Genomic DNA, 57,671 nt, shown 5'->3' on the forward strand with positions numbered 1-57,671 from the left:
CTCTCGTTGAAGGGAACTCCATGGTCAGATCGACGCCTCTACCCGCTCAAGGTCTATGACATGCACGCCATCTCAGAAGGAGGCGGCCCTCCCGCGCAGCGGGTTCGTGCATTGGGCCCAAAGCAGCCAATTTTGGCCAAATCGTGTGACCTCGCCAACAGCACTCCAAGTATTGGCGCTCCGGCTGATCGCGGCAACACCGACTCCGAGACGGCGATTGGAAAATGCTTCCAGTGCGGAGAGGAATTCCATCAGCGAGTGCTGACATCGTCTATCGGCCGCTGCGGTGGTGACTATAACGCCTTTATAAAGCTCGGCTGCCCGATACGTCCTGGACGTCATTCCGGAAAGTGCCATTCCTAGACGCACGGCGCGGGAGCGTCATCTATTCCGTCTGCGATCCCGGGCGTTGCCTCGGTACATCATAGTTTAATGACAAGTGGTGCGCCGCGCCGGATAAACGCGAGGTCAGCGGGCATTTAACGAGCTCAGCTGATTGGGAGCGACCATCTCACTATCGCTCGTTTGGAGACGCCTGATGCTTGACCGACCCATGCGCACGAACACGGAAGCTCTCTACCCCAACGATCTGGACACCCTTCGCGCGGTTTTCAACGCGATGTGCCAGGAATTTGCCATCCTGCCGGACAGCGCGGCGGCCCATTCCATCGCGAGAGAGCTGGTCAGGCTTTTCCAGACCGGGATGACCGAAGCGGCCATGCTGAAGATTGCCGTGCGCGCGCGTTGGCACGGCGATTGGAAAACGGAAGGCAGCAGCGCTACGTTTGAGGTCAGGCGTTCACAATCCGCTGCATCCTTTTCGAAATGCTGGCGTTGACCCTCAACCTTGCCAACGCTGGCACCACCGACAGGAGGGATCGATGCCGACATTTCGCTTCGAGTTCATCGGAGGCATGCCGAAGCCTGCAATCTTTGCCAACATAGCTGATCGAGAAGTGGCTGTCAGAGAGGCGAAGCGCGTTGCCAAGGAGGCCATGCTTGACGGGATTGCCGATGGCGCAGACCCGACCAGTTGGGTGGCGAAAGTTTACGACCAGGCGGGCTATCTCATCGCCACAGTTGGATTCCAGGATCTGATCGCTGCGTCCGAGGGTTCGGAACAGTACAAAGAAGCGGACGAACCTGGCGTCATCCGGTCGGGCTAAAGCTCGGATTTCTCATTTTCAACGGGCCCTATCCATTCGATCCAGGCTGCCGCGTGATCGCTTGGCTTCTCCCATCCCCGGACGGCAACGTCCACGCCCGCGCCGCCAGCCTGTTCATGAGCGAGGGGCTCACGAGAAGATGGTCCATCCGAAGGCCGTTGGTAAGTTCATGTTCCAGGCAGCTTTAACCGCCAATAGCCAAGAAGGTTTCGACGGACGAGCACAGGATGTGGCGAGACGACGAAATCAAAGGTCCTAGCCTTGGCGGCTGAGCGCAGGCTAAGCAAATGCGCTCTCTCCGCAATCATGCTGGAACATCGCACGAACCAAATCGTTCGCCGCTAATGGGCCACACCAGCAATGAAAACCATAACAGTCGACTGATCGCCGACACCGAAGATGTCTTGATCGTCGGAGGCGGGCCCGCAGGGTTGACCGCCGCTCAGTATCTTGCCCGTTTCCGCCGTCGCGTGCTGGTGATCGATGCGGGCGACCCCCGTGCCGCCCTGATCCCAAGAAGCCATAATTGTCCGGGCTTTCCCGAAGGGATAAGTGGCCCCGATCTTCTGGATCGGCTACGACGCCACGCGTGCTTGTACGGAGCAACTCTGATGCGGGGTCAGGTTCATTCTCTGGCCCCTGTTAATGGAGGCTTTGACGCCGAGACCTCGATTGGCGCATTCCGCGCACGCAAGGTCATGTTGTCGACCGGGATTATCGACACGACACCCGTCATGCCACGCCTGCGGGACGCAATGGCTGCAGGCGTAGTTCGGCTTTGCCCAGTGTGCGACGGATATGAGGTGATCGACCGGAAGATAGCGGTGGTCGGGCAAGGTGAGAGAGCCTTGCAAGAGGCCATCTTCCTCAGTCGATTTACACCGGCTGTAACGATGCTGGGGACCGACGCAAGGGACTTCTCAACCAGCACGCGTCGCGCGGCCGGCGAAAGAGCGATCGTTATCCGAGACACTCTCGACAGGCTCAGCCCGGTTGCTGACGGTTGTGAGGCGATTCTGAGGGACGGGGCGACATGCCGCTTCGATGCCGTTTACGCGGCATTGGGTTGCAAGGTCCGTTCTCAACTCGCAGGGGTCGTTGGCGCGACCTGTTGTGAAGAGGGATACGTCAAAGTCGATGAGCACCAGCAGACTTCCGTCGATGGCGTGTACGCGATCGGTGACCTCGTCAAAGCCTTGAACCAGATAGCGGTCGCCTTTGGACAGGCTGCCATCGCTGCGTCCCACGCTCATAGAGAACTTGATTTCCAACCCGCTTGAGCTGGGCGATACAGCTTTGCGTTTGTCTGGCGGAACAAGCCGCGGCCGCCGAGGTTGGGGCAAGGTGGCAGCGAGCACAGCAATTCCTGGCAGGCACGAGCATGGCGCTCGACAGAGATGGACCGAAACTTGCAACCGGGCTGCTTATCGCCGCGGCCCTGGCGGGATACAACGCCGTCCGCGCCAAACGAGCGCTTGCCGGCCGGGCGTGCGGTCGTGCGATGGAGATCGGTAGCCTACACCTGCATTTTTTCGAGGCCGGCACTGGCATGCCGCTGCTTCTGCTGCACGGGAACGGATCCATTGCGGAGGACTTCAAGTCCAGCGGCATCTTCGACCTGGCGGCAAATAGCTACCGGGTGCTCGCATTTGATCGTCCCGGCTTCGGCCAAAGCTCACGGTCGCAGGGCAGGAGCTGGTCTGCTTGCGAACAAGCTGACGTCATACATGATGCTGTACGCAATCTCGGCATCGAAAAATATCTGGTGCTTGGACATTCCTGGGGAGCTTGGGTCGCCATCGAATTGGCGCGCAGGCATGCTTCATCGATTGCCGGCATCGTGCTGGTCTCCGGCTACTATTATCCGCCGCCGCGGCTCGCTCTTGCGCTGGCCGCACTCCCGGCCCTGCCGGTGATCGGCACGGCTTTCCGCCACACATTGCTGCCGCTGCTTGTGAGGCTGGCCTGGCCTTGGGCGATGAAGAAGATCTTCTCTCCGGCTGAGGTCGACAGTGGCTTTGCTGCTCTCGCCAAAGAATTCGCCAGCCGCCCTTCCCAACTGCAGGCTGTTTGTTCCGAGTCGGCACTGATGTTGGCCGCAGGCCTGTTGTCGAAGGCAAGCTACAAGGATATCGCCGTGCCGACCGGCATCGTGGCCGGATCTGGAGACCGGCTGTTCGACGCGGAAGGCGATGCACGACGCCTGCATGAGGAGGTCGGTGGGTCTCTCCTTGAGATCGTGCCGGGCGTCGGCCACATGGTTCATCGGAGCGCCCCGTGGGCGGTGGTCGCGATGGTGGACAAAATTGCAAGGCTGCGCGCCTCGTCTCGAGGCTGCCTGTCGGCTGGGAGTTAGGCCATGTGTCAGCGAGATCAACGCACGTCTCCAGGCGGCACGTCTCAAGGGGGCGGCGAGCGCCGCTTGTACGAAAGTGACATTCAAACACATGAGTGATCAACGTCCCGCCGACATGCAGTCCGTCCTTCACCAGAACATACAGGCTCTGGTCGACCAGAGACGACAACAAGAGGAGCGGCAAGGCGTTCAGGTGCGAGTTGCTGGCGCCATTTCGCGCTTCGCGGGAAGCATGACTTTTGTCTATTTGCATCTCGCGATTCTTGTAGCCTGGATTCTTGCAAACCTTGGCGCGATACCAAGCATCCCAGCTTGGGACCCCACGTTTGTGATCCTGGCCATGGTCGCTTCGGTCGAGGCAATCTTCTTGTCCACTTTCGTGCTGATCAATCAGAACAGAATGGCTGAACACAGCGAGCGCCGAGCGGAACTGGACCTGCAGATCAGCCTTCTTAACGAGCATGAAACCACGCGGCTGATCGAGATGGTGGCTGCTTTGGCGACGCGCCTGAATGTCTCGACCCCGGCCGACAACGAGCTGCCGCAACTGGCAGAGAATGTCGATCCCCGACATGTGATGACGCAAATCCAGCAAGCTTCTGGAGATCAGGGAAAAGCTTGAGCAAAGCGAGGCCGCCGCCAGGGACTGATCCAGCTAGAGCTTACATCGGCCGAGGCGGGGACGGACGAGTTGAGCTTCCGACGTTCTTCAGTCATCGCAGGAATCCACCAGAGAGGTAGGCCTCTTTGGTGGGAGTATGGTCACTCGGCTCGTTCTTATTAATTTGGCCACGCATCTGGCACACTAGATCAAAGCGATCGCCTGCTGTTGCCATTACGCCGCCGAACCGCTAGGCGTCACGGCAGTCGAGATACGTTTGCCGCTGATGCGTTGGATGGGTTGGCCTGACGCACGTCCGCAAAGGTCGATCGCGGTCGGTGGCGAACTGAATCGACGTTTCCATCATCAACAATCGCGGATAGCATGTGCTCGGAGCAGATGTTCTTGGCTGAAGAGGTATGCCGCCCCAAATTTGCTCGGCCTGACGCAGAAGGGGGGTGCGCAAGCCTATTTCATCAGTTTGACTTGCAGGGAGAGGCTCAGCCTGAGGATTTTCTCACCGTTTTCATCACGCACCTCAACGAACAATTGCTGGCCGTCGACGCTTTTCAGGGACTCTCTCGTGAGGTCGATAAGCCCCTCGAAACTCGCGCGGCGCACCTCCTCGATGCCGGCACATTCGATACCTATCTCATCTTCGAAGACCAAGTCGCGATCGCCGCTGTCAAAGAAAAATCGTGCCATCGGAGAGCTTCCGTCACCACTAATCTGGGGGGGTCCTTTGGTGCAGGTAGGTCGTGTCGAAATCTCCTGCGCGAGTGAGGCCGGGCCAGTCGAGTGCATGAACTCTTGGCCCTGTGGTGGCGATGAGGCCTCTACGTCGCAGTTCCTGAAGCATTCGGTTGACGTGCACCGTAGACAAACCCAAGGCATCGCCAAGTGCTGCCTGGGTAATAGGGATGTCCGCGACGTGATCCTGGATGCGTCCGACAGAGCGCAAGCGAGAAATCAGTTCGCAGAGAATGTGAGCCATGCGGGTGTAAGCCTCCCTTCTCCCAATATTGGTGACCCACTCCCGGTAAATCGCGGCATCTATCAGCGTCGACCGCCAGAAGGCCGCGGCAATGTGAGGGTGCTGGTCGCAAATGGCGCGTAGAGTATCGTGCCGCATGAACCCTATTCGGGCCGGCGTAAGGGTCGAGAAGTTACAATCCATGACCGACAGATGCAGCCCGTGCAGATCTGGAATGTCGCCGGCCACGAAGAAGGATGTGATCTGCCGCTTTCCTTCGCCCGTGAGTTTGGTCGAACCGACCAACCCATCCAGGACGACAAACGAGTAAACAGGACGGTCGCCCTCACGCACGAGGTCGTGGTTGGCCACACATTCCTTCTCCTGGATCGGAATGCCTTTTAGAACGCCGATATCAGCATCACGAATATCCGAGATGGTCTGAAGCTTGCGAATAAGTACATCCGAGGATGAGGTGGGGGACAATCTGGCTACCTAGCTGATGTTGGCTTCCGAACTTTTATTCACGCCAAAAGTTCCGGTTAGCCGGTGAAGGGTTGACGAACCGACGGCGGCCGCGCCGTGATCGTCATTCGGCAGGGAAACATGTAAGGGGCGGGGTTCCACCGCCCGCTATGGATCGTGGCGTGCAGCGTTCTGCCGACGTCGAGTGTGTTTGAGGATGCTGAACGATCTAAGCCGCAGCCATAGGTGAACCGGGGCAGCGGTGCATTAACCTATGACACAGGCAGCCGAAATTTTTGCCTGGGCAGCCAGCTTGGGGAGCTCGCCCGTGGGCACAGCTTGACCTCGTCCCTCGGCCTTTTCAAGGCCGCACGCGCTGGGAGTCCCGCTCCAGGCCCATGCCGATGCCAAGTGGAAGACCGAAATCTGGGTCGACTGGCTGTACGCGAACGAACGGGCGAGTCGGCCAATGGATTGTCAGCGTAAGTGCATCCTATCCCCACCTTCAGGACCTGATGTTGCGGCAGCCCAAGTTGCGCTCTGTCTGAATATGTCTGATCATGCGGAGTTGGGCAGGAGAATTGGATGGCGACAAGTCGGCTAAATGGCGCGCAACCCTCTGTCCCTCGATTGAGGGACATTGAGACAGGGGCCACGGCTCACCCACGCACTGCTTTGCCCACGGTAGCGACTGTCGTGACAGTCGTTGCCGCGCTTTATTTCGGCCGCGAGGTGTTTCTGCCTATCGCGATCGCGCTGCTGCTGACTTTCGCGCTTGCGCCGGTGGTTTCCGCGCTCAAACGGACCGGCATTCCACGCCTTGCCGCCGTCATCTTCAGCGTGCTTGGCGCCTTCGCAGCGCTCGCTTTGTTCTCATTCATTGTCGCTACGCAAGTCGGTGAGCTGGCCCAGAATGTTTCGCTTTACCAAACAAATGTCCTGACCAAGGTCAGAAAAGAAACCGGTGGCGGCGGCGGCATCATCGCCAGGTTGACCGGAGCGATCGAGCGCATCGGCCAGGAGATCAACAAGCAGGAGCCCTCGCAGCCAGCAGCCAGCCAGCCTCAGCGCGAGCCGGTTCCCGTCGAGATTGTGTCTCGAGAAAGGCCGCTCGAGATCCTGCAAAACCTGATCACGCCGCTGATCAGTCCGCTGGCGTCGGCGGGGCTCATAATTGTTGTCGTTATTTTCATGCTGCTCGAGCGCGAGGATCTGCGCGATCGCTTCATACGGTTGGTCGGCTACGGCGATCTTCACAGAACCACCGAAGCGCTCCAGGACGCCGGCAGACGGCTCGGCCGCTATTTGCTCATGCAACTGGTCGTGAACATCTTGTATGCCGTCCCGATCTCGATCGGATTATGGGTCCTCGGGATCCCCAATGCACTGTTGTGGGGGTTGCTGGCATTGGCGCTGCGCTTCGTTCCCTATATCGGTCCTATCATTGGTGCACTGCTGCCCTTGTCCCTTGCTCTGGCCGTGGCGCCCGGATGGTCACTCGTATTGTGGACAGCCGCGCTGTTCGTGATCATGGAAATGATCACTGGCAATGTCATCGAACCCTGGCTTTACGGGTCGCGCACCGGGCTCTCTCCCTTAGCCGTCATCGTCGCAGCAATTTTCTGGACCTGGCTCTGGGGACCTCTTGGTCTGGTTCTGTCTACTCCCCTCACAGTCTGTCTCGTCGTGCTCGGCAGACATGTGACGCAGTTCGAGTTTCTCGACGTGCTGTTCGGCAACGAACCGGTGCTCGAGCCACATGCCCGGCTGTATCAGCGTCTGCTGGCCGGTGATCCAGAAGAAGCCACGGACCACGCCGAGGAAATTCTCGAGGAGCAGTATCTGCTCGAGTTCTACGGCAAGGTCGCGCTTCCCGCCCTTCTGCTCGGCGAACAAGACCGGGTTCGGGGGGTGATGGACGATCACCAACTGAAGCAGCTGGCCGCCAGCGCTCAGATACTGGTAGCGAATCTTGACGACATCGCTCAGGAGGAGGCGGAGGAGGACGATGTCGCCGCAGGTGATGAGACTGGCTCGGACAAGGAGAAGACAATCGATCCGGAAGCAGGGCACGACATCGATCTCCCAGATGGCACCGGCCTAGCCGTGCTTTGTGCCGGCGGGCGCGGCGAACTCGACGACGCGGCCGCCGCAATGCTGGGGCAGGTGTTACTGATCCAAGGCGCGGCTACGTCAAAGGCCAGTTTTGCAGAGCTGCAACCGGCGAGCATTCGCCGGCTGGAGCTGGATGGGCTGAACACCGTCGTGATCGGGTTCCTGAACCGCAACTCCCTCAAACATGCGCGTTTTATGGTGCGCCGCATAAAACGTTTTAATGCAGCGGTACGGGTGGGCGTTGTGTTCTGGGGAGGAAACGGTGAAGACCGCGGGGAGACAGACGGTAAATTGGGCAATGACATCAATGCTGATTTCGTTGCGCTCGACATGGTCAACGCGGTGACCAGAGCGTTATCGAGGGATCCGCCGGTAGGGCTGAAGACCGCTGCCAAGCGGCGTGTTCGTCGTCGGCCACCGGCGCGCAAGAAGGACACTCTTGTTTCGGCCAAATGACTCATGAAAGGCATCGCCGCGAAGAAGATCATGATCGTCCCGTGTGCGGAAAGGACCTGGTCGTAATGCTCGGGCGGCAAGTTGCTTTTGCGTGGCTTCGTGCCCGCGCAACGAGTGCTGGCGGTCCATGGGCCGGGGTTGCCCCAACTGGCGCTGGGTGGGTTTGTTCTGCCGATGTCTATTCGTCGGTCCTGGAAAGAAGCCGCTGGTTCGCCTGCGCGATCCGGCGGAACACTAGACCCACTCCGAGCCGCAAAACCGGCCTAATTTTGACCAGTGTCAAACAGCACACAAGCGCCTGCGGCCGGTCAGCCAGCTATCTGGGACGGTCGCTGGCTCGCGCACGAATTTCAATTTCGGCAGCATGGCGAAGTCCCTCAACCGCTCAGCCAGGCTGTCAAGAGCTTGATGCATAGAACCGCTGCGTCCCTAGGGTACATTATCGAGCAGGGTCGGCGTATCCGAGCTTTGTGTCGGCTCAGACGGCCATTCACCATTGGGCGTCATCATATTGACTGTCTCGGGTAGATCCCGCGCAATCCTTTTGATTAGCTGCTCGCGTGAAAGGCCCGTCTCCATCGAAATGGAAGTGAGTGTACCTTCGTCCATTGCCGCTTCGACGTCCCTTGGCTCGATTGGTTGGTTTGGCCCGCTGCCAACCCACGAGTCGACCTTCCGTCCTGCCCCAACCTCCCTGAACCGGTCGAGGATCTCACCAAGGTCCGCCCTCGACACGCCATCCGATATCTGAGCCAGAATTCTGCGTTGCGGGTCGTTTGGGTTAAGATACCCCGCTCCCCGAATCAATTCGCCGATTTTGTCGCGATTTTGGTATGCCAGGACGCCAAGCATCGCTTTCGCCAATCTTCCCAGATTTGCCATTTGGTCTGCTCCACGGTTCGGCCCATGAGCGAATCGAAGCCAAGTCTTGGCGAATGCCAACGCGTATGGCTCGAACAACTTCTTGTTGGCCGGCCCCGCCGGCGGAGAGGACGCGTCCTTGGGGAACGGGTTTCCATCTGACGTCTTCCCTTGACGCAGAATTTCAGGGCACTTGGCCGGAGTCGCTCTGCGCCGACCGAACGCCCTAACTGGCGCATCCCCGGTTTGTTCCGCTGCCAGAGTTTGTCGGAGGGACGCGCGACCCGACGGAAGCTCTACGGCTTGAGCGAGCGGCCCACCTTGAAATTTCAGAACGACGGGCTCGGTTAGCCTGAGCTATCTGGGACCATCGCTGGCTCGCGCACGAATTTCAATTTCGGGGGCACGGCGAACTCCCTGAACCGCTCAGCCAGGCTGTCAAGAGCTTGACGCATGCCCACTCCTGCAGCAGCCGCACCGTGTCCAGTGATCACCATCTGAGGCTTCAGCCCAGCCAGATGCTTCACGGATCTTTCCGCGGCATCCCAGTCCGGCGTGAAGTAGCGCGGCGGACCGTGCATCTCGAGATCCTGAACGGCGACCTCATAGACCGACTCCTGACCCGTCGTAATGAAAGCGTCTCCTACGATCAGCGAGCGGTCTTCCTCGCGCCAGAGCGAGATATGCCCAGGGGCGTGCCCGGGTGTGTGCAGCCATTGCCATCCGGGCATCCCGGGGATCGATCCGTCGGCGGGCAACAGTTCCAAATGGTTGCCAAGATCGATCGGCCCGCGCGGAAAGAGCGGCGAAAGCAGCGCCATCAATCCACCCCCTACCCAAGGATCCGGTGGCGGATAGGACGCGGTTCCATCCAAATAGGGGCGCTCGAGTGGGTGGGCGAACACAGGCACGTCCCACGTATTCGCCAGGTCCAGAACCGCTCCCACATGGTCGAAATGGCCGTGGGTCAGGATGATCGCCGCCGGCCGCCGGTCCGTGCCAAATCGTTTTTCTGCGACCGCAAGGATGCTGCTACGGGACTTCGGCAACCCCGTATCGATCAGCACCCAGTTCCGATCTCCGCTGCCCGGTGCGCCGAAGAACATCACATTGACGATTGCCAGTCGCAAGTAGCCCAAATCTGGTGCGATGCTCCAAGCGCCGTCACCACGGTTCTCACGCCTGGCGTGGTCGATCTCGGAAAGTGGAATTTGAACGGTCATATGATCCCGTGCCTCTGTTGTTGCTGAGCAGCCGCTCGAGTTGATCGACCGCGGGCGCTACATCGCCCGAACTTGCCTCGGGCCGCCTTGTTCCTCATTCGCCACCCAGATTCCGGACAGTCGACCATCGGAACAAAGGCTTGATCAATCGGTTCGGGACAAACCGGTCACGCCAGGACGGGGGGTATGCTGAACTGAGAAACGGAATGCCGTCTGCCCGATCGGGTGGGTATTTTCGACAAGGCGGTTCCCGGTCCGAACAAGCTGGCAGAGTTCGAAGACGACTGCCCAGAGGAGACCTCGAATGAGCGAACTGGGACGCAAGGTCGGGCAGGATGAGGAAGCTTCGATTGCGGGAGCTTCGCGCTTTGCCAGTTTTTTCATGGCAGGCTTTGAGTGCTCCACACACCGGCGCAAGGACGGCGTTCGCCTCGACCTTATTCGTGCGACCTCGCATAATTTGCATGCCCCCGGCGATTACCGCGGCTGCGCCGAACTCGGCCTTCGCACCATCCGCGACGGGCTGCGGTGGCACCTGATCGAAACCGCTCCCGGAACTTATGATTGGTCAAGTTGGACGCCAATGGTCGAGGCAGCTCGATCGGCAGGTGTCCAGGTTATCTGGGACATCTTCCACTACGGATCTCCAGACCATGTCGATCAGGGCTCGATGGATTTCATCCAAGCCTATGCCGCGTTCGCAGCAGAAGCAGTGAGGGTACACCGTTCGATTGCCGGAACATCGCCACTGTTGTGTCCAATCAACGAAATCTCCTTTTTCGCCTGGGCTGTTGAGGTCGGCTATTTCCCGCGTGTGGGGCCGAACAAACGGGGATGGTTCAAACGGCATCTCGTGAAGGCTGCAATTGCTGGCGTTCGTGCGATGCGAGAGGTGGATCCCTCATGTAGATTCGTCTGGGCCGAGCCGCTTATCCACATCGCTCCCCGCGACCGAACAGGGACCGAGCGGCGCCGGGCCGAAAACGCCCGCCAGGGACAGTTCGAAGCATACGATTTGCTCCTGGGTCGCGCCGAACCTGAGTTGGGTGGAAGCGAAGATGTTGTCGATGTCGTGGGCCTGAATTTTTACCCGCACAATCAATGGTACATGGACGGACCGACGATACCGATGGGCCACCATGAGTACCGTGCCCTCTCGGAAATGTTGCTCGAGGTGGCTCATCGTTACGGCAAGCCGATGTTCATTGCCGAGACCGGCTCCGAGGGTTCAGGCGGGGCGGCCTGGCTCCATTATGTCTGCGACGAGGTGCGTGCCGCGATCAGTCTCGGGGCGCCGATTGAGGGTATTTGCCTGTACCCGATAACTGCCTACCCCGGCTGGGACAATTCGCGACATGCGGAGGTGGGTTTGTTTTCCGTCATCCAGGCTGATGGCATGCGACACCTGCGCAAAGCCACAGCAGATGAACTGGCCCGTCAGCAAGGTTTGTTCGCGGCTAACCGGACGCGTTGAAGATGTGACCGACAACGGGGGCGGGGTCTGTCATGGAGGTCGCCCCGTTGTAGGATCAGCTTTTGCGGTTTCACCAGTCTCGCCAGCTTGGCCCACCGCATAGCGTCCAGGTTTTCCTTCAGCCTACTGGCCATGGCTTCTCTCAGCTCAGAGTCTGCTTGAGGGCCGCCTCGGCGGGCACCAGCAGCGAATTGTAAGCAGCAATTTCATGATCGAATGCGAAATTCGCCAGGCTATTCTTGATGATTTCGTCGCCGGCCATCGAGTGTCCCATGGCAGCCATGCTGCCAACCATCGACAGGGCTGTCTCCGTGAGGATGGAGTGCTCTGTATCGAGGCCCTCCAGGACTGCCTCGATGCGCGTGATCTGGCTTTCGGTTTCCGGACTATGCCGGCGCAAACGATACGCTCGACCCGTGGCCATGATCGACAGCGTTTGGTTTTCCGTGGTGGCATGGGCGTTGGCAAGCCACAACGAATATCGAACGGCTCTCTGAGTTGAGTTGTAGCCATCGCAATTCTTCTTCCGGTTTTGCCGCCCCCAACTCTAACTCCCGTGTGCGGGAGAACTTACAGCCAGTTCCGCCAATGACGCCTTTCCCGTGCTCGCCGATTCGACGCTTTTTTGGATGCGAGCGAAAGTGGCCAGAGCCTGCCCAACCACCTGATCCATGTTGTAGTAGCGGTATGTTGCCAGGCGACCGACAAACCACACGTCGGGACAGGTAGCGGCAAGCGCTTCATAACGCTTGTAGAGTGCTTCGTTCTCGGCCCGCGGCACCGGGTAGTACGGATCCCCGAGGTCCGTGGGATATTCGTAGGTCAGGCTGGTCCGCGAGCTCTGTTGGCCAGTGAGATGTTTGTACTCCGTGATGCGGGTGTAATCTTCCGTCTGGGGATAATTGACGACGGCAACCGGCTGAAACTGTTCGCGGTCGAGGGTAACGTGCTCGAAACGAAGCGAGCGATAGGGAAGGTGCCCGAGCTGCCAGCCGAAATATTCGTCGATCGGGCCGGTGTAAACCAATCGCCTGAACGGTATCTTCTCACGAATCTCGCGGAAATCGGTCTGCAACATGATCTTTATGTTCGGCTGTTCGAGCATGCGTTGGAACATCCTGGTGTACCCACCGAGCGGCATGTTCTGGAAGCTGTCACTGAAATAGCGGTCATCGCGGTTGGTCCTGGTCGGTACTCGTGCTGTCACCGATTTACTGAGTTGACTGGGATCAACGCCCCATTGCTTCCTCGTATAACCACGAAAGAACTTCTCATAGAGCTCTCGTCCCACCGTGCTGATAACGACGTCCTCGGCCGTGCGAACGTCCTCTACCGTCTCGCGTCGTGACGCGAAGAAATCCTCCAGCTGCGCCGAGGTCAGATCCAGCCCATAAAGGCTGTTGATCGTGTCGAGGTTGATCGGGATGGGAACGAGTTTCCCGTCCACCGCCGCCAACACCCTATGCTCGTATGGCCGCCAATCGGTGAACTGCGACAGGTAATCCACGATCGCCTGACCGTTGGTGTGGAAGATGTGCGGTCCGTAGCGGTGGACTAGGATGCCGGCTTCATTATAGCAATCATAGGCATTGCCGCCGACATGGTTGCGACGATCGACCAGGAGCACGCTTTCATGGCGCTGCGAAGCTATTCTTTCAGCAATCACGCTGCCGGCAAAGCCGGCGCCCACGACCAGCCAATCGAACATGGCTATGCGCTCCTGCGAAGAGGGACGACCTTCTTGCGTTGATACGCGCGCTCAATGTGAGCTGCCATGGCATTCCATGTTCGTTCCCAGGACATGTCCGCAAGATAGGCATCTACTTGCTGCAGGAGCATCTGACGTGGTCGCAAAAGAACGGAGCGTAGCTTAATTTGCAGATCTTCTCCGTCCGCGATTTCCACGAGTCCAGCAGCGCCGTAAGTGCGCACCACATCGACGATTGCCGTCGAGATCACCGGCAGGCCCGCCGCTAGAAATTCCGGCGTCTTGGTCGGGCTGATGAACCGGGTCGCTTCGTTGAGTGCAAACGGCATCCAGCCTGCATCCCAATGGCGCAGATAATCGGGTAGGTCGCAGTAGGCCTTCGCACCTAGCCAATGCAGGTTCTCAGCTTGAGGCAGACTCTCAGGGTCGATCTTAACCACCGGGCCGAGCATAACGAAATGAACGTCCGGCATCATCTTTGCCGCTCGCGCGACGAGAGCGACGTCCAGTCTCTCATCGATCACGCCGAAATACCCGACCCTTGGGTAAGGAATGTCGGCCTGATCGGCTGGGTCCTTTCCTGGCTTCCTCGCCTTATGAAAGTGTTTTACATCGATGCTGCTCGGAAAGGGATAGATCGCTTGGTGCAGGTGACGCTTGGTCTCGTACAGGCTCAACCCGCCGGTAAAAACGAGATCGGCACGGCGCAAAAGCGCCTTTTCCATCTGCCCCAGTTCGGGCGGCGCATTCTTGAACGCGGAGAGTTCGTCCATGCAATCATAGACGCATATGTCTGGGTCGAGGTACTCCGTGAAGCGAAGAGCCATTGGCGTGTAATACCAAGCGATCAGCCGGTTGTGCGACATAGAAGCGATTGTTTGTTGGACAAATATCCGCTGGACGGCATCTGCTTTCGCGGCTGACGTGCCAAGCGGCAGCACTGGTGTCGCAATTAGAATGGTTGGCGATGCTTCGCTCATCCGTAATAGCGGCTGTGGCAGTTCTTCGAAAAGAGGTTCTTCAAAGTAGACCACTCTCTGCCGTGCGGAAGCGAGAGTGAGAATATGCTGCGGACGTTGATGAACGAAGTTCCATCGCAGGTGGGAGAAGCAGACCGTTAGATTGTCTCGGATGGCGCGTTTACTAGCGGTTACCCTGCCCAAGGCTGCTTCCATGGAAATATTCCTTTTTATAGGCGACGGTGTTTTGTTCGAATAACATTTGTTAATGGCGTGTGGCGGAGAACTAAGCTTAGACACCAACTCCTAACTTTCGATCGGGCGAGTTGTTCCAAGATAAAGTGGTGAGCCTCGGTCGCCGCCTTGCCGCCGAATGCGAAAAAGGCGCGGCTGTCGAATTTCCGAGCGACGACGAGTAACGGGAATGCTCGTGGACAACGTCCTCGCCGTATTTGCGTTCAACTCGCGGGATATAAAATGGCCAGGATGTTAAATTGATTCGCCTGCGCGACCGGAGCGAGGTCGAGCAAAGGCAATTGCGGGGACTGACATGAAGATCGACTTCGAAACCAACGTTTTCCCGCTATTTCATCCGCAAAGCGTGGATGATCTCAAGGACCCGTGTCCCGTCTTCGACGGCAGGGTGTGGCACGTCTTCGGCTCAAGCGGCACGGTGAGCACCGAGACGTGGAGCATCCTGCATGCGACGGCGCCCGAGCTATATGGGCCGTGGACCGAACACGAGTCGATCAAACTTCCTATCAATGGCACAGGGGTAGCGGCTCCAGGTGTAATCCACGAGAGCGGCGTCTTTCACATGTTCATCCAGACGGAGTTCATGAAGTCTGGGGGCCGCTGTGAGCACGCCGTTTCCAACGACGGATTCCATTGGGTGGTTCTCAGCCCGGCAATCCTTGCCATCCCGAACACGGACGAGGATGGGGTGTACGATCCGCATCCTGCAATCATTGGCGGCAAGCGCTATCTCGTTTATTCCGCCATGCCAAACTTCACCCGGGTGCCACAGCCCGACATCTATCTTGCACGGAGCCAATCCGACTCGTGGTTCGGTCCCTGGAAGCGGATCGGCAAGATCCTCGACCACAATGATGTTCCTCACCACAATGCGAGAGAGGATCCCGACTACGAATGGGGCATAGAAGGCGCACAACTGGTCGAGTTGCCGGACGGCCGCGTGCTTCTCAACGCCACTTGCTTTCTCCCAAATAGCCTTCGGGGGAACCGGCAACGGGTATTTTTTGCCATTGCTGACGAGGTGAGTGGACCTTACGTCTCGATCGGCCCAGTGCTCGAACCAGGGCAACCGGGCGAGAACGGTCACTCGACAGTGATGATCCAAGGCAGCCAACTTTCACTGTTCTACCAAAGCCGGGTTGCAGCGACCGATCACCGGTGGCGCTACGGCTTGGCGAAATGTGACGTCGCTCTGTTTTCAAAAGTTGCATGATCCTTACGGCTGCGGCCGGCAATCCTGGCGCTGATTGGCTGCAGACGTCGGTCGCGCCATCGGCGGCACCGTAGGTGCCATGCTGCCCAATCCCGCAATGAAGATGAACGGCTGGATGGCTGTCGCGAGAAGCTTCGCGAACCTCCGAGACCATGTTCGACCGGTGCTCCTCGATCACCAGCAGGTAGCGCCGACGCATATGAGACAGTGAATCGCGAAGCTGGCAGGCAAGACAAGATCGTCACGCCGATGCACAGACTTCAAGGGCGAGAGACGCCTCGTTGAGCGCGCTGTGACAGGCCCGAGCACTTCGGAGAATGCTGAGCCACCCAATCTAGTTGCTTGTCACATTGCTAGGGTGACGGCTTCCAACGAGGCTTATCAGCCGGTTTTGATCCTCAGCAGGATGTCCTGGTCATAATTTCCAAACCCCTTGCCGAAAATATTGATCCCGCCAGGACGCTTGGCATCATCCTTGACGCCGATGCGGACGCGGATTGAATGATGGCTTTTGAGGTCCAGTGCGGCGAGGCTGGTTTCAGAAATCCTGATGCCGTCGACATAGGTGCCGTCGGTAGAAATCCGCCAATTCTTCAGCTTGCCATATTGGGAGCCCTTGAGCTTCCACCAGGACGGTGTGAAGACGCCGCGCTTGTCGCCGAAATCTCCGGGTGACGTCCAGGTGCCGACATCGAAGCCATTGATCGTCAGCGTGATGTCGGAGGGCCAGTCGGCGCTCGTGCCTGGCACTTCAGAGGACAGCTCTACCGCCACTTCGAGTTCGGTGATCTCGGCATTGGCCAGCTTGGCATTGTTGGGAAACTGGTATTCGACAAAACCGCGCGTGAACCACAACAGCCCAGCCTTCATACGATCCGGATCGAGGAAAGTGTTCGGCACATCGAGCAGACCAATGATGCCGTCCGGCGAACAGAGACCGCAGGGCGCCGTCACCTCGAAACCGGTGTAAAGCCCGATCGGCATCGACACTTCGATGGCGTTGTTCTTGAGCGCACGATATTCGCTCTTGAAGACCACGAGCACTTCCTCTGCGGTCGGATAACAGATCTTCTGGCTGCCCTTCCTCGCCTTCTGGTTCTCGGTGCGGATCAGTCCTGCATCCTCCAGCACCTGGATATTGGTCGACACCGTTGATTGCGGCAGCGACAGCACGGCGGCGATGCCGTTGACATTCATCGGCCCCTTCTCATGCAGCAGTTTCAGCATGGAAATGCGCGCCAAGGAGGCAAGCCCCTTGAGCACGGCGATGCCCTCCTCAGGTTTTATAACCAAAAGCTTAGGACCCATTGATTTTCCAGTCTGTGCGGAAACTCTATGGAAAATAGACCTTATACCAGAATGTTTTTATCAATGCGTTGCGGCGCGTCATCGGAGACGAACCAACTTCAAGTGGTATTCATTTTCCCGCTTGCAATGCCACTCCGTCGATCCGGACATGGCAATCGACATCGGTGATCCGGATGTCGAAGTTGGTGAGGCTGCAACTCGGGTCTGGCAATTCATCCACGGAGCGCCTCAAGGCTGCAGGATTGGATATCAGGGCGCTACGCGACAGCGTGACGGTTGGCTTCGTGCGGCTGGGCAGCCAGGCGGCCAAATTCGGCCTGCAGCCCGGCGACGAGATCAACCAGGTGCTGGTGCCCGCCGAGCGACCGTCGCGCTACTGGTTAGCCATCCGGGCCATCCTGTTGCTCGGCCTGATCTTCTGGGCTCAAAGGCGGCGCGGAAAACATTGAATATGTTCTCACCCCGGCGGTCGTGGTCTATTTCATCGGCACCTACATGACGGCCATCACAGGCACCCGGACGCATGGCAGCCGGTCTGGTGGCCCATGGGCTACTTGATTTTTGTCGGTGAACGTGCGCGGCGTCGCACTTCCGTTCGGAGTTACCGTGGTCGTCACGCTCATCGCCCTGGCCATCCTGGTATTCTTCTTCTCAGTGCGCTGGCGTGGGCACGATTCGACTTCGCCAAGAATGCAATGAATATCGGAGTGGGACCCGACGGGGCGGCAATCGCGCTGCCGGACGGGCACGGGCCATTCCTGCCGTTCGGCCTCAGGGGGATTTCGCGGCGATGCCCTTTGCGGTGTGGCTGTTCCTCGCCATTGAGCAATTGCCGCTTGCCTCCGAGGAATCGTTGGATCCCAAGCGTGATACGCCCAAAGGCATCATGCTCGGCATGTTCACGCTGCTCGCCTCCGGTTTTCTGATCCTCATCATCAGCCCGGCACTGCCCGACGGGGCATTTGCGTACGGAACGTCCGGCGAGCCGATACTGGACGGCTTCCGGGCGATCTACGGAACGGGCTGGGCGAAGGTCCTCGCGCTGTTCGCAGTCGCCGGGTCGGTGGCGAGCTTTCACGCGATCATCTTCGGCTACGGGCGGCAAATATATTCACTGAGCCGCGCGGGCTATTTCCCGCATTTCCTGTCGGTAACCCACGGCGAACACAAGACGCCCAACGTGGCGCTTGCCGCAGGATCGCTCGCGGGCTTCGTCGTCATGGTGGTGATCTGGTTTACCCAGGGCGGCGGGGCCGCCGGCACTTACGTCGGTGGCAGGCTCCTGAACATGGCTGTTTTTGGCGCCATGTTCTCGTATCTTCTGCAGGGGCTGACCTTCCTGCAACTGCGCCGTCGTTTCCCGAACATTGAACGCCCATACAGGAGCCCCTTTGGTGTCCCCGGCGCATGGCTGACCGTGATCATCGCCTTGATCACCATCGGCTTCCAGCTTACCGACCCGTTACACCGCCAGGGTACCATCGGCGTCGCCGTCTGGTATGCACTGGCCATCGTCTATTTCGGCGCCTATGGCCGCAGAACGCTGGTCTATTCGCCGGAGTAGGAATTCGCTGTGAAGCAGCGTGAAGGCACTGCCTCGATATACGCTCGACTCTATGACCGAGGTAGGCGCGAAGCGGTCATTCACGATCTTCAGGTTTTGACCCAGGACGGCCTTTCCCCGGTAGTAAGCGGGAAGGGCGCGGTCGTCGAGCGAGTTGTCAGCCGCCTATTTCCGCAGCCCATTAATGTGCAACTTGGGAAGCCGCTGACATCAATTCCTTCGGATTCGGCGCCTTGAAGGTATTCAGGCCATCCTCCAAAACTTCAGTGAAGCTCCAGCGTACAATGCCCCCTCGGTCGATGAGAAACTGACCAACAAGCAGCTCCTTAGGGGAAGCCATCATCTGCTGATCGGCTTCCGTAATTTCATATCCCTCCTTCTTGTTGAGAAACTCGTCCATTGCCATCGGGTCCATAGGTTCGGGCAACTCACCCGGGAGATCGATACGGATCCCCATGACCTTGTCCATCCCGACCTCGCGCAAGCCGAAAGCACGGTGCGATGCCCGCTCCGGGTCGGACGCAGCGAGAAGATCGGGTGTCGGATGGTAACGGAAATAGAGCCGTGCCCGCTCTACCGGCGTATTGACGACCGCCAGGCACTCGACGCCTTTCTCACCCAGGGCCGGCTTGAGTTGCGCCATTGCCGCGACACTGCGCCGGCAGAACGCACAGTGCAGGCCTCGAAACAAGCCGATCAACAATGGGCTACGACCTCGAAAATCAGTCAGCGCGATTTTGCCTTCGCGCGAGATCGCATCGAGAATAATATTCGGCGCCCGGTCGCCCGGCTGCAGCGGGCGTTCGACATTACTCGTGGACATGGACAACCTCCTCGCCCCGGAAAAGCATACCCCGCCATCCGGAGTTGAGTCCGTGCTGGGGGACGCCAGGGCAAAAATTGCTTTCGACCTTTGCCATATTGCCGAGGTCGAGAATACGCGCGTTGCAGGCGCATTATAACACGAAAAAAGCCTCGTGGGTCGCCGTTTCGCGAGCCGTCGCGAGCGCTGCGGTAAGCAGTGTATCGTCTCATCCGTGCCATGGGATGACACAGTGGCGGGACCGATTGGATCTTCACATGCTTGCGGTGTTCAAGCCTTGAAACTTGGGCGGCTTCGATGTGCCCGTACGTCAAATGTAGCGCTCCCGCACGCTCTTGCGCTGAAGGTCAGGTTCCCGGGCCTCGTTTTGGGACGCTCAAATCTGCAACGACCAAGGTCGAGTTCGGATCTTCATATTTCGCCACGATTGGCGATGGTCCGGTTGTGGCGCGGCCATGAGCATTGTCATCCGCGATGTCCGCTGTTGGGATGCGGCTATGGCCTGCTCAACGACCGACATGCTGACTGGCAGTTCGGGGACCGAGAGCGGAATTGCGGCTTCTGGCGCGGACCAACGTCTGAAGCTGGCCAAAGCGGACCTTCTATGGCGGCTAGTTGCCCTTACACGCGAGTGCTACGCTCCCAGCAAACCGACGTGAGCTCTTTACTTAATCCCGTAGGAGATCACCTCTTTCGACGTGGCGCTCGGCCAAGCCGCGCGGCGTGGTTGTCATCGTCCCCGGCTTCAAATCACATGGCGGCCACTACGGTTGGGTGGCAGAGCAGTTCGTCGCCGATGGTTTGGCCGTATAAGCCGTGGACCTGCGGGGGCGCCGCAAGTCGGACGGCGACGCTTCTACGTCGAGACATGTTCGTCTTGGCGGATATCGCACTGCTCTTGTTCCGACCCCGAGCTGGCACACGTCGCACCCCTTCGAATTCGATGGAATGTGCCTGATCTGAGCGTTGGCCGCGTTTTACTCGTCCACAGCGAGGCGAGCCGCCGCAAGTACGTCAGCAGCCTTGCCGGTCAGCAGAGCATCGATTGGCGAGGTTGCGCCAAATTTCGCGTTCGGGGCCATTAGCCATTGCCATGCCAACCGATGGTCCCCGAAGACGGCTATCATAGCTGCTATCCCGCCTCCTGGTCGAGCATCAACAAACTGCTTCAGGGGAAAAACGAACCTGCTGCTACCAGTTTGAAGTGCGATCGCCTCATTGCGTTTTTGCCAACGGAAGAGCGTCGACCTCGGTATTCCAAAGTGCCTCTCTATCACTGTGGGACCGGCCACGGGGCCAGCCCAGTCAGTTGCGAGACTGATAGGGCTGGGAGATTGGATTCGAGGTGGCACTGCCTTGAAGCGGTGCAACTGGGGGTCAAATCGTCCTTGCGCCTCTTCCACGAGCTGAGCCAGAAAAGCATGGGCAAGAGGCTCAAGGCTATCTTCTATGGCAGGCAAGGCTCGCTGAACGGCCTGGGTTTGGGCGGCGAGACTTGAAGCTAGGTATCCCGCTAATCTTGCGGCGGTCCGAAGTGCCGGCTTCCGGATTGTCGGGTCGTATTCACTAAGCAATTTGGTCACCGCAGTAGCCAGGGCATCTTCCAGTGCCTTTCGGTTGGACTGCTTAATAATGTTGCCACCGCGCGAGAACCGTCGTCTTGTCGTCACGTCGTCTGCCTCTCCTGAATGATGCTGATGCGCGGAATATCCATTGCTTTCTATAGCCTCAAGAGGGCGCCGAATCGAGATCGCTGGAGCTTGCCAGGCTCCAGCTTCCGAGGGATTCGAGTGCCCACAAGAATATGCTTGGTGCCATCGCGTCGAGAGAGGCGGTCCGCCTGCAACTGCTTTGCCGGGCCGAGCTGTCAGCTGCCTCCACCTTGATACATAATTGCCCAATGGTATCGCAGCTTACGAGTGCCGCGCCTCGGCGGTGTTCCAGGGGCAAGCAGCGCGCCCAGCCCCAGTCGCGGCATTTCTGGAACGGGCGCAGCGGAAGTTGAGCGAAACGCAAAACGCAAGATAAATCTCAATCGTGTGGTTTATCGGAAGTAACTTTGGGATCGATGGAACTGTTGCCAGCTTTTCTGGCTGTCTTGGATTGAGGTTTGTTGTCGGGCGCGCCGAGAACGGACGAAGGCGCCGCACTCTAACGGAGCCTATCGTGGCGTTCGCAGAACCATGACGCAGCCCTCGAGGTCGTTGGTGGCAAGATGCGCATAGCGCATTGTCCTCGAAAGCGTCCGATGGCCGAGCCACATCTGAACGTGTCTCATGTCGATGCCACCTTGAACAAGGCGTGAGGCGCAGGTGTCGCGCAAGATATCCGGCACCACCTGATCATCGGCGCCGAGGCCGACCTCGGCCTTCGCACCGTTCCAGACGGCGCGAAACTGTGCTTGGCGGACCTTGGTGAACGGGCCCTTGGGCCGGCGGCCCTCCGTGATATGCAGCTTGATCATTTCCTTGGTGCGTTCAGTCATCGGAATGATGCGGCTGCGGCCGGGCTTGGTGGTCGAGAAGCTGACGCGGTGCTCCTGGATATCATTCCAGATCAGCCCGAGAGCCTCGCTGAGACGGCAACCGGTATCGACAAGAAAGACCGAGAGCCGATAGGCGTCCTCGCTACGGTTCTTGATGGCAGCAAACAGCCGGGCCTCTTCGTCCCGTTCGAGGAAACGAATCCGTTGCGCCCGCTCTTTCTGACGGCGGAACTCAGTCAAGCTGTGGATATTGCCCATTTGTAAGCCCTCACGGCAAGTGGAGCAGGGGAGCGCCTTCGACACTAGGCGGATAAAGAAAAGCGCCGGCACAATCAACAAGCGGGAGCCATTACCGCCGAAAATTCCGGCTTCTCTTGCAATGTCGTTTTGACCATGTGGCCATTCTGCGGCGATTCCCTGGCGAACGACTCGGCATACACGCCGCAATTCAGGCAATAGCCCGCGGGATTCGGCCGGATTGCAAGGGGTGCAAGGGGTTCAATCGTTAACGAGAGCTTTCCGACTAAGGCCAAATCGTGACGTTTATGCAACACAGACCGGGGATAGCAGCCAAACAGTCCTTTCGCCGGCACGATCGTGGTTGAACGCCGCCGGCTCATGGGTATTGTCGGTTTCGAGGAAGCGGCGCGGTGCGCATCTTTTTCGGTTAGTGGGGATGGGGCAGGGAACGCTGTCCTTCAGCAAAGAATACCCAGACCCGTTTTTTAACTTTTGACTGGAGGTCAGAAAATGAACATCAAGAGCCTTCTTCTCGGCTCCGCTGCGGCCCTGATCGCAGTTTCCGGTGCGCGCGCCGCCGACGCCGTCGTCGTCGCCGAGCCGGAACCCGCTGAATACGTCAAGATCTGCGACGTCTACGGCGCTGGCTACTTCTACATCCCCGGCACCGAAACCTGCCTGCGCATCGGCGGCTATGTGCGTTACGACATCAGCGGCGGCGACGTCGGTTCGTTCGACGGCGCCCGGACCCGTGACGTGCAGGATGGCACCGAGGAGGATACCTGGCGCAAGAAGGCCCGCTTCACGCTGAAGACCTGGACTGGCCAGGAAACCGAACTCGGCACCTTGAAGACCTACACCGAGACTCGCTGGAATTTCGGCAACCGCAACGACTATGCCACCAATGCCACCGACACTGACAATACTGCTGGCAACTCGGGCGTCTCGCTGAACTTCGCATGGATTCAGCTCGGTGGCCTGCGCGTCGGTAAGGACGAATCGGCCTTCAACACGTTCATCGGCTACGCCGGCAACGTCATCCAGGATACGCTGGTTCCCTACGGCGATTTCGACACCAACGTCGTCCAGTACTACTTCGACGCCGGCAACGGCTTCTCGGCAGTCCTGTCTCTCGAAGAAGGTGCGGGCGGCGGCACTGATGGTTTCTACGGCAAGGGTACGATCGACAGCTACGTTCCGCATGTCGTCGGCGGCGTGAAGTGGACGCAGGGCTGGGGCGCCATCACCGGTGTCGTCGCTTATGACAGCAACTACGAGGAAGTCGCCGGGAAGGTTCGCTTGGATGTGAACGTCTCTGACGCCATCCAGCTGTTCATCATTGGCGGTTACGGCACTGACGACAACCTCAGCGATCCGACCTATGCACTCGCGGGCGGCGGCCGTGGCTTCTACAAGCAGTGGGGCGGCAACTGGGCAGTGTGGGGCGGTGGCACCTACAAGTTCAACGAGAAGACCTCGTTCAACGCCCAGATCTCGTATGACGAATGGAAGAACCTCGGCATCGCCGCGAACATTGCTTACGATGTGGTTCCCGGCTTCACGATCACGGCCGAAGTCGACTACCTCAATGCAGGCAAGTTCGACGACGCCGACTTCTCCAACTGGACCAATGCCGACAGCAAGAGCAACATCGGCGGCATGCTCCGCTTCCAGCGCTCGTTCTAATAAATTTCGCTTCGGCGAAATTGAAAACCCGGCGGGCAACCGCCGGGTTTTTTGTTTGTCCGGGCTGAATTGGAATGGACATTCGATCCTGCATCTTCCCCGCCTGCAGAGTTCGAAATGCCATCGGACCGGCGGAGCAGTCGCAACGCGAGGACCGCTTCGCCGGACCGTTGCCCGTGGATCGCGGCCTCGCGATCGAAAGAAGGTCAGCAGCCGACTGGCCATATCAGACCCTGACAGGCTTGCGCAAACCTCGGGCAGATTGGCAAGGCATCGTGGATGGATCAGACGCTCGTAGCTTTTTCCAGCGCTTGACGGATGAGGCAGAAATGGCTCACCCGCCAGCTCGGGTGTTGACGCGCCGTCCCTGTCGAAAAGGCTTAGGCAGGCATCGTTCCCCTATCGATGAGGCGGCCGCAATTGCAATCGATGAGGCGACCGCAATTGCTCCTCTTGTGCGGCGCCTTGTCGACGATCGGGCGAACAATTGATGTCGCGGTGATATTCATCACCGAGTGCCCTCGATTGATCAACAGTGGTCGGCATCACGGTCAAGCCATCGGTGCCGCGCCGCGCCGCTCAAGCGCGGTCTTGCGGATAGTTTCCGCAATCTCCGGGCTGCTGCTGCATAGCATCTGGAAATCCGCCGAGTGCAGCGACAGGAGTGAGACCACCGTTGCGGCGCTGACGGTGGCCGAGCGGGGTTCGCCGCTGATCAGCGCCATCTCGCCGAAGAAGGTGCCAGGGCCAAGCTCCACCGGGTTCGGCGTCGCGACGCTGACCCGCCCCTCCACAACGAAGAACATCTGATCACCGATTTCGCCATTGCGGCAGATCACGGTGCCCGCCGGCATGATGCGGGGTCTTAACGCGCGCACGATCTCGACCAGCGCGGCCGGGCCGAGCTTCTGAAACAACGGCACGGCGGCGACGAATTGCCAATTACGAACGAAATCCTCGCGACGGACTTCTTGATAGAAGCCGGTGGCAAGAATGCCAGCCCAGAGCGCGAAGATGCCGATGCCACTCATCATGACTATCCCGGCCAGGACGCGGCCGGCGAAGCTTTCCGGAACAGCATCGCCATAACCGGTGGTGGACAGCGTGACCACCGCCCACCACATTGCCTGGGGGATGCTGCCGAACGTTTCCGGTTGGACGTCGCGCTCGATGACATAGGCCGCGAGCGCGACACCGAACAGAACGATGCCGAAGAGCGTGGTGACGCCGATCAGGTTGCGCGCTTCGTTGGTCAGGATCCTGCCCAGCAGCGGGAAGAAAGTCGAGTCGCGCAGCGGTTTCAGCAGCCAGACAGCACAGTAGAGGCTCCGGTCGGGCATGCCGACGAGCAGAAATGCGGCGAGTGGAACCAAAACCGCGAGCACATCGATGGCGATTGCCGGCGTCCTGTCCCGAACGGCTCCCGCCCGCCGCTTGAGCAGCGTCTCGGCCAGTTGCAGGAGATACACGCCCCAGATGACCGCGAGGACTGCATCCAGAGCCAGTCTGCTTCGTCCGGACATGTCCGGTGTCGTGAGCGTAGCCACCGTTACAAGCCCAATCGCAGCCAGTAGCGCGTTGAGCGGCGCGTACATTCTTAAGAAAGGCAGTGCCGACATTCTATGCCCACGAGCAGCTACTATCCTCCAAACTAGGATGCCTTCAAGGCAAGCGCAAAGGTGGCGCTGCGATGCGCATCACCAACGGTGAACTCAGATATTCCGGATTGCTTCGTGACCGGACGTGAACAGACAAGCCACAACCCCACGAGAATGACCCAGTCCGGACATTGTAATAGGTTCCGGCGGAAAACTGAAATAGCGGAACTTCGCTTCACTCGAGCCCGATCCACACAAAGCCGTCCTGCTTTCGGCAGGGGTATACGATCAACTTTGCGCGGTTTTTCGAAATGTCACCCAGATATTCCAAGCCCGCCCTGCTGCCGTCGTGCTCCAACTTGGCCCACTCCCTGATTTCGCCGGTAAGCAGGTCGAAACAACTCTGATGCCAGCGGCAGACCAGGCCAAGATCTGCGGTGATCGTGCTCCCCGTGTGTGGGAGCTTCAGCTGTTCGGCCTGAGCGGAACTTCGGCGTTCGTAGAGCGGCAGATGAAGATGCGGGCAAGCATTGTTGAAGGCGCAATAGTTGTCGGATCCGCGAACGACAACGATATCGTAATCTTCAAACTCGAGAATCCGACGTTCGTAGGGCTGAAGCTCGTCTTCGGAAAAAGCGCGAACCCACCTCCTGCCGCCGCGCCGGATTGTTTCGCGAAGCCCCTTGGCATTCAGCTCGGCGTCAATTTCGGGCTTCAGCCTGACGATTTCGAACAGGCTTGTGCGCTCGCCGGTACCGCGAAGGCGTACCCTGACGAAGTCGCCGATTTCCACCTTTTCGGCGATCTGGTCGCGGAGAGCCTCAGATATCAGCAAGCGCGTGCCGGCATCTTTATTGGCGGACTCGACCCGGCTGGCCAGATTTACAACGTCGCCGATAGCCGTAAGACGTTCGTGTCCAGCAAAACCCAATGTGCCGATGACGGCTTCGCCATAGTTGAGGCCGATACGAATATCGAAATCGATGCCATACATCGAGGCAAAGAACGGCTTCAGACGATCGACTGTAGCGAGGGTCTGAAGTGCGGCGTTCACGGCGCGAAGCGGAGCGTCTGGCTGGTCGTCGATACCGAATATAGCCATGAGCCCATCGCCAATCAGTTTGTCGATGAAACCGCCATTCTGCTCGATGATGTCGCCGACCTGGGCGAAGTAGCGGTTGAGCAGATACATCACGTCGTAGGGGGAAAGCCGCTCCGACAGCGCTGTGAAATCTGCAATGTCGCTGAAGAACACCGCAACATGCCTTGCTTCGCCGCAACGCGTCGCGGCGGAAGCGCCTAGCTGGCTGGTGATCATTATGTCGGTTTCGTCTAGCACCAGGCGCCGGACGCGAAGCTCGCCTTGCGGCCTGAGCTGACAGGCCAGCCGAACCTCATCGGCCAATCTCAACCGGTTCGCCATCAGGGTTTCGTCCGGATTCCGGTTCGGGCAAGCCTCAATGCCGTCGAGAACCCAAACGCGGCATGTCGAGCATTTCGCCCTGCCGCCGCATGCGTGGGCAAATGGCACGCCCGATCTGAGAGCCGCCTCAAGCAAGGTCTCATTTGCGGCCACGTCGAAATCCACTCTGTCGGGTAAGGCGGTTACTTTGGTCATATCACCGAACACGGGTCCGTCGCGTTAACTGGCTGTCAGTGTAGCACCAATCGGCTCGGGCAGTAGAATCGTGCAAAATTCGGGTAGTGTCTCAGTTTGAAATTTGCCGCCGTCGACAGCGCTGTCGCAGCCGGCTGCAAACTCCTATATGCTTAGCGCAAAGCAAGGGAGAGAAAGACCATGCCATTGTACCTGACTCGGTTCAGCTACACGCCGGCAACATGGGCGAAGCTCATTAATAACCCCGAGGACCGCCGAGAGGCGGCGAAGCAGTACATTGAATCGGTGGGCGGAAAGTTGCACGGCTTCTGGTACGCCTTTGGCGAACACGACGGCTATAACTTGTGGGAGGCTCCGGATAACGTGTCTATGGCGGCCACCGCGCTGGCGATCGGCTCGGGCGGAGCGCTGAGTTCCATCCAGACGACCGTCCTCCTGACCGTCGAGGACACGATTGCAGCACTGCAAAAGGCATCGTCGATCAAATATCGGCCACCGGGAGAACAAGACCGGACCTAAAAGCCAGAAGCGCCCCGCCGACGCCGTCGGGGTCACGCGCATTGCCACGGGCGATGAAGCCGACGACGTGATTGATGACGGCAAAGACCCAGCTGCGAAGGCGCTTGGTGCGAAGGGCGGAAAGAAGCGCCGAGAACATGACGCCAGAGCGGCGCGCCGAGATCGCAAAGAAAGCTGCCGAAAAGCGGTGGGCGAAAGGCTAGTTCGGTGTGTCTGCTGAGCCTGCTTGGAGGCCACAAGCCGCTTGCGCTACCGCTTCACGAAATCTTCCAAGGCGTCGATCAACGCCGTCTCAATCCCGGCTCCCAAGTTACCACCGAAAGGTCCGCCGAGGTCGGCTGCAAGACGGGTGCGGCCCGATTCTGGCCGGAAGAGCTTGCCGTGGAGCTTGGCGATCCACTGCTTGCCTTCGGTCGTCAGCTCCAGATAGCGGATCGCTTCGCCGATATAGGGCTCGACCTGCAGCGTGAAGAAATCGGTGAAGATGCCACCGAGATCGGCGGCGTCTTGCAGCCGAGCTTTTCCACCATCCCGACCTCGGAGAACTCGGCAACAGCGCCGGCAGTTAGCGGAGGCAGCAGCGGTGATAGAAGGGAGCCGCGAGCTCTGGCCGATCAGGTCCGCGGCCCTGCGCCGGTTCGGTATTGGTGGCCTGGTAGGCCGGATCGTAGCGCGGGCAGATCAGGGTATGTCGTGGTTAAGTGGCGGGCGCATTGTCACGCTAGCTAAGTGTTCGCCACCGCTTGGAGGCCTTCCGAGGGAGGGCAAAGTCGATGAGTTCGCGGATAAATAGGCGATCTGCGGTTTTTTGCTAATACAAATTGAAAATTGCGCCGTCATGTTTCACAACAGGTCGGTACAGCCAGGACGGTTCCGAAGCCTGCGGGTTTGTCACCGTTCTCAAGGCGAGAATTCGAAAAGACGTTCAACAATGACCCAGCACGCAGAAAATGCTCGAATTCTTATGTACAGCCACGACACGTTCGGGCTCGGCCACTTGCAGCGCTGCCGGACGATCGCGCATTCGCTGGTCGAGGATTTCCGCGGACTTCAGGTGCTTATCATTTCGGGGGCGCCTATCGCTGGCGCCTTCGACTACCGCGCCCGTGTCGACTTCGTGAAGATCCCCAGCGTCATCAAATTGCGCAACGGCGAGTACACCTCGTTGGAAAAGGATATCGATCTGCATGAGACGCTAAGGATGCGCCAGTCGATCATCCGCCACACCGCCGAGACCTTCCGGCCGGATATCTTCATCGTCGACAAGGAACCGCTCGGCCTGCGCGGTGAGATTGAGGACACGCTGTCCTACCTCAAGACGCGGGGAACCACGCTGGTGCTTGGCCTGCGCGAGGTGATGGATGCGCCGCATCTGCTCGAAGCAGAGTGGGCACGCAGGGATGTGATGCGCAAGATTGGCCTGTTCTACGACAAGATCTGGGCCTATGGCCCGCCGGATTTCTACGATCCGTTGACCGGCTTGGATGTTCCGCCGGTTGTCAGGGCAAAGATGAGATTCGTCGGTTTCCTGCAACGGAGCCTGCAGCGAAACGAGTTGCCCGGCCACCGGCCCGAGGGCGATTATATCCTCGTTACCACCGGTGGCGGAGGCGACGGCGCCGAACTGATCCACGACGTCATCGATGCCTATCAGCAGGAGCCGCAATTGCAACACAGGGCGCTGGTCGTGCTTGGGCCCTACATGCCGGCCCGCAAGCGCAACAAGCTGCTCAAGAAGGGGTCCAAGATCCCGTATATCAAGATCATCGAGTTCGACAACCGCATGGAAGACCTGATTGCCGGCGCCAAGGCGGTTGTGGCGATGGGCGGTTACAACACCTATTGCGAGATACTATCTTTCGACAAGCCGGCGCTGATCGTGCCGCGCGTCGAGCCCCGCGAGGAACAACTGATCCGCGCTCGGCGCGCAGCCGAACTCGGTCTCATCGAGATGCTTTTGCCGGAAGAAGCCAAGGACTCCCAGCGGTTTGCCGATGCACTGGTGGCGCTGCCGGACTGGCCCCGCCCATCACAGAGCAATCCGCATCTGACGCTGGAAGGGCTGCCTCATATTTCCGAAATTGTCGCGGAACTGCTCGACCGGCGGGCCGGCCATCACCTGTCGGTCATTGAAGGAATGAACTGACTTGCGACATCGCAAGATCGTCGTGGTTCTGAAGGGCTATCCGCGGGTGTCGGAAACCTTTATCGCGCAGGAACTGCTCGGTCTGGAGCGTGCTGGGTTCGAGCTGATACTCGTCGCGCTCAGGCGGCCGACCGACGCAAAACGCCACCCCGTGCATGACGAGATCAAAGCGCCCGTCCATTATCTGCCTGAATATCTGCATGAAGAGCCGCTTCGCGTGCTTCGCTCGCTGTTTGCTTATTTGCTGCGGCCGGGCTTCTGGCGCGCGCTCGGATCGCTGGCTGCCGATATCCCCCGCGACTTTACCCGCAATCGCGCGCGCCGTTTCGGGCAAGCGCTGGTGCTGGCGGCCGAATGGCCGAAAGATGCGGAATGGTTGCATGCACATTTCGCGCACACGCCGGCATCGGTGACGCGCTATGCCAGCCAGCTTCTTAGCCTGCCCTGGAGCTGCTCAGCCCATGCCAAGGACATCTGGACTTCGGCGGACTGGGATTTGGCTGGCAAGCTTTCCTCGGCGCGCTGGACGGTCACTTGCACGAAAACCGGCTTCGACCGTCTGAAAGAGCTCGCTAAAGGCAACGCGTCTGTGCATCTGAGCTACCATGGGCTCGACCTCGATCGCTTCGGAAGTTTCGGCGAGGCGCGAAAGCACCATGACGGCTCGGCGCTGGACGAACCGGTTATCCTTCTGAGTGTCGGGCGCGCCGTTGAAAAGAAAGGCTACGATACCTTGCTGGAGGCCCTTGCCCTCTTGCCTGGCGATTTGGCGTGGCGTTTCGAGCATATCGGCTACGGCGAGGAACTGGAACGGCTCAAGGTACTGGCGCAAAAGCTAGGACTGAGTGGTCGCATCTCTTGGAAAGGCGCGCTTGTGCAGGAGGAGGTGCTTGAGCATTACCGCTGCGCCGACATCTTCGCCCTGGCCTGCAGGATCACCGCTAATGGCGACCGGGACGGTCTGCCGAATGTTCTGGTGGAGGCGGCTAGCCAGCGGCTTGCCTGCGTGTCGACCGATATTTCCGGCGTGCCGGAGCTTTTATCGCCGGATGAAACCGGGCTGCTGGTTCCCACGGATAATCCAATTGCCTTGGCACAGGCGCTGGAGCGCCTGATCCGTGATCCTGTGCTGCGCACCCGCCTCGGCGACGCAGCAGAGCGGCGCGTGCGCGGCAATTTCGATCATCTGGCAAGCATTGGACAGCTCAAGGACCTGTTCGAGCGCGAGTGGCGGGCCGTCGATTGAACCGGCTGGGCGCCTTCCTTTATGTCCAGCACCTGCTCGGTATCGGCCATCTCGCGCGCTCTAGCCGCGTCGCGGCGGCTCTGGTCGATGACGGGTTTGACGTAACCGTTGTGACCGGCGGAGCGCCGGTTGCAGGGTTTCCGGGGCTCGGGGTAAAATCAGTAACCCTGCCACCTGTCACCTCCGGTGATGATGGATTTTCCGGACTTGTCGATTTGCAGGGCAAACCCATCGACGATGATTTCAGGAAACGGCGTTCAGAGATGCTGCTGCAGGCATTCCGGGATTGCAGGCCGGATATCGTCATTGTCGAGGCGTTTCCATTTGGACGCCGGCAGATGCGTTTCGAACTCTTGCCGCTGCTCGAAGCCATCGCCGCGACGTCGCCCAGACCGCTGCTGGTGACATCCGTGCGTGATATCCTTCAGGAGCGCGTCAAGCCGCGCCGGAACGAGGAAACGGTCGATCTCATCAACCGGCATTTCGACCTTGTTATGGTCCATGGCGACCCGGCTTTCGCAACCATCGACAAGACGTTTCCACTGGCTGGGGCGATCAGGGCCGAAGTCACCTACACAGGGCTCGTTGCCGCGCCGCCTTCGCCCGTGGGCTCCGAGCGCTTCGACGTTTTGGTGTCGGTTGGCGGCGGGGCTGCCGGAAAGAGGCTTGTCAGATCCACCATCGCAGCGGCGCGGAACGCCAACAACGGTTGGAAATGGTGTTTGATCACCGGCCCAAACCTGCCGAAAGACGAGTTTGACGCGATCGCGGGCGATGCCACGCCTGGCCTGTCCATCTTCCGGTTCCGCGAGGATTTCGCCAGCCTGCTGACCGGCGCCCGCCTGTCAGTGTCGCAGGCTGGTTACAACACCGTCTGCGATGTCCTGCGTGCGGGTTGTCGCTCCCTGCTGGTTCCATTTGCAGCCGGCGGGGAAACCGAACAAACGGTTCGCGCTCTGATGCTCGAAGAACTCGGTCTTGCAACGGTGCTGATGGAAAAGGACCTAACGCCTGAAGGATTGGCGCAAGCGATCGAACAGGCGCTTGTGGCACCGACGCCATCCGCGCATCGTCTCGATCTAGAAGGCGCGCGTCACTCGGCGCAAATCCTGCGCGAAAGGTATCGAACACGGTCCCTAAAAATCGAGCCCGGTTTCGGAAAAGCTCATGATCAAACAGACGATGAAGCCTAGTCTAAACAGATCCAATCAGCATGAAGCGCGTATAATTTTTTGTCGGCAATTCGCCGGAGAACCGCACCTCCCGTAGCGCCGCCATTGCTTCGAACGCTGCCAGCGAAGCCACGCAGTTGATGTGTGTCGGCTCGCTGAAATAGTCGTTTGATTGCAGCAGTACATTCGTGCCCCGCGGAAGCAGAGCAAGCCAGGCGCGCAGATCGGCTATGTGTTCGCAGCTCGTATTGACCGTCAGGTCGGGCCGCCCGGCCGCATAGTCGAGCGCGTACATATCTGCCGTCAGCGCCCGGAACCGGTCGCCGGCTTCCCGGTTGAGGGTCCCGGCGACGGGCGCGACTTCGGGATCGATGTCGATGCTGTCTATCGCCCCGATGTCGAAGCGAGCGTCGTTGAAAAGCATTGCGGGCAATATGCCGTACCATCCACCCAGAACCCATATGCGCCCGAATCGGCCGCCGCAGCTTTCCAACAGCTTCTCGAGCGCCCACATCTTGCAGGCGACCTGCTTGTGGTTGAAGGCGTTCGCGATATCGGCCTTCGGATGCTTGGTGATGACGCGCGCCAGCCCTGCGACGAGAGGGTCGTTGACATAGGCAGCAATTCCCCGCGTGAGGTCCAGGGCTTGTTCGTGCCAGTCCATGCCGGCATTGCGTGGTTGCGTGACATCCATCATATTCGTCTTGTATGTTGGGATTTCGGGCGACACAACGCAATCTTGCCTCCCGCAAGGCTGTTCGATCCGCGGACGTGATCATGCTGCAAGCCGCTTCGCCATTGCCCGATGCCGGAGAGAGCCGGCTGCGTCTGTCCGGACCATCGGCGTCCATCCGCCAGTACCAGCCGCGCAGCTGCAGCCTCGTGCTCGCCTATTCGCCAGAACCCTACGGAAGCCGCGAACCGTCAGAGCGCAGGACAATCTCCCTGCACTGCAGCTTCGAGATTGTCGTTGGCGACGAAGAGATTGCCGACATCCCATTCGCCAGCAGGTGCGTCTCTATCCCGCATCCTTCCAACTGAAGGATCCACAGTCGCATATGGAACCCAGCCTAGCCCGCTATATCTGGACGCACACCAAGAAGCAGCAGCTCTGGATATTGATGATCGTCGTGCTTTCGATGGTCCCGTATTTCATGTCCTTCGACTTGCCGAAGCTGATCGTCAACGGGCCGATCCAAGGTCGAGGCTTCGAGCAACCGGGCGCGACCCAACCATTCATGAGGCTACACTATAACTTGCCGTTCATTGGAGAGGTTCAGTTCTTCTCCGGCTTTCAGCTCGACCGCAAGGAGACGCTGTTTGCCCTGAGCCTTGTGTTCCTCTTGCTGGTCGTCATCAACGGCCTGTTCAAACTCTACATCAACACCTACAAGGGCCGCCTCGGTGAACGTATGCTGCGGCGTATCCGCTTCGAACTGGTTGATCGTGTGCTGCGGTTTCCGCCGGTCTACTTCAAGCGGGTGAAATCCGCCGAAGTGGCGACCATGGTGAAGGACGAGGTGGAGCCGCTGGGCGGCTTTATCGGCGATGCCTTCCTGCAGCCGGTACTGCTCGGCGGCCAGGCGCTGACGGCCATGCTCTTCATCATGGTCCAGAACGTCTGGCTCGGAATGATAGCGGTCGTGATCGTGGTGATCCAGATCGTGCTCATCCCGCGAATGCGGCGGCGGCTGATCGTGCTCGGGCGCCAACGGCAATTGACGGCGCGCGCACTTTCGGGCCGGGTCGGCGAAATCGTCGACGGCATCGGTGCGGTTCACGTACACGATACATCAAACTATGAGCGCGCCGACATAGCTGCCCGGCTCGGGCTCATCTTCAAGATCCGCTTCGATCTTTACCAATGGAAATTCATGGTAAAGTTCCTCAACAATTTTCTCGCGCAGCTCACGCCCTTTCTGTTCTACATGATCGGCGGGTATCTGGTCATCCAGGGTCGGCTGGACGTCGGCCAGCTCGTCGCCGTGATCGGCGCCTACAAGGACCTGCCCGGACCGATGAAGGAACTGATCGACTGGGATCAGGATCGGCAGGATGTCCAGGTCAAATATCAGCAGGTCGTCGAACAGTTCACCGTGGAGGGTCTCATGGCGCCGAGAATCGGGGCGTTGGCGATCGACGATCCCGATCCGATGACCAAACCCCTGTCGGCGATCGGTCTGTCCATAGCAGACGATGGCGGTGCGATGCTTCTCAACCGGGTCTCCCTCCAGGTCAAGCCGGGTGAGACGCTGGCGCTGGTCAGTACCGCAACAGGTGGAGCGGAAGCGCTTGCAGAAGCCTTCGCGCGGCTGAACTGGCCCGACAGCGGAAGGATCGCTTCGGGCACCGACGACCTGCTTGAACTCCCCGAAGCAGTGACCGGACGGCGCATGTCCTATGCCTCGTCGGATGTTTTCCTGTTCCAGGCGAGCCTCCGCGATAACCTGCTCTACGGGTTGAAGCATGCGCCGCTGACACCGGTGACTTATGACGGTGCCGCCGCAGACCAGCATCGCTGGAACATCGACGAGGCGCGCCGGTCGGGCAATCCGGATTTTGATGTCCACAGCGACTGGATCAACTATGCTTCCGCCGGCGCCACCGGCCCGCACGACCTCTTTGAAGCCGTGCGCCGGGTGCTCGACGCGGTTGTTCTGTCGCGCGACATTCTGGATCTTGGCTTGCGCTCTTCGGCCGACCTAAAGCGTCACACAGAGCTTGCCAGGCGGATCGTCGAACTGCGTGCGGCGCTGCGAACCCGGCTGGAACAGGAAGGGCTGAGCGGACTGGTGGTCCCTTTCGAACCGGGCGCCTACAACAAGGAAGCAACGATCGGCCAAAACCTGCTCTTCGGCGCTGCCGCCGGCCCCGAATTGGCCGACCGGGCCCTGGCGGCCAATCCCTATTTTGCGTCAGTGCTGAGGCAAGCCGGCCTCGACCGCACGCTCTACGAAATGGGATTGGAGATCGCCAAACAGGCGATCGAGCTGTTTGCCGACTTGCCACCCGATCACCAGTTCTTCCAGCAGCTCGCCTTCATGAGCGCCGAGGAGATACCGGCCTACGAAACCTTGCTGCAACGGCTCAACAACCGTCCCTACGAGGCGGTTTCGGAGAACGATCGCGCCATGATCGTTAGCTTGAGCTTTGCCTATATCGAGCCCCGGCACCGCTTCGGCCTGCTGAGCGATGAGCTGATGAGCAAGATCGTCACTGCCCGCAACCGGTTCTATGAAAACCTGCCGCCCGAGCTGCATAACGCGATCGAACGGTATGATCCTGCCAAATACATTGCCGCGGCTACGGTCATGGATAATGTCCTGTTCGGGCGTGTGGGCAACAACCATCCCGACGCGCCGGACCGCATACGCTCCATCCTCTATGACGTTCTTGACGAGCTGGGGCTTTATGGCGAACTTCTCGATGTCGGCCTGGATTTCAACGTCGGCGCCGGCGGCAGGCGGCTGACCGGTGGACAGCGACAGAAGCTCGATGTTGCCCGAGCCCTGCTCAAGCGGCCCGATTTTCTCATTCTCAACCGGCCGCTATCGGCGCTCGACCAACGCATGCAGGATAAGGTGCTGCGAAATGTGCTTGAGGAAGCCAGAAGCGACGGCCATTCGCCGGCAATTGTGTGGGTCGTGACGAATCCGTCAATGGCGATGATGTTCGATCGCGTTATCGTCTTCGACTCGGGTCAATTGGTGGAAGACGGAACACACGAGACACTTTTGGCAGAGAACGGTATCTTCAAGGAACTGGTGTCGTAGAGCGATGTCTCGGAAACGGAATTAATTCCATCTGGGTGCCCGTTGCTCTAATCTGGCAAACGCGAATTTTGAGGTTTGCGACAATGCTGCTCAAGGATGAAGTTGGAATGCTGCAACGCGTTCCCTTGTTTTCTGGCATCGAGTTGACAAAGCTCAAACTGCTTGCGTTCACATCCGATCGCGTGAGCTACAGCGCCGGCCAGATCCTTTTCCGGCAGGGCGACGAGGGAGATGCCGCCTATGTCATCCTTTCAGGCATGGCGGATATTCTGGTCGATTCCGACAGCGGACCGATAAAAGTTGCCGAAATGGTGCCAAATTCGATTGTTGGCGAGATCGCCATACTGTGCAACAGCTCCCGCACGGCCACCGTCAGAGCGTCAAGTCAGCTGGAAGCCTTAAGAATCCGCAAGGATCATTTCCTGAGGCTTATGAAGGAGTCCCCGGAAATGACCATTGAGATATTGCGGGTTCTTGCCGATCGCCTAAGCCATACCACCGCGGATCTGATCGACGCACGAAGCGCCAAATAGCGAATGACGTGCGGCCGATCCTCCCCGTCGTGATAGCACGCCTCTTGCTGAGAAGATCACTGGAGGAAACCAGTCTCGGCTCTCGTTTGGACGCAAATTCCGGACGGAAAACCGGTTCACACTTTTCCTGGAATTGCTCTAGCAGCAGTTGTTTGGCTACGATGGGCGACGGGAACAGCGAAGGGGTAGCATGGACGACGTTTTCCTGGTCAGGTTTTGGGGTGTGCGCGGCAGCATTTCGGTATCGGGGCCAGAATTCTCTCGCTATGGCGGCAACACAAGCTGCATTGAGATGCGATGCGGTAAGCACACGCTTCTGTTCGACGCGGGCTCTGGCCTGCGGCCTGCCGGCGGGGCGCTTCGGACGTCGGGCGTGACCGATTTCGACCTGCTTTTCACCCATTGCCACTACGATCACATCATCGGGCTGCCGTTTTTTGCGCCGATCTATGACCGGAGCGTCAAGGTTACGCTTTGGTCCGGCCATCTTGCAGGACGCATGACGACCCGGCAGATGGTCGATGAGTTCATTCGGCCGCCGTGGTTTCCGGTAAAACTGGAGGTCTGCAAGGCAAGCCTCGACTGCCGTGATTTCGGGCCCGGAGACGTGCTTCGGCCGCGCGAAGGGGTGGTGGTCCGAACCGGCAGTCTTGTTCACCCAGGCGGCTGCATCGGCTACCGGGTCGAATGGGGCGGCCGCGTCGTTGCGGTGATCACAGACACTGAGCACGAGCCGGACAAACTCGATCAGGCGGTGCTCGGTCTGATCGAAGATGCTGACCTCGTCATTTACGATTGCACCTACACCGAGGCGGAAATGGAACGCCGCCGCGGCAACGGGCACTCGACATGGCAACAGGGCGTCAAGCTCTGTGAGGCAGCCGGTGCGCGGAGGCTTGCGCTGTTTCACCACGATCCGACACGCACCGATGAGGAACTGGACGAGATCGAGAAACTGGCCAAAGACAGGTTTGCCGGCGCTTTTGCCGCGCGGGATGGCCAGACGCTCGAATTTCCAGTCTCATTGCACAAAAAGCGCTGAATTATTTTCCTCTACCGCGCTGCGCCCGATCAATGTCCTGATTGGAAGCCATGGGCAGGGGTCGGTCTGTGCAGTGACTGTGAACAGCCGTTGGAGGAAAAGCCAGGCCGATTCATCATGTACGAGATGGTGTGTGAGCAGGCCGACCGGTTCGTCGTCGAATGCATGCTGCAAGTGCGCGATGATAGCCTGGATCAATAGGCCGTGATCGCGGCAGCCGCGCGTGCCATGCCAATCCATGATGTCGACATTGCTGTTGATGACCGCCATTGAAGCCGGCTTCGGCGGCCCATACACCGACAATGCCGAAAATCCTATCGGTCCAAGGTCGGGTACTAGGGCGGCGTCGATCCTGTTCCAGGGGGGCACCAGCATCGGAACGGCGCGCGCGCCGTGCAGGCCGGTTACGTGCGACAGGCCGCCAGCCAGTTCATCGAGCACCGCCCCGCGAGGCCGATGCGGGCCGAGTTCCTGCTTTTTCTGACCCTCGGGGGCATGATTTCGGTGCACCCAGCCATGGATGGCGACCGTCGCATGCGGCGCCTCGTCAAGCCGGGCGACAAGCTTCTCATCAGTGAGGGCCGGAATGACGGCCAGAGTGACCGGAACCGCGAATTCACCGGTGAGGTCGAGCAGCCGATCAAGCGCAGGTGTCGGATCCACGGCATCATCGTCGCGCAGCCAGAACTCTGCCTTACGACCCGCCCGTTGCCGGCCCGCCAGTTCTTCCACCAAGGGCTGCCAGATCCGATCGGATGTCATGAAGCCGAGACCTTCGCAAGAAGTTCGGCCAGACGCGCCGCTGCAACGCCGAGGGAACGTTCTTCGAGGATGAAACGTCTGGCTTCTGCGGCCATGATGGTTCTTTCGTCGTTACGAGCCAGCAGCCTTTCGATTGCAGAAGCGAATGCGGCCACATCGCCCGGCGGGGTGAGAAACCCGGTTTGGCCATCTCGCACGACTTCCGGTACGCCGGCAATGTCCTGAGCCACCACCGGTAGCCCGGCGGCTTGTGCTTCGAGATAAGCGACGCCATAGGCCTCGCCGAAACCCGGCCAGACGTAAATTCCCCCACCACAGAGGACATCCGGCACGGCGGCTGGCTCAATCGCGCCAAGCCATTCGATACGGTCGGCGGGCAAGCCGGCGAATTGCGCCTTGACCTCGTCACGGGCGGGCCCGTCGCCGACGACCGACATGGTCCAGGGCAGGTGGCCGATCACACCGAGCGCTTGGGCCAGCATGCGATAGCTTTCGACTTTGTCGCCCGGGCGCATCATGGCAACGGTAACCAGGCGCGTCGGACAAACTCGTGCCGGCATTTCCCGGAATACCGATGTGTCAATGAAAGGCGAAAGCATGCCGAGAGCGGCCTCGGATGTCGCATCTTCCAGTCCCTGACGATCCCTTTGCGTGAAGCAGATGTTCAGCGCCGCCTGTTCGACGGCTCGCACCACCAACGCTTGCGTATCGGCCCACAAACCGGCATTGCGCCGCCTCGAATAGGAAGCTTCCGCTGTCACATATGGGACAGCAAAGGTCGACGCCAGCTCGGGCCCGATCAGGTCGGGCGCTTTGTAATAGGGATGATAGCAGAACCATAGATCGGGCTTGCCGTCACGATCCCAAAGCCTGGTCAGCCGCGCGGCTTCCTCTCGAGCCTCCATCTTGAGCGCATCGAAACTCTTCCGGTCCGGTTCACGTAGATACAAGCGCAATTCGGATGCCAGTTCGACCCTGTGTCCTCCATGCTCCAACGCCTTGACTAGCGTGCGTGCCATCTGGCGGTCGCCGGAGGCAACGGAATGATTGGGTGACTTCAGCGGCGCGTAGAAGGCAATTCGCATCGCGCGACCCTATCATCGGAAAGTATGCGCAAGTCAATTTTGAAGCATGATCGACTTCACCTTCAAGCAGTGGAATGTGCTATCTGATGCTCATGGAAACAGCTGCCGCGTCCGATCCGTTTGTCGCTTCTCTGCCGGTCTTCGCAGAGTTCGAAAGCGTTGCCGATATTGACAACTATCGGCCTCTCCCCGATGGCTGGGCGCTGGCCACCGCCGACATTGTCGGCTCGACCAAGGCGATCGAGACTGGACGCTATAAAACAGTCAATATGGCCGGCGCCAGTGTCATTTCGGCCCTGCTCAATGCGCTGGGTCGGCGAGATCTTCCCTTTGTCTTCGGCGGCGACGGGGCGCTCGTCGCATTTCCCGGCTCGGCGGTGGAGACCACCCGCAACGCGCTGGCGGCTGTCCAGAGATGGGTGGCTGACGAACTGGACCTGACCCTGCGTGCCGCAATCGTGCCGATAAAGGATATTCGAGCGCAGGGCCTCGACGTTCGCGTGGCAAGGTTCCAAGCCTCCGATGCGGTCCTGTATGCCATGTTCGCCGGCGGTGGCGGCAGTTGGGCGGAAGCCGAGATGAAAGCGGGGCGCTACCGCATCGATCCTGCGCCGGCCGGCGCGCGGCCGGATCTGACCGGCCTCTCCTGCCGCTGGAACCCGATCGAAACCCGGCATGGCGAAATCGTCTCGATCATAGCCACACCGGGGGCGTCGCGCGACCTGCGCGGTTTTCAGTTTCTGGCATCCGACATCATCGCCCTTGCCGGCAGGCAGGAGCGCGATGGCCATCCGGTGCCGGTGAACGGCCCGGCCTACAGCTTGCTGCCCGCCGGCCTGGATATCGAGGCGCGGGCCACGGCGCCGGCAGGACGGCGGTGGCTGTCGAAGGTGTGGATAGTGTTCCTGATGACGCTTACGGCCGTCACCGATAGATATGGCTGGACGATCGGCAGTTTCGATCCGAAGATCTACAAACGCGAGGTGTCCAGCAATTCGGATTTCCGGAAATTCGACGACGGCTTGAAGATGACCATCGACGTTGACGCTGATGTGTTGCAACGGATCGAGAACCGGCTGAAACAGGCGGAAGAGGCGGGCATCTGCAACTATGGCCTGCACCGCCAGAAATCGGCCTTGATGACCTGCCTCGTCGCCTCGCCGCTGCAGCGCGATCACGTTCATTTCATAGATGGTGCCGCCGGCGGCTATGCGATGGCTGCCGCAAGCTTGAAGGCAAAGTTGCCGGTCTGATGACGGCTTGCGAGAATCCATTTTCCGCAATATGCCTCGGCCATGGTTCCTGGGACCATGGTAAGCCGCGCACGGGAGCGGCCAGCCTATCCGAACTAACGGGAAAGCAGATTTTTGGACGCTTCACGATCGGCACATGACCGTCTGCTGAACCGTATCTCGACGCATGCCGCGCAAGTCGGCGTGATCGGATTGGGCTATGTCGGGTTGCCGCTGGCAATGGCGGTCGCACGCGCCGGCTTCCCGGTTTTCGGCTTCGACATCGAAGCCCAGAAGGTCGAGAGCCTGAACAGCGGCCAATCCTACATTGAGGCGGTGACGTCGACAGCCCTTGCCGGCCACGTGGCGAGTGGACAATTCCGCGCCACCGCGGATTTTGCCGAACTGTCCGTCTGCGATGTCATCATCATCTGCGTTCCGACACCGCTGACGAAAAATCGTGAGCCGGACCTCTCCTTTGTCAGGAACACGACTGGCACCATCGCAAAGCATCTGCGTCTCGGCCACCTCGTCGTGCTGGAATCTACTACCTATCCCGGCACCACCGACGACGTGATCAAGCCCATACTGGAAGAAACCGGCTTACAGTCGAAGATAGACTTCTTCCTCGGCTTCTCGCCCGAACGCGAGGATCCCGGTAACCGCAACTTTGAAGTCGCGACGATCCCCAAGGTCGTGGCCGGTGACGGCATTGAAGCGGCGGCGCTCGTGCAGGCTTTCTACCAGGGCGTGGTCAAAACCGTCGTTCCGGTTTCCACCACGGCGACCGCCGAGGCAGTCAAGCTGACGGAAAACATCTTCCGTACGGTCAACATAGCCCTCGTCAACGAATTGAAGGTCGTGCTCGGCGCGATGGGGATCGACATCTGGGAGGTGATCGAGGCGGCCAAGAGCAAGCCCTTCGGCTACATGCCTTTCTATCCTGGCCCCGGATTGGGCGGGCACTGCGTTCCGATCGATCCCTTCTACCTGACGTGGAAGGCGCGCGAATACGAACTGCCGACCCGCTTCATCGAGCTGGCGGCAGAGATCAACACTGCCATGCCGCGTCATGTGGTCGATGAACTGGCGAAAGCGCTGGACCGGCGCTGCGGCAAGGCGCTCAGCCGCTCGCGCATTCTCATCATCGGGCTCGCCTACAAGAGGAATGTGCCCGACATACGCGAAAGCCCCTCATTGCGGCTCATTGAACTCATCGAGGAATGGGGCGGCAAGGCGGAATTCCACGATCCGCATGTTCCCGAGATCCCGACCACACGGGAGCATATGGCGATCAAGGGGCGCCGCTCGGTCGAATTGACCGAGGCGGCCTTGAAGGATTTCGATGCTGTCGTCGTTGCAACCGACCATGACGCGATCGACTATCAGACAATCGCTGATCACGCCCTTCTGATCGTCGACACACGCAATGTTTTTGGCCGTCTCGGGCTCCTCCGAGAGACGGTGGTGAAGGCCTGACGGCGTCCCAGCCGGCGAATTTTCTGCCCGATGTCAGGATCGTGATTGCACTCCGCCCGCAGCTTCGCCACATAACGCCACAAGACATGAATGCAGTTAAGCCTGTTCCTTGGTTGCAAGGACAGTCATTCGGGAAATTCTTTCGCCGCTCTGCCGCCGAAGCCGGCCTCGTTGACTTTGGGCTATCTTTGGGTCGCTGGCGGACTGTGTTATGGCGGATCGAAGGATAATGGCTCCGTCTTCGACGGGTTTCGAGGTGGTATGAGCACGGCGCGAGCAGAAATTTCCACAATTCTCATGGATAAGGTTGCCGATTGGCTGACTCAGTCGGCGCTGGCGGGCAACGACCTGGAAACCTTGGTAAAGGGGTTTTGCGAACGGCTGGCTGCTGCCGGCCTGCCGCTGAAGCGGGTGCATTTGAGCTTTTCGATGCTGCATCCGCTTTATGACGCGCTTGGCTTCACCTGGCTTCGCGGCCAAGGCATGGAAGTGGAAGGCTTCCGCAAAAAGGACGGCGTTCATTCTGACAGATTCCTGACCAGCCCATACTACCATCTGCTCAACAACAAGCTCGACCATCTGCGGCGTCGGCTCGACCCGTCGGTCCCGTCGGAATTTCCCGTTTTCGATGAGCTCAGGCTTATGGGCGTGACCGATTACCTGGCTTTCGTCCATCCTTTCAACGGCAATACCAGTCAGGGTATGATCGGGTCCTGGTCCACCGACAGTGCTTCAGGTTTCACCGACAGCATGATTTCGGCGCTGCTGCGTATCCAAAACCATCTCGCCATCGCAACCAAAATGGCGGTGCTCACCAAGCTGGCCGACAACATGATGACCACTTATCTCGGCGGCGACGCCGGCAGACGCGTGCTGGACGGCCAGATCAAGCGCGGCGAGGGCGACACAATCCGGGCCGCACTGGTCATGGCCGATATGCGCGGGTCGACAAAGCTTGCCGAAACTTCCGGCCGTGAAATCTACATCGATACGCTGAATCAGTTTTTCGATGCCATTGCTGCACCTTTCAATCGCAAAGGCGGGCAGATCATGAGTTTCATCGGGGATGGCTTCATTGCCGTCTACCCTTGCGAAAGGCATCGCTCGCAGTCCGAGATCGCCTGCCAGTCTGCTCTGGCGGCAGCGCACAAGGCCACTGCGCGCATGATGGATCTCAATCTGCGAAGGAAAGAAAAGGGATTGTCCGACATAAAATTTGGCATCGGCCTGCATGTCGGCAATGTGATGTTCGGCAATGTCGGGCTTACCGACCGGCTCACATTCTCTGTCTTCGGCTCGGCTGTAAACGAGGTCCAGCGCCTCCAGACGCTGACCAAGAAATATCCGCACCGCGTTCTCGCCAGCAAAGACTTCGCCAGCTATTGCGGCGCCAACAGCTGGCTGACGCTCGGCAACGAGGAACTGGCGGGGATCAAGCAGAAGCTGACGGTGCTTTCACCCGATCTGTCGGGCGCTCTCGCACTCGATGAAGACGGTGCGCTGGAGCCGATTTACGACCGCAGATCGGAGGCCGAGCAGGTCATGCTGCTTCATCGCGATGCCGCACGGCTGTCGGCGGGCGACGCGAGGAAGCTCCAGTAGCCCGGCCAATCTGATCCGAACGCCTTTGGTAGGCAGTCCGGTCGCCGGATTCGCCAGTGGCGACCGTTTCGAATCCAAGTTGCTCTAGGCTGGCAATGCGCTAGTCTCGCTTTCTGGGTCTGCCGCCCGGCAGGCCGGCAGGAGTGGGCTGGTATAAGAATGAATTCGGGCGTTGATCTACTGCGGGTCGAAGACGTTGGCATCTCTTTTGCCATTATCGGGGGACCGTTGCATGCCGTCAGGCGTGCAAATCTTCGCGTCCTTCCCGGCAAGGTTACCGCGCTTGTGGGCGAGTCCGGTTCCGGAAAATCGGTTCTTAGCCAGGCAGTGATGGGCATTTTGCCGAACACAGCCCATGTTCGTGGCCGTATCCTATTTTCCGATCCTGAAAAGCCCGGCACGACGCAGGATATCCTGCAGATGCCGCGTGACGGACCCGAAATCCGGGCGTTGAGAGGCAGCCGCATCGGCAAGATTTTTCAGGAGCCGATGATATCGCTGTCGCCGCTGCACACGATCGGCAACCAGGTCAGCGAATCCCTGCAAATTCATACGCCCATGGCTCGGGCAGAGCGCAAGGCGCGGACCGAGGAAATGCTCAGCCTGGTCGGCTTTCCCAATCCCAAGCGCGCCTATGACATGTATCCGTTTGAACTTTCGGGAGGATTGCGTCAGCGTGCCATGATCGCCATGGCGCTTATCTGCCGGCCCGCCCTGTTGATCGCGGACGAGCCGACGACGGCGTTGGACGTCACCATCCAGGCGCAAATCCTGCAATTGCTGCGCGGGCTTCAGAGCAAGCTGAACATGGCGATGCTGCTGATCACGCACGACCTCGGTGTGGTCGCCAATGTCGCCGACGAGGTGGTGGTCATCTACCATGGCGAGATCATGGAAGCGGGACCTGTCGAGGCGATATTCCGCCGGCCAGGTCACCCCTACCTGAGGGGCCTGATGGCAGCCGTTCCGCATTTCGACCTGAAGCCTGGTGAACGGCTAAAGGCGCTCCGCGAGGTGCCTGTGAATGTCGAGAATCTGCTCGGCAAACAGACGGCGCCAGCATCGAAGGGACCGGACGACATCCTGCTATCGGTCAGGGATCTGACAAAGACCTTCACCATCCGCAAGTCCGGATGGTTCGGCGGGAAACATCAAACCTCTGTTCGCGCCGTAGACGGCGTGAGCTTCGATATCAGGCGGGGTGAGTGCCTGGGCTTGGTCGGCGAAAGCGGCTCCGGCAAAACCACCGTCAGCAAGATCCTCATGCGGGCTGTCACCCCGAGCGGCGGCTCTGTGATCTTCAGCGGCCGCGATGGACCGATCGACGTATTGGGAGGCGACACAGACGCCCTGCGCCTGCTGCGCGCGAAAATCCAGATGGTCTTTCAGGATCCGGTTTCGTCGCTTTCACCTCGCATGACGGTGGAGAACATCTTGAGCGAGCCGTTGGAAATCCATCAACGGGGCAATGCCGCGTCCCGACTAGCCACGGTCAAGAGCCTTATGCAGGCAATCGGGCTCGATCCGCGCTTCATCAAGCGTTATCCGCACAGTTTCTCCGGCGGGCAGCGTCAGCGTATCGGCATCGCGCGCGCGTTGGCGCTGGGGCCTGAACTCCTGATCTGCGACGAGCCGGTTTCGGCGCTCGATGTCTCTGTCCAGGCGCAGATCCTGAACCTCTTGAAGGACCTGCAGAAGGAACTGGGCCTGACCTACCTTTTCATATCCCACAACCTAGCGGTGGTGGACTACATGGCAGACCGCATCGCGGTGATGTGCGGCGGGCGTATCGTCGAGCTTGCCCCGCGCGAAATTCTGCTTAGGAAACCGGTCCACCCCTACACGCGCTCACTGGTCGCCGCAGTCCCTTTTCCCGATCTCGACCGGCCGATGGATTTCAAGACGTTGAAGCTCAGCGGCGCTTCCGACACCAGCGCATGGGGACCGCAATTCCGCGACGAGGGTGACGAGGATAGGCTGTCGGCGCTCGATCTTGGCGGCGGCCACCTCGTGCTGGCCCGACGTTCGGCCGATGTCAGCGAGCTACGCCCTTGATCAGCCGGCGCACCGTCCTTGGGCTCATGACTTCGGCATTTCTGCCGGGCACGCTGCACGCAGGCGATCTGGAGCCGGAATTTCTTCAGCCGCAGCTGAAGGCTAGGGCGCTGCCGGCACTCGCCGACCGCCTTCCCAAGAGCCCGCGCGTTTTGAATCTCGCTGCGATGGGCCGGCAGCCCGGCCAGTATGGCGGCACGCTGCGCACGATCATCGGCAGCCAGAAAGATATCCGGATGATGACGATCTATGGGTATGCTCGCCTGGTCGGCTATGACGAAAAGCTTAACATGCAACCCGACATCCTCGAAAGTTTCGACGTAGCGCATGATCGAGTCTTCACTTTCAAGATACGGGAAGGACATAAATGGTCTGACGGCAGCCTGTTGACGCCGGAGGACTTTCGCTATTGCTGGGAAGATGTCTGGCTGAACGATGAGCTTTCGCAAGGCGGCCTTGCCCCGGGCCTGCTGGCGGATGGCAAGGCGCCACGCTTCGAGATCGTCGACCCGTTGACGGTCCGCTACAGTTGGGAGGCGCCAAATCCCGACTTCCTGCCCAAGCTCGCTGCTGCCTCGCCGCTATCGCTTGTTCTGCCGGCCGCCTATCTCAAGCAGTTCCACAAGAAATACCAAGATGCATTCCGGCTCGCCGGCCTGATGACGGAGAACCGGGTCCAGAAATGGACGCTCCTGCATATCCGCATGTCGCGGCAGTATCGCCCGGAGAACCCGGAGCTGCCGACGCTCGATCCCTGGCAGAACCGGACCAAGCCGCCGGCTGAGCAGTTCATCTTCGAGCGAAACCCGTTCTTCCATAGAATAGACGAGAATGGCCGGCAACTGCCCTATGTTGACCGAATTGTCATGAATGTCAGCTCGTCGGCGATCATTTCCGCCAAGACCGGTGCGGGTGAGAGCGACCTGCAAACCATGGGAATTGACTTCGCCGATTACTCTTTCCTAAAGGATGCGGAGAAGCGTTACCCGGTGAAGATGCATCTTTGGAAACGCACACAGGGTTCGCGGCTGGCGCTGCTGCCCAATCTGAATTGTGCCGACCAGGTGTGGCGTAGCCTTTTTCGTGACGTGCGCGTGCGCCGCGCGCTTTCCCTCGCTGTGGACAGGCGCGAGATCAATTTGGCCGTGTTCTACGGATTGGCGCAGGAAAGTGCCGATACGGTCCTGCCGGAGAGCCCGCTCTACCGGCCGGAATTCGCGAAGGCCTGGGTCGCCCATGATCCCGGCCAGGCCAACGCCCTGCTCGACGAGGTCGGGCTTCAAACGCGCGACGATGATGGCCTGCGGGTTCTTCCCGATGGACGCCCGGCGCAGATCATCGTGGAAACGGCCGGCGAAAGCACGCTGGAAACCGACGCGCTCGAACTCATCACGGATCACTGGCGCCAGATCGGCATCGCCCTGTTCGTCCGGACTTCGCAGCGCGACATCTTCCGCAGCCGCGCGCTTGGCGGCCAGATCATAATGTCGATGTGGTCGGGCATCGACAATGGCGTGCCGACCCCCGACATGAATCCGTACCAGTTGGCCCCCACCATCGACGATCAGCTGCAATGGCCGCTCTGGGGTGCCCACTACCTGTCTCGTGGCACGCTGGGTGAGGCGCCCGATCTTCCGCCTGTGGTCGAGTTGATGGCTTTGCTCAAGCGCTGGAACGCGTCGACCGATGCCACGTCGCGCGCCGAGATCTGGAATTCAATGCTGTCGATCTACACCGATCAGGTGTTTTCGATCGGCACGGTGAACGGAACGCATCAGCCGGTTCTGGCGTCCTCACGGCTGCGCAATCTGCCTGACAAGGCGCTCTACGGCTATGACCCGACCGCCTATTTCGGTGTCTACATGCCGGATACATTCTGGCTTGGAGAGTCCTGAGCGTGTTTCGATATATTGTCTGGCGCATCGCTGTGATGGTTCCAACGCTGCTGATCATATCGGCGCTGGTGTTCACGATCATCGAACTTCCCCCAGGCGATTATTTCGACAGCTATGTTTCCGAGCTTCGGGCTCAGGGCGAAGCGGTGGATTCCGATCGCATCCAAATGATGCGGAAGGAATATGGTTTCGACCAGCCGCCGGTCATTCGCTACTTCTACTGGGTCGGCGGGATGCTGCGCGGTGATTTCGGCTATTCCTTCGAGTATGAGCTGCCGGTTCGCGACGTCGTCGGCGACCGAATGTGGCTGACCGTGCTGGTTTCCTTCGTCACGATCATCTTCACCTGGCTCATCGCCTTTCCGATCGGCATGTACTCCGCCACGCGTCAATACAGTTGGGGCGACTACGGCCTTACTCTCTTCGGCCTTCTCGGCCTTGCCATTCCGAATTTCATGCTGGCGCTGATCCTGATGTATTTCGCCAATATCTGGTTCGGCACCTCCATCGGCCATCTCATGGACCCGCAATATCTCAGTGAGCCGATGAGCTTGGCCAAGGCGAAGTCGATCCTCGCCCATCTCTGGATCCCGGTCTTGATCATCGGCACCGGCGGCACGGCAAGCATGATCCGGCGGCTGCGCGCCAATCTGCTCGATGAGCTTCATAAGCAATATGTCGTGACCGCGCGCGCCAAAGGCCTTCATCCCTTCAGGGCGCTCGTCAAATATCCGCTGCGCATGGCGCTCAATTTCTTCATTTCCGACATCGGCTCTATCCTGCCGGCCATCATCTCCGGCGCCGAAATCACCGCGATAGTGCTGTCTTTGGAAACCACCGGGCCGATGCTGATCAGAGCGCTGCAAAGCCAGGATATGTATCTGGCAGGGTCGTTCCTGATGTTCCTCGCCTTCCTGACGGTCATCGGTGTCCTGATTTCCGACTTGGCGCTGGCGCTCCTTGATCCGCGAATTCGTTTGCAAGGCGGCAGCACCAAATGAAAACGCAATCGCCGCTGCCCGCTCCGGGTGCCCCACTGCAACACTACGTTTCCAGCGCGCCCTTTGACCTGCAATCGGTAGAGGCGATGACGGCGGAGCAGTCGAAGGTCTTTCAGGCGTCGCAGTTGCGCCTGATGTGGTGGAAATTCCGACGGCACCGGCTTGCCCTTGTGTCCGGCATATTCCTGGCAGCGCTCTATTTCGGGATACTGATCTGCGAGTTTCTGGCGCCCTACAATCTGCACACGCGCAACATGGACTACATCTATTCGCCGCCGCAGCGGGTGCACCTGTTCCATAACGGCAAGCTTGTCGGGCCGTTCGTCTATGGTCGCCAGATGACGCTGGATATGGACTCACTCAAACGGAACTACATCGACAAACAGGATGATGTTCAGCGGATTCGTTTCTTCTGCAAGGGCGACAGTTACCAGTTTTGGGGCCTCGTCGAAGGTGACAGGCATTTTGTCTGTCCTGCCGAAAACGGCCAGCTCTTCCTGGCCGGCACCGACAGGCTGGGGCGCGATGTGCTCTCGCGCATCATCTATGGCGCACGCATTTCACTGACCATCGGCCTTGTCGGCATCAGTTTCAGCTTCCTGCTCGGCATTGTCATAGGTGGAATGGCTGGCTATCACGGCGGTATCTTCGACCTGATCGTTCAACGGATAATCGAAGTTCTGCAATCGATCCCCAGCATTCCGCTATGGCTGGCTCTGGCGGCGATCATGCCGATAACCTGGAGTCCAATCCTGATCTATTTCGGCATCACCGTCATCCTCGGGCTGATCCACTGGACCGGGCTGGCGCGGGCCGTGCGGTCAAAGCTTCTAGCCTTGCGCGAGGAGGATTACGTTCTGGCCGCGCAATTGATGGGCGCCAGCAGCAGCCGCATTATCCGGCGGCACCTCATTCCCGGCTTCATGTCGCATCTGATCGCGACGGCGACGATCTCCATACCCGGCATGATCCTGGGCGAGACGGCGCTGAGCTTCCTTGGGCTTGGCCTGAGGCCGCCGACAACCAGCTGGGGCATCCTGCTCACCGAGGCGCGCAGCGTCAGCGTCATCGCGTTCTATCCATGGCTGCTTTTGCCGATGCTCCCTGTCATTCTCGTCATCTTGGCGTTCAACTTCCTCGGCGACGGATTGCGGGATGCCGCAGACCCATACAAATGACATCGCTATTCCGCAGCGCTCCGGGCCGCCAAGTCCACCCGGTACGATCCTCGTCGGCAGCCTGTTCGGTTGTTGCAGTGTTCATCGTTGGCCTCTATATGCGACGAAGCTCGATCGGGGTTTAATCGCGGGCATTGCCTTGAGTAGGTTCAGGACACACAAACGCATATGAGTCGCCTCGAGAGTTTCATCCGCAGGCTGACCGCACAGCGCGACATTCTCGATCAAATCTGCGCGGAGGTAGCGAAGATCGAGGGCCCCGTGCTCGAGCTCGGCCTCGGCAATGGCCGGACGTTCCACCATCTGCGCGAGCGCCTGCCCGGACGCCGAATCGTAGCGTTCGACCGCACGCTGGCCGCCCACTCCAGCTCAATTCCCGAAGCTGAAAACCTCGTGCTCGGCGAAATACGCGAGACGGCGAGCAGGTTCATTGGCATCGAGGCCGCTCTTGTTCATGCCGACATCGGAACCGGCTATGAAGATCGCGATGCAGTGACCTCTACCTGGCTTCCCGATCTGACCGCGCGCCTGCTTCGCCTCGGCGGCATCGCGGTCAGCGGCACGCCGCTCGATCACCCGCAGTTGCAGCGCCTCGCGCCGCCGCCTTCGGTGCCCGCCGATCGGTATTTTGTCTGCCGGCGCGTGTGAGGGGCCCAGACGACCCAACCCTTCGGGACCAAGTCTTCGGGGGCCAAGTCTTCAGGGGATCGTATATACTGCTATTTCCCGCTCGATGCCGCGCAGCGAAACCTCGTGGGGCACGGGTGTCAGCGCGTTCCGGTGCAACAGATCGGCGGTGAGATTGTCGTCGACTACCGCACGCGTGGCGAAGATCGCCTGTGCGTTGGCAAGGTTCTGGACCCGCGAAGCAATGTTGACCGTCTGGCCGAAATAGTCCTGTCGCTCGTTCATGGACACGGCGATGCAGGGGCCGGCATGGACGCCGATCTTGAGCAGCAGGTCCTCGCGCCCGCTCTTGTCGTTGAGCTCACGCATGGCATCGCGCATCCTGAGGGCCGCAGCAATCGCACGATCGGGCGTCGCGAAGGTCGCCATCACCGCATCACCGATCGTCTTCACCACCGCGCCTGCCTCCGCGGCGACGATCTCGTGCAGAACCTGGAAATGCAAGCGCACGAGATCGAAGGCGGAAAGGTCGCCCACCCGCTCGTAAAGCTCGGTCGATCCGCGCAGGTCGGTGAACAGGAAGGTCAGGCTGGTGATCTTCAGGCGCTGGTTGATGTCGAGCGTATCCGTGCGATAGAGATCGCGAAACGTCTGGTTGGTGAGCAGGCGCTTGGCGGTCAGGAAGGGCCGGCTTTTACCCAGGAAACCATGCAACGCTTCGCCGGCGATGAAGACCGTCGGCAGCACGCGGGTGTCGGTCCTGTTTTCCAGCGAAATGCGCACCGGGCCGGGTTGCATCTCCAGAGTCTGGTTCTGGACATGGTCGCGGTCGAAGACCAAAGAGAGGCTTCGGCGCTCCTTTGTTGGTTCGCCCTTCACGTCGATGAACTGCGCTGAATGGGTGACCGGCTCGAAGACGATGATGAATTCGGGCGGAAGCTGTATGGGCAGAACCGCCTTTTCACCCGGCGCAAGCTCGATATCCTCCAGCGAGAACGCTTCCATCTGTTTCGCGAAATCCTGTTCCGGCAGATCGACGCCGGACCCCCAGTAGATCTGGCGGAAATATTCCGCCACCGGCAGCTCGTGTGGATTGTGGGCGGCAATCCTGCGCATGCGGGGATTGACGGTGAATGTCACCTCGACCATCTCGTCGAGGGTCGGCGCATAGCCCTCGGAGCACAGCGCGCAGGTGTATTCGTCCTTCTGCAAGGTTTTCAGCGTGGCGTTGGTGTCGAGCACGCCGCCACAGCCGGGGCACAGAACATTCCAGGAAATGTCGAAGATGCCCACCCGCGCCGCATGCAGAAAGGCGCTTATTGCGCGCTCCTCGTCCAGGCCATGCTTGCTGGCGAAGGCTGGGGCATTGATGCGGCAAAGTTCGCGGTCGTCGCCCTCCGCGATGGTTCGCTTGATCGCGTCGATCGCCTGTGGATCGACATCGGTCGATTGTCGCAGAAGCGAGAACAGATCCTGAGCTTCGTTCATCGTGCAGGCTCCGGAAGTTGCACCCCGAGGCGTGTTGACCGGACCGGTCTTTGGTCCGAGCGCTCCATCTTACTTCGAAACCGACGGTACGGCCATCGAATGGATAAGCCTAGGGACAATTCAATTTCCATTCGGCGGATTTTCATCGGCGGCAAGCGGCACTATGATGGCCCATGGGGCATTCATGTTTGGGGCTCTCTCCCATGCCGACATCCAACAACCCGCCATTTCCCGCGGCCCTGCGCCTTTTCTCTGTGGTGGTTATCGTCGTCCTGATCGTAGGCGCCGGCCTGTTTTTCGCGCCTGTGTTTGTCCAGCCGCGCTGGCCTTGGGCCGTCACGCCGTTCAATGCCCGCTTTCTTGGCGGCTTCTACACCGCCGAAATGATCGTGATGGCGGCGCTGCTGTTCTGGAATCGCTGGTCGCCCGGCAGGCTCGTGCTCGTCATGGCCTTTATCTTCACCGTCATCGTGTCGATGGCTTCGTTCATCAATCTCGGCTATTTCAACTTCGAGCGCAAAGCGCCCTGGCTCTGGTTTTTTGTCTATCTTGCCGCGGCCGCGGTATCCGGGCTGTTCCTGTGGCGGGCCAGGGCCCGTCCTTCTGCAAAAGGCGTGACCTTAAGCCCCGCATGGCGCGGCTACATGCCGATGGAATCGGCGCTCCTTGGGCTCTATGGCCTCGGCCTATTGCTGTTTCCCCTGACATTCAGCAGCATCTGGCCATGGCCGGTCGATGCCTTCCACGCTCAGGTCTACAGCGCCATCTTCCTGGCTGGTGCGGGCGGCATATGCCTCGTCTGGAGGAGTGCGCCGCGCGAGGAACTGCTGGTCCTCGGCTTGGCGCAGTTTCTGGTTGGCCTGCTTGCCGTCGTTGGCCTCGCCATCACCGACGCTGCGGTGCACCGGATCGACTGGACGGCGACCGGGACATTGTTCTGGCTCGCCCTTTTTGGCTGGATCGGGATCAGCGGCGTCTTCAAAGTCTACGTCGCCTCCCGGTATTTTGGCCCGCAATCGGCATCATAGGCTGCAGAGACGGCTAGATTTTCAAGTGACGTCCGGTGCATCGTGGCGGACCGATTGCCTTCGCCGGGAACGCCATGACCAGCACGATCTTGCCATCCTCCGACAAAATCCAGCCGCAGCTCCGATCCGTCCGGCCAAGCGATGCGGAGGCGCTTTGCGCTATCTTCAACATGCCGGGCTTCCGCTCGGGCACGTTCAGGATGCCCTTCGAGATGGTGGAGCAGGTGGAGCGACGCATCGCCAAGTCCGGCAAGGAAACCACTTGGATCGTTGCGGAGTTGGACGGCAAGGTCGTCGGCCATGGCAGCTTGGTTGTGCAGGGTTCGCCGCGCCGTTCGCATATCGGCGAGATCAATATCGGCCTTGACGATGCCTTTGTCGGGAAGGGCATCGGCTCTGCCATACTTGGCGCGTTGCTTGACGTGGCCGACAACTGGCGGGCCCTGAAGCGGGTCGAATTGACCGTCTATGCCGACAACGAACCGGCCCTCCGTCTCTACACAAGCCACGGCTTCGAGGTCGAAGGTCGGCATGTGAAGGCCGGTTTTACTGACGGGCAGTACCACGACCTCCTGAGCATGGCCCGGCTGCGGTTCTAAGATCCGCTGTTTAGCCAAGCTGACAATTCCTGCCGAGTCGGCGAACAGGTGACTGCTCATGGAGAACTGCACAGCATACGGTCAGTTTCGTCTCACACCATGTGATCGGGTTGCCATCTGGCCGACCGAATCCAAGTTTGGTCTCCCTTGGCGTTTGCACCGCAAGCGGCTAGACGGGATCAATGACCGCCGTCTTTGATCCAACCCCCACGCCTCCGGCGGAACTCCTGGCTGTGCTGTCGCTGCTCTGCCCGGAAGTCGTGCGTGACATCGAGCAGAACTGGAACGCGCCGGTTTCCGATTACGCCCGCCATCTGTGGCGGCCGGTGGCAAGGCCTGCATCGGGGCCGGCGATCGCTGCCCGCTCGATCCTACGCGAGGTCCTGCATCAGCGCCTCGGTGGGATTATGCAGCCTGAGGAGATCGGCAAGGCTCTCGAAGAGTTCGAGCACGCACCGGTGATTCAGTCCGGCCTGCACTGCCTGCTTCTGATGGACAGGATCACCTTCGATGCCCTCCTGCTTGCCTGGCTCGGCGCGGTCGAAAACGGGCTGTCGGCCTTTTTCGGCTTCATGGGAACGACGATGACCATGGAGACAATTGGCCGGGAGGGGCCGGGATGGCTCGATGTCGGCAACGACAAGGTCAACCTGTTTGGCATGGGGCGGCACAAACTGTGCCGCAAAAGCGCCTGCGTGGCCGGTCCCGTCTCCCTCAACAAGCACGCGCTCGCAGCGGTGGGCGATGAAACGGATGCCAGCCGCTGGCTGGGGACATTGCTTGCCAGCCAGGATAAGGTGTTTGGAACAGCCGCCGATGCGCTGACAGCCCTCAATGAGGATCTGGTCGCCGATTGGGATCGGTCCGGCATGGCCCTGCCGGTTTTCATCGATGACCGGCTCGCCGCTTCTGCCATGGCGAGGCATCTAGAACATGACGGCAGCCTTCTTTCCAGACTGCTCATTGAGCCCGCAAGGCGCCAGCGTCTCGACCGTGCCTTGCAAGAGGCCGCATCGAGCCCGTTTGGCAGATTCCTGCCCAACGCCACGGCCTATTTCTGGGGCATCCGCGAGGAGCGCGTGCGCAAGCTCGTCCTCGAGAACGGGCGTCTGATCGAGCCTGACAGGCCGCATGGTCTTTCCATCCCGTTCGAGCGGCCGCATCTCAAGCAGGCGCTGCTGGATGGCGCGCTGCTGCCCAACTTGTTCCTGACGTTCCTTGTCCTTGCCATATTGCCGCGGGTGCGGGTTGTGGGCGGCCTGAGACAGATTGGCTATGTAGCGCTTTTCCACTCAATTCTGCTGGCTGCGCTGGACGAAGACGCACCGGACGAGCGCGATCTGGCTGCGGAGCTGCAGGTTCGGGAAAATGCCTGGGGCACGCGGGTCATCGATGAAAAGATCTCGGTTCGCAAGCAGCTTGCCGGCCTGCCCGAAGGGGCGCTCTTCCCGGACCTGCTCCGGCAATATCGATCGCGCACATTTGCCGAAACGACCGACGACCTGAGATTGGTTCGCGAAAATGCCCGATGGCGCAAGATCGGCCAGGCGGAGATCAAGGCGTCTTGAGCCTCGCTTCAGACCTTGTTTCAGGTTGATTTTCTGGTGCTCAAGCAACGGCGGTGAGTCTCTGACCCTGGTCCGACCGCTTCATTCGAGCACCGCCTCGACAATGGCAACAAAGTCATCGAGCGCGCGATCCCCACGAATCTCGATGCGCGGAAGGTCGATGGGGTCGCAATTGAGGTCCGCCGGCCCGTGTCTGCCGCCGAAGCCGATCCGATAGCCACACTCCTTGGCCAGCCTGCCAAGCCGTCGGTCGGTGACAGAGAAGGGTGCGGCGAACGCCGTGGTTGGCCGACCGGTCCACCGTTCGATGAACATACGAGAGCGCAGGAGCTCGGCGGCCAGGTCAGAGCTCGACAAACCATCGATCGCGCGATGCGTCGCCAGATGGCTGCCGAAGAACGCACCTTCGGCCGAGAGGCGTCGCACCGTCGCGGCGTCCATAAGCTGCGTCGGCGGCCCGCTGTAGGCGTCCCACTGTGCACTTTCACCCACCAAGTCCGTCACCAGGAACACTTCCGCGGTCAGGTCGTTCGCGCGCAAGGTTGGCCAGGCAAGCTCGGCAAAGTTCTGAAAGCCGTCGTCGAAGGTGATGAGCACCGGGCGGCCAACGAAAGGCTGACGGTTGGCGATGGACTGTTCCAACTGCTCGGACCCAATCGCGTGAAAGCCATTGGCGCGCAGCCACGCCATCTGGCTGGCGAATGCGGCGGGCGCGAGCCGAAAACGGGCGAGCGCGGCCGGGCCATCATCGGCGACGCTGTGATACATCAGGACAGGGATACGCTGCCGCCGCTCGCTCCGCGCGACGTCGCGGCGCAAGGCCCGCGCCCCGCCCCAGACGATATTTCGCGCGACCCCGATTTCGATGCGCGCGCGGATTGGCACATGATCGATCACCGGTTCCGTCGCCACATCGTCCGGCGACAGGCGGCGGAAGCGGTCTATGCGGTAGAGCTCGGTCTGGATCGACTGCTCAAGGACAAGGCCTTCGGTCGCTGCCAGCGTCTCCGAGATGGCTTGCGCACCGAACGTGTTCCAGTCGAAGCCCGTCCTTTCAACATTGTCACGCAGCACGAATGCGTGTGCGCTGATGAAACTGCCGCCAGGCGCCAACGCCTCAACGAATTTCTTGGCGATGCGCCGCAACTCGGCGAGATCATCCAGATAGTAGAGCACTTCCGAACAGAAGATCAGATCCATCTCACCCGGCAGCGTGTCGGCAGCGAAATCCAGTACACCGAACTCAACATTCGGCTGATCGCTGCATCGCGCGCGGGCTCGCTCGATGGCTATGGCGGAGATGTCGGTTGCGGTCAGTTGGCCCACATGCGGCGCCAGCTGCCGCGTAAAATGGCCCTCCGCGCAGGCCAGCTCAAGTGCGCGCCCGATCGGTCCGTCAGGCAGAATTTCGAGCTGCCGCTGATATTTTTCCTGCTCATAGGACGATCCGTAGTTCCAGGGATCCTCGGTCGCGAAATAGCCATTCCAGAACGACGTGCGATCCTTGTCGTGCCTGGCCCGTGCGCGGCGCGGCGCTGGAGGCGGCTCCGCAGGTTCGGCGCTCGAGCGAACCAGCTTCCGCGCTTCCGCGGCCAATTGGGCGAGTTTACCGAAATGGCTGTCTGGATCGGACCCGCGTTCCGCTGTGGAAAACATTGCCTCGGCTGCAATCGCGTTTGACGTGTCGGGACCAGCGCCGTTTTGCGGTACAGGCGATCGTCTCGCAAGCCTTGCGGCACTGTCTACAAGCCGCTCAGGCGGCACGATATCCAGGATCAGTCCAATCCAATGATCCTTTGTCACTGTCCCGAGTACGCCGAACTGCACGACAGCCTCAATCTGGCCATCGATCATCAGAGATGCGTAGATTTGATCGATTCCTGCCGGAAGGTCGATCGAGGTCGGATTTCGAGCGTCGACGCGAATTCCGAGTGTCCGCGCCAGTCTGCGCGGCGCGGCAAGATCGTCGGCGTCGAGAAGCATTTGCTCGAGGTGATACTGGACGCGGCGAGCGGCGCCGGGATTGTCCCAGACCTTGCCGAGTTCGATGGTCAACTCAGTGAGGCAGCCGTCGAACCTGTCCCACCTGGCAGCCAATTGCGCTGGCACCGACAGGCTTCCAACCATTAGGCCATCGAAGACCACCGTGGCGATCTCAAGCGCCCATTTACGTCCTGCCGGCAGCGCGCGCAGGGACTGCGGGTTGATCGAGCGCGAGCCGCGGCCGCAACTCGACGCGGCGTTCCACAACGCGAACCACGCGAGGGCTTCGGAAGCGGTGCGGCCGTTCGCCGAGATCGCTCCATTGGCGTGTGCCAGTGCTGGGTGTTTGACCCGGGGATCAGGAGAGAAGCCGCGGGCGATCACGATTTCCGCGTCTGCCATCATCTGCGTTGAATTGCGGGAGAGCGAGTTCGGGCTGACCCGATAGAAAGCGAGCGGCTCGTCGACCATCACCCAACGTCTACCTAGACGTGCCAGGCGCTGCCATAGA

At 59.8% G+C, this 57,671-nt stretch carries 48 protein-coding genes and 1 pseudogene (1 of these 49 running past the window's edge); 30 read left to right on the plus strand and 19 right to left on the minus strand.

What is annotated here, in order from left to right; genetic code table 11:
• Window positions 1–538 precede the first annotated feature (538 nt).
• The 5 genes from NKJ26_RS16610 to NKJ26_RS16630 all read left to right on the plus strand — a co-directional run bounded on the left by NKJ26_RS16610 (window position 539) and on the right by NKJ26_RS16630 (window position 4,144).
• The gene (locus NKJ26_RS16610) at window positions 539–838 is read left to right on the plus strand and encodes a hypothetical protein (RefSeq protein WP_352696225.1); all 300 of its coding nucleotides are present in this window, start codon (window positions 539–541) and stop codon (window positions 836–838) included.
• 43 nt (window positions 839–881) lie between these two features.
• On the plus strand, window positions 882–1,166 hold the full coding sequence (locus NKJ26_RS16615; protein WP_352696226.1) for a DUF6894 family protein: 285 nt from the start codon (window positions 882–884) through the stop codon (window positions 1,164–1,166).
• Between the two features lie 344 nt (window positions 1,167–1,510).
• Window positions 1,511–2,446, plus strand: a complete 936-nt coding sequence (locus NKJ26_RS16620; protein WP_352608268.1) for an NAD(P)/FAD-dependent oxidoreductase — start codon at window positions 1,511–1,513, stop codon at window positions 2,444–2,446.
• A gap of 221 nt (window positions 2,447–2,667) precedes the next feature.
• Window positions 2,668–3,522: an alpha/beta fold hydrolase gene (locus tag NKJ26_RS16625; RefSeq protein ID WP_352696227.1), complete on the plus strand. Its 855-nt coding sequence runs from the start codon at window positions 2,668–2,670 to the stop codon at window positions 3,520–3,522.
• Window positions 3,523–3,613: 91 nt separating this feature from the next.
• Complete coding sequence (locus tag NKJ26_RS16630) at window positions 3,614–4,144, plus strand: DUF1003 domain-containing protein (protein WP_352608272.1); 531 nt, start codon at window positions 3,614–3,616, stop codon at window positions 4,142–4,144.
• Window positions 4,145–4,591: 447 nt separating this feature from the next.
• Here the strand turns inward: NKJ26_RS16630 and NKJ26_RS16635 are convergent, their stop codons facing one another.
• Both NKJ26_RS16635 and NKJ26_RS16640 read right to left on the minus strand, forming a co-directional pair.
• Window positions 4,592–4,828, minus strand: a complete 237-nt coding sequence (locus tag NKJ26_RS16635; protein WP_352608274.1) for a DUF6894 family protein — start codon at window positions 4,826–4,828, stop codon at window positions 4,592–4,594.
• Between the two features lie 19 nt (window positions 4,829–4,847).
• Window positions 4,848–5,582 (minus strand): Crp/Fnr family transcriptional regulator, encoded by a 735-nt coding sequence (locus tag NKJ26_RS16640; RefSeq protein ID WP_352696228.1) that lies wholly within the window; start codon window positions 5,580–5,582, stop codon window positions 4,848–4,850.
• Window positions 5,583–6,146: 564 nt separating this feature from the next.
• On the opposite strand from NKJ26_RS16640, the gene NKJ26_RS16645 reads away from it, so the two are divergent.
• On the plus strand, window positions 6,147–8,132 hold the full coding sequence (locus NKJ26_RS16645; RefSeq protein WP_352696229.1) for an AI-2E family transporter: 1,986 nt from the start codon (window positions 6,147–6,149) through the stop codon (window positions 8,130–8,132).
• A gap of 429 nt (window positions 8,133–8,561) precedes the next feature.
• Here NKJ26_RS16645 and NKJ26_RS16650 read toward each other — a convergent pair whose 3' ends face one another.
• Window positions 8,562–9,014: a YidB family protein gene (locus tag NKJ26_RS16650; protein WP_352695919.1), complete on the minus strand. Its 453-nt coding sequence runs from the start codon at window positions 9,012–9,014 to the stop codon at window positions 8,562–8,564.
• 326 nt (window positions 9,015–9,340) lie between these two features.
• On the minus strand, window positions 9,341–10,216 hold the full coding sequence (locus tag NKJ26_RS16655) for an MBL fold metallo-hydrolase (protein ID WP_352696230.1): 876 nt from the start codon (window positions 10,214–10,216) through the stop codon (window positions 9,341–9,343).
• Between the two features lie 304 nt (window positions 10,217–10,520).
• Here NKJ26_RS16655 and NKJ26_RS16660 point away from each other — a divergent pair, with 304 nt between their 5' ends.
• Window positions 10,521–11,690: a beta-glucosidase gene (locus tag NKJ26_RS16660; protein ID WP_352696231.1), complete on the plus strand. Its 1,170-nt coding sequence runs from the start codon at window positions 10,521–10,523 to the stop codon at window positions 11,688–11,690.
• Between the two features lie 142 nt (window positions 11,691–11,832).
• Here the strand turns inward: NKJ26_RS16660 and NKJ26_RS16665 are convergent, their stop codons facing one another.
• From NKJ26_RS16665 to NKJ26_RS16675, 3 genes are all read right to left on the minus strand, one after another.
• Window positions 11,833–12,165 carry a DUF892 family protein gene (locus NKJ26_RS16665; protein WP_352696232.1) on the minus strand — a complete coding sequence of 111 codons (333 nt, stop codon included), beginning with the start codon at window positions 12,163–12,165 and terminating at the stop codon, window positions 11,833–11,835.
• 72 nt (window positions 12,166–12,237) lie between these two features.
• Window positions 12,238–13,398, minus strand: coding sequence for a UDP-galactopyranose mutase (glf, locus tag NKJ26_RS16670; RefSeq protein WP_352696233.1), 1,161 nt, complete (start codon window positions 13,396–13,398; stop codon window positions 12,238–12,240).
• A 2-nt stretch (window positions 13,399–13,400) separates the two neighbouring features.
• On the minus strand, window positions 13,401–14,573 hold the full coding sequence (locus NKJ26_RS16675; protein WP_352696234.1) for a glycosyltransferase family protein: 1,173 nt from the start codon (window positions 14,571–14,573) through the stop codon (window positions 13,401–13,403).
• 334 nt (window positions 14,574–14,907) lie between these two features.
• Between NKJ26_RS16675 and NKJ26_RS16680 the strand changes: the two genes are divergently transcribed.
• On the plus strand, window positions 14,908–15,825 hold the full coding sequence (locus NKJ26_RS16680) for a glycoside hydrolase family protein (RefSeq protein ID WP_352695793.1): 918 nt from the start codon (window positions 14,908–14,910) through the stop codon (window positions 15,823–15,825).
• Between the two features lie 381 nt (window positions 15,826–16,206).
• Here the strand turns inward: NKJ26_RS16680 and NKJ26_RS16685 are convergent, their stop codons facing one another.
• A complete protein-coding gene (locus NKJ26_RS16685) occupies window positions 16,207–17,133 on the minus strand; it encodes an ArsR/SmtB family transcription factor (RefSeq protein ID WP_352696235.1) in 927 nt (308 codons plus the stop codon).
• A gap of 173 nt (window positions 17,134–17,306) precedes the next feature.
• On the opposite strand from NKJ26_RS16685, the gene NKJ26_RS16690 reads away from it, so the two are divergent.
• The gene (locus NKJ26_RS16690; protein WP_352604477.1) at window positions 17,307–17,582 is read left to right on the plus strand and encodes a DUF3394 domain-containing protein; all 276 of its coding nucleotides are present in this window, start codon (window positions 17,307–17,309) and stop codon (window positions 17,580–17,582) included.
• A 341-nt stretch (window positions 17,583–17,923) separates the two neighbouring features.
• Complete coding sequence (locus NKJ26_RS16695; RefSeq protein ID WP_352604479.1) at window positions 17,924–18,697, plus strand: amino acid permease; 774 nt, start codon at window positions 17,924–17,926, stop codon at window positions 18,695–18,697.
• Window positions 18,698–18,878: 181 nt separating this feature from the next.
• On the opposite strand, the gene NKJ26_RS16700 is transcribed toward NKJ26_RS16695, so the two are convergent.
• From NKJ26_RS16700 to NKJ26_RS16705, 3 genes and pseudogenes are all read right to left on the minus strand, one after another.
• Window positions 18,879–19,520 (minus strand): peroxiredoxin-like family protein, encoded by a 642-nt coding sequence (locus tag NKJ26_RS16700; RefSeq protein ID WP_352604481.1) that lies wholly within the window; start codon window positions 19,518–19,520, stop codon window positions 18,879–18,881.
• Window positions 19,521–20,497: 977 nt separating this feature from the next.
• On the minus strand, window positions 20,498–21,190 hold the full coding sequence (locus NKJ26_RS33570; RefSeq protein ID WP_502903118.1) for an antitoxin Xre/MbcA/ParS-like domain-containing protein: 693 nt from the start codon (window positions 21,188–21,190) through the stop codon (window positions 20,498–20,500).
• A gap of 491 nt (window positions 21,191–21,681) precedes the next feature.
• Window positions 21,682–22,263 (minus strand): annotated as a pseudogene (locus tag NKJ26_RS16705) (site-specific integrase); the annotation flags it as partial.
• A gap of 492 nt (window positions 22,264–22,755) precedes the next feature.
• On the opposite strand from NKJ26_RS16705, the gene NKJ26_RS16710 reads away from it, so the two are divergent.
• A complete protein-coding gene (locus NKJ26_RS16710; RefSeq protein ID WP_352696236.1) occupies window positions 22,756–23,931 on the plus strand; it encodes a porin in 1,176 nt (391 codons plus the stop codon).
• A gap of 551 nt (window positions 23,932–24,482) precedes the next feature.
• Here the strand turns inward: NKJ26_RS16710 and NKJ26_RS16715 are convergent.
• Together NKJ26_RS16715 and NKJ26_RS16720 are read right to left on the minus strand one after the other, a co-directional pair.
• Window positions 24,483–25,550 carry a cyclic nucleotide-gated potassium channel gene (locus NKJ26_RS16715; RefSeq protein WP_352696237.1) on the minus strand — a complete coding sequence of 356 codons (1,068 nt, stop codon included), beginning with the start codon at window positions 25,548–25,550 and terminating at the stop codon, window positions 24,483–24,485.
• A gap of 214 nt (window positions 25,551–25,764) precedes the next feature.
• On the minus strand, window positions 25,765–27,159 hold the full coding sequence (locus NKJ26_RS16720) for an adenylate/guanylate cyclase domain-containing protein (RefSeq protein ID WP_352696238.1): 1,395 nt from the start codon (window positions 27,157–27,159) through the stop codon (window positions 25,765–25,767).
• A gap of 168 nt (window positions 27,160–27,327) precedes the next feature.
• On the opposite strand from NKJ26_RS16720, the gene NKJ26_RS16725 reads away from it, so the two are divergent.
• Complete coding sequence (locus NKJ26_RS16725) at window positions 27,328–27,666, plus strand: GYD domain-containing protein (protein ID WP_352604489.1); 339 nt, start codon at window positions 27,328–27,330, stop codon at window positions 27,664–27,666.
• Window positions 27,667–27,915: 249 nt separating this feature from the next.
• On the opposite strand, the gene NKJ26_RS33575 is transcribed toward NKJ26_RS16725, so the two are convergent.
• A complete protein-coding gene (locus tag NKJ26_RS33575; RefSeq protein WP_502899558.1) occupies window positions 27,916–28,332 on the minus strand; it encodes a hypothetical protein in 417 nt (138 codons plus the stop codon).
• 265 nt (window positions 28,333–28,597) lie between these two features.
• On the opposite strand from NKJ26_RS33575, the gene NKJ26_RS16730 reads away from it, so the two are divergent.
• From NKJ26_RS16730 to NKJ26_RS16740, 3 genes are read left to right on the plus strand one after another with little or no spacing between them, the layout of a single operon-like run.
• Window positions 28,598–29,812: a glycosyltransferase family protein gene (locus tag NKJ26_RS16730; protein WP_352604491.1), complete on the plus strand. Its 1,215-nt coding sequence runs from the start codon at window positions 28,598–28,600 to the stop codon at window positions 29,810–29,812.
• Window position 29,813: 1 nt separating this feature from the next.
• Entirely contained in the window at window positions 29,814–31,058 is a 1,245-nt protein-coding gene (locus tag NKJ26_RS16735) for a glycosyltransferase family 4 protein (RefSeq protein ID WP_352604493.1), read from the plus strand.
• Window positions 31,055–32,251, plus strand: coding sequence for a glycosyltransferase family protein (locus NKJ26_RS16740; protein ID WP_352604495.1), 1,197 nt, complete (start codon window positions 31,055–31,057; stop codon window positions 32,249–32,251). The genes NKJ26_RS16735 and NKJ26_RS16740 overlap by 4 nt, the downstream gene beginning before the upstream one ends.
• 1 nt (window position 32,252) lies before the next feature.
• On the opposite strand, the gene NKJ26_RS16745 is transcribed toward NKJ26_RS16740, so the two are convergent.
• Window positions 32,253–32,927: a class I SAM-dependent methyltransferase gene (locus NKJ26_RS16745; protein ID WP_502899555.1), complete on the minus strand. Its 675-nt coding sequence runs from the start codon at window positions 32,925–32,927 to the stop codon at window positions 32,253–32,255.
• 80 nt (window positions 32,928–33,007) lie between these two features.
• Here NKJ26_RS16745 and NKJ26_RS16750 point away from each other — a divergent pair, with 80 nt between their 5' ends.
• The 4 genes from NKJ26_RS16750 (at window position 33,008) to NKJ26_RS16765 (ending at window position 37,578) form a co-directional block, all read left to right on the plus strand.
• Window positions 33,008–33,271: a hypothetical protein gene (locus tag NKJ26_RS16750; RefSeq protein WP_352604497.1), complete on the plus strand. Its 264-nt coding sequence runs from the start codon at window positions 33,008–33,010 to the stop codon at window positions 33,269–33,271.
• A gap of 17 nt (window positions 33,272–33,288) precedes the next feature.
• The gene (locus tag NKJ26_RS16755; protein ID WP_352604499.1) at window positions 33,289–36,003 is read left to right on the plus strand and encodes an ABC transporter transmembrane domain-containing protein; all 2,715 of its coding nucleotides are present in this window, start codon (window positions 33,289–33,291) and stop codon (window positions 36,001–36,003) included.
• 83 nt (window positions 36,004–36,086) lie between these two features.
• A complete protein-coding gene (locus NKJ26_RS16760) occupies window positions 36,087–36,536 on the plus strand; it encodes a cyclic nucleotide-binding domain-containing protein (RefSeq protein ID WP_352604501.1) in 450 nt (149 codons plus the stop codon).
• 190 nt (window positions 36,537–36,726) lie between these two features.
• The gene (locus tag NKJ26_RS16765; RefSeq protein WP_352604503.1) at window positions 36,727–37,578 is read left to right on the plus strand and encodes an MBL fold metallo-hydrolase; all 852 of its coding nucleotides are present in this window, start codon (window positions 36,727–36,729) and stop codon (window positions 37,576–37,578) included.
• Here the strand turns inward: NKJ26_RS16765 and NKJ26_RS16770 are convergent.
• On the minus strand, window positions 37,558–38,340 hold the full coding sequence (locus tag NKJ26_RS16770; protein ID WP_352696239.1) for a polysaccharide deacetylase family protein: 783 nt from the start codon (window positions 38,338–38,340) through the stop codon (window positions 37,558–37,560). The genes NKJ26_RS16765 and NKJ26_RS16770 overlap by 21 nt on opposite strands.
• On the minus strand, window positions 38,337–39,425 hold the full coding sequence (locus NKJ26_RS16775) for a glycosyltransferase family 4 protein (RefSeq protein ID WP_352696240.1): 1,089 nt from the start codon (window positions 39,423–39,425) through the stop codon (window positions 38,337–38,339). The genes NKJ26_RS16770 and NKJ26_RS16775 overlap by 4 nt, the downstream gene beginning before the upstream one ends.
• Before the next feature lie 92 nt (window positions 39,426–39,517).
• Here NKJ26_RS16775 and NKJ26_RS16780 point away from each other — a divergent pair, with 92 nt between their 5' ends.
• The 8 genes from NKJ26_RS16780 to NKJ26_RS16815 all read left to right on the plus strand — a co-directional run bounded on the left by NKJ26_RS16780 (window position 39,518) and on the right by NKJ26_RS16815 (window position 50,515).
• Window positions 39,518–40,678 carry a DUF3095 domain-containing protein gene (locus tag NKJ26_RS16780; RefSeq protein WP_352604591.1) on the plus strand — a complete coding sequence of 387 codons (1,161 nt, stop codon included), beginning with the start codon at window positions 39,518–39,520 and terminating at the stop codon, window positions 40,676–40,678.
• 114 nt (window positions 40,679–40,792) lie between these two features.
• Window positions 40,793–42,136: a nucleotide sugar dehydrogenase gene (locus NKJ26_RS16785; RefSeq protein WP_352604509.1), complete on the plus strand. Its 1,344-nt coding sequence runs from the start codon at window positions 40,793–40,795 to the stop codon at window positions 42,134–42,136.
• 261 nt (window positions 42,137–42,397) lie between these two features.
• Complete coding sequence (locus NKJ26_RS16790; protein WP_352604511.1) at window positions 42,398–43,738, plus strand: adenylate/guanylate cyclase domain-containing protein; 1,341 nt, start codon at window positions 42,398–42,400, stop codon at window positions 43,736–43,738.
• Window positions 43,739–43,897: 159 nt separating this feature from the next.
• Window positions 43,898–45,793: an ABC transporter ATP-binding protein gene (locus tag NKJ26_RS16795; protein WP_352604513.1), complete on the plus strand. Its 1,896-nt coding sequence runs from the start codon at window positions 43,898–43,900 to the stop codon at window positions 45,791–45,793.
• On the plus strand, window positions 45,790–47,688 hold the full coding sequence (locus NKJ26_RS16800; protein ID WP_352604515.1) for an ABC transporter substrate-binding protein: 1,899 nt from the start codon (window positions 45,790–45,792) through the stop codon (window positions 47,686–47,688). The genes NKJ26_RS16795 and NKJ26_RS16800 overlap by 4 nt, the downstream gene beginning before the upstream one ends.
• Window positions 47,689–47,690: 2 nt before the next feature.
• Window positions 47,691–48,689, plus strand: a complete 999-nt coding sequence (locus tag NKJ26_RS16805) for an ABC transporter permease (protein ID WP_352604516.1) — start codon at window positions 47,691–47,693, stop codon at window positions 48,687–48,689.
• Entirely contained in the window at window positions 48,686–49,867 is a 1,182-nt protein-coding gene (locus tag NKJ26_RS16810; protein WP_352696241.1) for an ABC transporter permease, read from the plus strand. Before NKJ26_RS16805 ends, NKJ26_RS16810 begins: the two co-directional genes overlap by 4 nt.
• A 168-nt stretch (window positions 49,868–50,035) precedes the next feature.
• The gene (locus tag NKJ26_RS16815; RefSeq protein ID WP_352696242.1) at window positions 50,036–50,515 is read left to right on the plus strand and encodes a class I SAM-dependent methyltransferase; all 480 of its coding nucleotides are present in this window, start codon (window positions 50,036–50,038) and stop codon (window positions 50,513–50,515) included.
• A 51-nt stretch (window positions 50,516–50,566) separates the two neighbouring features.
• On the opposite strand, the gene NKJ26_RS16820 is transcribed toward NKJ26_RS16815, so the two are convergent.
• On the minus strand, window positions 50,567–51,982 hold the full coding sequence (locus NKJ26_RS16820) for an adenylate/guanylate cyclase domain-containing protein (RefSeq protein ID WP_352696243.1): 1,416 nt from the start codon (window positions 51,980–51,982) through the stop codon (window positions 50,567–50,569).
• 203 nt (window positions 51,983–52,185) lie between these two features.
• Between NKJ26_RS16820 and NKJ26_RS16825 the strand changes: the two genes are divergently transcribed.
• From NKJ26_RS16825 to NKJ26_RS16835, 3 genes are all read left to right on the plus strand, one after another.
• On the plus strand, window positions 52,186–53,010 hold the full coding sequence (locus NKJ26_RS16825) for a hypothetical protein (RefSeq protein WP_352696244.1): 825 nt from the start codon (window positions 52,186–52,188) through the stop codon (window positions 53,008–53,010).
• Between the two features lie 74 nt (window positions 53,011–53,084).
• Window positions 53,085–53,609, plus strand: coding sequence for a GNAT family N-acetyltransferase (locus tag NKJ26_RS16830; RefSeq protein WP_352604526.1), 525 nt, complete (start codon window positions 53,085–53,087; stop codon window positions 53,607–53,609).
• A gap of 182 nt (window positions 53,610–53,791) precedes the next feature.
• Window positions 53,792–55,177 (plus strand): hypothetical protein, encoded by a 1,386-nt coding sequence (locus NKJ26_RS16835; RefSeq protein WP_352604528.1) that lies wholly within the window; start codon window positions 53,792–53,794, stop codon window positions 55,175–55,177.
• Window positions 55,178–55,258: 81 nt separating this feature from the next.
• Here NKJ26_RS16835 and NKJ26_RS16840 read toward each other — a convergent pair whose 3' ends face one another.
• Window positions 55,259–57,671, minus strand: the 3' portion of a protein-coding gene (locus NKJ26_RS16840; protein ID WP_352696245.1) for a trifunctional glycosyltransferase/class I SAM-dependent methyltransferase/polysaccharide deacetylase. Its footprint extends 548 nt past the window's final position; 2,413 of the gene's 2,961 nt are visible here — the last part of the coding sequence; the start codon falls outside the window, past its right edge; it ends in the stop codon at window positions 55,259–55,261.

The sequence above is a fragment of the Mesorhizobium sp. M0152 genome, from assembly GCF_040322415.1.
Lineage (GTDB): Bacteria > Pseudomonadota > Alphaproteobacteria > Rhizobiales > Rhizobiaceae > Mesorhizobium.

Coding starts and splice junctions, on each gene's coding strand:
- NKJ26_RS16610 (WP_352696225.1), top strand. CDS start 539: ATGCTTGACCGACCCATGCGCACGAACACGGAAGCTCTCTACCCCAAC.
- NKJ26_RS16615 (WP_352696226.1), top strand. CDS start 882: ATGCCGACATTTCGCTTCGAGTTCATCGGAGGCATGCCGAAGCCTGCA.
- NKJ26_RS16620 (WP_352608268.1), top strand. CDS start 1,511: ATGGGCCACACCAGCAATGAAAACCATAACAGTCGACTGATCGCCGAC.
- NKJ26_RS16625 (WP_352696227.1), top strand. CDS start 2,668: ATGGAGATCGGTAGCCTACACCTGCATTTTTTCGAGGCCGGCACTGGC.
- NKJ26_RS16630 (WP_352608272.1), top strand. CDS start 3,614: ATGAGTGATCAACGTCCCGCCGACATGCAGTCCGTCCTTCACCAGAAC.
- NKJ26_RS16635 (WP_352608274.1), bottom strand. CDS start 4,828: ATGGCACGATTTTTCTTTGACAGCGGCGATCGCGACTTGGTCTTCGAA.
- NKJ26_RS16645 (WP_352696229.1), top strand. CDS start 6,147: ATGGCGACAAGTCGGCTAAATGGCGCGCAACCCTCTGTCCCTCGATTG.
- NKJ26_RS16650 (WP_352695919.1), bottom strand. CDS start 9,014: ATGGCAAATCTGGGAAGATTGGCGAAAGCGATGCTTGGCGTCCTGGCA.
- NKJ26_RS16655 (WP_352696230.1), bottom strand. CDS start 10,216: ATGACCGTTCAAATTCCACTTTCCGAGATCGACCACGCCAGGCGTGAG.
- NKJ26_RS16660 (WP_352696231.1), top strand. CDS start 10,521: ATGAGCGAACTGGGACGCAAGGTCGGGCAGGATGAGGAAGCTTCGATT.
- glf (WP_352696233.1), bottom strand. CDS start 13,398: ATGTTCGATTGGCTGGTCGTGGGCGCCGGCTTTGCCGGCAGCGTGATT.
- NKJ26_RS16675 (WP_352696234.1), bottom strand. CDS start 14,573: ATGGAAGCAGCCTTGGGCAGGGTAACCGCTAGTAAACGCGCCATCCGA.
- NKJ26_RS16680 (WP_352695793.1), top strand. CDS start 14,908: ATGAAGATCGACTTCGAAACCAACGTTTTCCCGCTATTTCATCCGCAA.
- NKJ26_RS16685 (WP_352696235.1), bottom strand. CDS start 17,133: ATGGGTCCTAAGCTTTTGGTTATAAAACCTGAGGAGGGCATCGCCGTG.
- NKJ26_RS16690 (WP_352604477.1), top strand. CDS start 17,307: ATGTCGAAGTTGGTGAGGCTGCAACTCGGGTCTGGCAATTCATCCACG.
- NKJ26_RS16695 (WP_352604479.1), top strand. CDS start 17,924: ATGCCCTTTGCGGTGTGGCTGTTCCTCGCCATTGAGCAATTGCCGCTT.
- NKJ26_RS16700 (WP_352604481.1), bottom strand. CDS start 19,520: ATGTCCACGAGTAATGTCGAACGCCCGCTGCAGCCGGGCGACCGGGCG.
- NKJ26_RS16710 (WP_352696236.1), top strand. CDS start 22,756: ATGAACATCAAGAGCCTTCTTCTCGGCTCCGCTGCGGCCCTGATCGCA.
- NKJ26_RS16715 (WP_352696237.1), bottom strand. CDS start 25,550: ATGTCGGCACTGCCTTTCTTAAGAATGTACGCGCCGCTCAACGCGCTA.
- NKJ26_RS16725 (WP_352604489.1), top strand. CDS start 27,328: ATGCCATTGTACCTGACTCGGTTCAGCTACACGCCGGCAACATGGGCG.
- NKJ26_RS16730 (WP_352604491.1), top strand. CDS start 28,598: ATGACCCAGCACGCAGAAAATGCTCGAATTCTTATGTACAGCCACGAC.
- NKJ26_RS16745 (WP_502899555.1), bottom strand. CDS start 32,927: ATGATGGATGTCACGCAACCACGCAATGCCGGCATGGACTGGCACGAA.
- NKJ26_RS16750 (WP_352604497.1), top strand. CDS start 33,008: ATGCTGCAAGCCGCTTCGCCATTGCCCGATGCCGGAGAGAGCCGGCTG.
- NKJ26_RS16755 (WP_352604499.1), top strand. CDS start 33,289: ATGGAACCCAGCCTAGCCCGCTATATCTGGACGCACACCAAGAAGCAG.
- NKJ26_RS16760 (WP_352604501.1), top strand. CDS start 36,087: ATGCTGCTCAAGGATGAAGTTGGAATGCTGCAACGCGTTCCCTTGTTT.
- NKJ26_RS16765 (WP_352604503.1), top strand. CDS start 36,727: ATGGACGACGTTTTCCTGGTCAGGTTTTGGGGTGTGCGCGGCAGCATT.
- NKJ26_RS16770 (WP_352696239.1), bottom strand. CDS start 38,340: ATGACATCCGATCGGATCTGGCAGCCCTTGGTGGAAGAACTGGCGGGC.
- NKJ26_RS16775 (WP_352696240.1), bottom strand. CDS start 39,425: ATGCGAATTGCCTTCTACGCGCCGCTGAAGTCACCCAATCATTCCGTT.
- NKJ26_RS16780 (WP_352604591.1), top strand. CDS start 39,518: ATGGAAACAGCTGCCGCGTCCGATCCGTTTGTCGCTTCTCTGCCGGTC.
- NKJ26_RS16790 (WP_352604511.1), top strand. CDS start 42,398: ATGAGCACGGCGCGAGCAGAAATTTCCACAATTCTCATGGATAAGGTT.
- NKJ26_RS16795 (WP_352604513.1), top strand. CDS start 43,898: ATGAATTCGGGCGTTGATCTACTGCGGGTCGAAGACGTTGGCATCTCT.
- NKJ26_RS16810 (WP_352696241.1), top strand. CDS start 48,686: ATGAAAACGCAATCGCCGCTGCCCGCTCCGGGTGCCCCACTGCAACAC.
- NKJ26_RS16815 (WP_352696242.1), top strand. CDS start 50,036: ATGAGTCGCCTCGAGAGTTTCATCCGCAGGCTGACCGCACAGCGCGAC.
- NKJ26_RS16820 (WP_352696243.1), bottom strand. CDS start 51,982: ATGAACGAAGCTCAGGATCTGTTCTCGCTTCTGCGACAATCGACCGAT.
- NKJ26_RS16825 (WP_352696244.1), top strand. CDS start 52,186: ATGCCGACATCCAACAACCCGCCATTTCCCGCGGCCCTGCGCCTTTTC.
- NKJ26_RS16830 (WP_352604526.1), top strand. CDS start 53,085: ATGACCAGCACGATCTTGCCATCCTCCGACAAAATCCAGCCGCAGCTC.
- NKJ26_RS16835 (WP_352604528.1), top strand. CDS start 53,792: ATGACCGCCGTCTTTGATCCAACCCCCACGCCTCCGGCGGAACTCCTG.